This is a genomic window from Collinsella sp. CLA-ER-H3 (genome assembly GCF_040092425.1).
Taxonomy (GTDB): Bacteria; Actinomycetota; Coriobacteriia; order Coriobacteriales; family Coriobacteriaceae; genus Collinsella.
This window is the reverse complement of the sequence record NZ_JBBNLP010000006.1, coordinates 1-57,671: the sequence shown is the minus strand read 5'-3', so window position 1 is coordinate 57,671 and position 57,671 is coordinate 1. Positions and strand designations below refer to the sequence as shown.

The 57,671-nt window shown below is 58.8% G+C and carries 42 protein-coding genes, 6 tRNA genes and 2 rRNA genes (1 of these 50 running past the window's edge); 6 read left to right on the top strand and 44 right to left on the bottom strand.

Annotated features, from left to right (window positions below):
- Nucleotides 1–657: the 3' portion of a membrane dipeptidase gene (locus tag AAAX32_RS06240; protein ID WP_349100303.1), read on the top strand. It extends 357 nt beyond the left edge of the window; the window shows 657 of its 1,014 coding nt (coding positions 358–1,014); the start codon falls outside the window, past its left edge; the stop codon is at nt 655–657.
- A 74-nt stretch (nt 658–731) separates the two neighbouring features.
- Nucleotides 732–1,508, top strand: a complete 777-nt coding sequence (locus AAAX32_RS06235) for a SprT family zinc-dependent metalloprotease (RefSeq protein WP_349100302.1) — start codon at nt 732–734, stop codon at nt 1,506–1,508.
- A gap of 6 nt (nt 1,509–1,514) precedes the next feature.
- Here AAAX32_RS06235 and folB read toward each other — a convergent pair whose 3' ends face one another.
- The 39 genes from folB to uvrA form a co-directional block, all read right to left on the bottom strand.
- Nucleotides 1,515–2,000, bottom strand: coding sequence for a dihydroneopterin aldolase (gene folB / locus AAAX32_RS06230; RefSeq protein ID WP_349100301.1), 486 nt, complete (start codon nt 1,998–2,000; stop codon nt 1,515–1,517).
- A gap of 43 nt (nt 2,001–2,043) precedes the next feature.
- Nucleotides 2,044–2,625 (bottom strand): HD domain-containing protein, encoded by a 582-nt coding sequence (locus tag AAAX32_RS06225; protein ID WP_349100300.1) that lies wholly within the window; start codon nt 2,623–2,625, stop codon nt 2,044–2,046.
- Nucleotide 2,626: 1 nt separating this feature from the next.
- Nucleotides 2,627–3,184 carry a GTP cyclohydrolase I FolE gene (gene folE / locus AAAX32_RS06220; RefSeq protein WP_349100299.1) on the bottom strand — a complete coding sequence of 186 codons (558 nt, stop codon included), beginning with the start codon at nt 3,182–3,184 and terminating at the stop codon, nt 2,627–2,629.
- 66 nt (nt 3,185–3,250) lie between these two features.
- Nucleotides 3,251–3,832 (bottom strand): anaerobic ribonucleoside-triphosphate reductase activating protein, encoded by a 582-nt coding sequence (nrdG, locus tag AAAX32_RS06215; protein WP_152067922.1) that lies wholly within the window; start codon nt 3,830–3,832, stop codon nt 3,251–3,253.
- A gap of 427 nt (nt 3,833–4,259) precedes the next feature.
- On the bottom strand, nt 4,260–6,482 hold the full coding sequence (gene nrdD, locus AAAX32_RS06210) for an anaerobic ribonucleoside-triphosphate reductase (RefSeq protein ID WP_349100298.1): 2,223 nt from the start codon (nt 6,480–6,482) through the stop codon (nt 4,260–4,262).
- Nucleotides 6,483–7,116: 634 nt separating this feature from the next.
- Nucleotides 7,117–7,191 (bottom strand) — tRNA-Val (locus tag AAAX32_RS06205).
- 3 nt (nt 7,192–7,194) lie between these two features.
- Nucleotides 7,195–7,270: transfer RNA gene (locus AAAX32_RS06200), tRNA-Gly, on the bottom strand.
- A gap of 141 nt (nt 7,271–7,411) precedes the next feature.
- Nucleotides 7,412–9,145, bottom strand: coding sequence for a glycoside hydrolase family 13 protein (locus AAAX32_RS06195; RefSeq protein WP_349100297.1), 1,734 nt, complete (start codon nt 9,143–9,145; stop codon nt 7,412–7,414).
- A gap of 177 nt (nt 9,146–9,322) precedes the next feature.
- A tRNA-Gly gene (locus AAAX32_RS06190) sits at nt 9,323–9,398 on the bottom strand.
- A 43-nt stretch (nt 9,399–9,441) separates the two neighbouring features.
- A tRNA-Cys gene (locus AAAX32_RS06185) sits at nt 9,442–9,515 on the bottom strand.
- A 35-nt stretch (nt 9,516–9,550) separates the two neighbouring features.
- Nucleotides 9,551–9,626: transfer RNA gene (locus tag AAAX32_RS06180), tRNA-Gly, on the bottom strand.
- 105 nt (nt 9,627–9,731) lie between these two features.
- Nucleotides 9,732–10,478, bottom strand: coding sequence for an anti-sigma factor antagonist (locus tag AAAX32_RS06175; RefSeq protein ID WP_349100296.1), 747 nt, complete (start codon nt 10,476–10,478; stop codon nt 9,732–9,734).
- A 78-nt stretch (nt 10,479–10,556) separates the two neighbouring features.
- Nucleotides 10,557–12,902 carry a SpoIIE family protein phosphatase gene (locus tag AAAX32_RS06170; protein ID WP_349100295.1) on the bottom strand — a complete coding sequence of 782 codons (2,346 nt, stop codon included), beginning with the start codon at nt 12,900–12,902 and terminating at the stop codon, nt 10,557–10,559.
- Between the two features lie 59 nt (nt 12,903–12,961).
- Nucleotides 12,962–13,051: transfer RNA gene (locus AAAX32_RS06165), tRNA-Leu, on the bottom strand.
- Between the two features lie 594 nt (nt 13,052–13,645).
- A complete protein-coding gene (locus AAAX32_RS06160) occupies nt 13,646–14,674 on the bottom strand; it encodes a dipeptide ABC transporter ATP-binding protein (protein ID WP_022094888.1) in 1,029 nt (342 codons plus the stop codon).
- The gene (locus AAAX32_RS06155) at nt 14,674–15,765 is read right to left on the bottom strand and encodes an ABC transporter ATP-binding protein (RefSeq protein ID WP_022094887.1); all 1,092 of its coding nucleotides are present in this window, start codon (nt 15,763–15,765) and stop codon (nt 14,674–14,676) included. The genes AAAX32_RS06160 and AAAX32_RS06155 overlap by 1 nt, the downstream gene beginning before the upstream one ends.
- A gap of 2 nt (nt 15,766–15,767) precedes the next feature.
- Nucleotides 15,768–16,703 (bottom strand): ABC transporter permease, encoded by a 936-nt coding sequence (locus AAAX32_RS06150; protein ID WP_055310513.1) that lies wholly within the window; start codon nt 16,701–16,703, stop codon nt 15,768–15,770.
- A gap of 14 nt (nt 16,704–16,717) precedes the next feature.
- Nucleotides 16,718–17,755 (bottom strand): ABC transporter permease, encoded by a 1,038-nt coding sequence (locus AAAX32_RS06145; RefSeq protein WP_022094885.1) that lies wholly within the window; start codon nt 17,753–17,755, stop codon nt 16,718–16,720.
- 156 nt (nt 17,756–17,911) lie between these two features.
- Nucleotides 17,912–19,588 carry an ABC transporter substrate-binding protein gene (locus tag AAAX32_RS06140; protein WP_196033307.1) on the bottom strand — a complete coding sequence of 559 codons (1,677 nt, stop codon included), beginning with the start codon at nt 19,586–19,588 and terminating at the stop codon, nt 17,912–17,914.
- A 291-nt stretch (nt 19,589–19,879) separates the two neighbouring features.
- Nucleotides 19,880–20,134 carry a preprotein translocase subunit SecG gene (secG, locus tag AAAX32_RS06135; RefSeq protein ID WP_006236144.1) on the bottom strand — a complete coding sequence of 85 codons (255 nt, stop codon included), beginning with the start codon at nt 20,132–20,134 and terminating at the stop codon, nt 19,880–19,882.
- Nucleotides 20,135–20,298: 164 nt separating this feature from the next.
- The gene (gpmI, locus tag AAAX32_RS06130) at nt 20,299–21,852 is read right to left on the bottom strand and encodes a 2,3-bisphosphoglycerate-independent phosphoglycerate mutase (protein WP_055310511.1); all 1,554 of its coding nucleotides are present in this window, start codon (nt 21,850–21,852) and stop codon (nt 20,299–20,301) included.
- A gap of 5 nt (nt 21,853–21,857) precedes the next feature.
- Nucleotides 21,858–22,625 carry a triose-phosphate isomerase gene (gene tpiA / locus AAAX32_RS06125; protein ID WP_022094882.1) on the bottom strand — a complete coding sequence of 256 codons (768 nt, stop codon included), beginning with the start codon at nt 22,623–22,625 and terminating at the stop codon, nt 21,858–21,860.
- Nucleotides 22,618–23,808 (bottom strand): phosphoglycerate kinase, encoded by a 1,191-nt coding sequence (locus AAAX32_RS06120; protein ID WP_349100294.1) that lies wholly within the window; start codon nt 23,806–23,808, stop codon nt 22,618–22,620. The genes tpiA and AAAX32_RS06120 overlap by 8 nt, the downstream gene beginning before the upstream one ends.
- A gap of 140 nt (nt 23,809–23,948) precedes the next feature.
- A complete protein-coding gene (gene gap / locus AAAX32_RS06115) occupies nt 23,949–24,974 on the bottom strand; it encodes a type I glyceraldehyde-3-phosphate dehydrogenase (protein WP_055286941.1) in 1,026 nt (341 codons plus the stop codon).
- A 193-nt stretch (nt 24,975–25,167) separates the two neighbouring features.
- Nucleotides 25,168–26,097 (bottom strand): DNA-binding protein WhiA, encoded by a 930-nt coding sequence (whiA, locus tag AAAX32_RS06110; RefSeq protein ID WP_055286943.1) that lies wholly within the window; start codon nt 26,095–26,097, stop codon nt 25,168–25,170.
- Between the two features lie 6 nt (nt 26,098–26,103).
- A complete protein-coding gene (gene rapZ / locus AAAX32_RS06105) occupies nt 26,104–27,024 on the bottom strand; it encodes an RNase adapter RapZ (RefSeq protein ID WP_022094878.1) in 921 nt (306 codons plus the stop codon).
- Between the two features lie 98 nt (nt 27,025–27,122).
- Nucleotides 27,123–27,809 (bottom strand): N-acetylmannosamine-6-phosphate 2-epimerase, encoded by a 687-nt coding sequence (locus AAAX32_RS06100; protein WP_006236154.1) that lies wholly within the window; start codon nt 27,807–27,809, stop codon nt 27,123–27,125.
- A 141-nt stretch (nt 27,810–27,950) separates the two neighbouring features.
- A complete protein-coding gene (locus AAAX32_RS06095; RefSeq protein ID WP_055286945.1) occupies nt 27,951–28,916 on the bottom strand; it encodes an ROK family protein in 966 nt (321 codons plus the stop codon).
- Nucleotides 28,917–29,088: 172 nt separating this feature from the next.
- Nucleotides 29,089–30,009 (bottom strand): dihydrodipicolinate synthase family protein, encoded by a 921-nt coding sequence (locus AAAX32_RS06090; protein WP_035138887.1) that lies wholly within the window; start codon nt 30,007–30,009, stop codon nt 29,089–29,091.
- A gap of 68 nt (nt 30,010–30,077) precedes the next feature.
- Nucleotides 30,078–30,929 (bottom strand): acetylxylan esterase, encoded by an 852-nt coding sequence (locus tag AAAX32_RS06085; protein WP_055286947.1) that lies wholly within the window; start codon nt 30,927–30,929, stop codon nt 30,078–30,080.
- Nucleotides 30,922–31,899, bottom strand: coding sequence for an acetylxylan esterase (locus AAAX32_RS06080; protein ID WP_055310506.1), 978 nt, complete (start codon nt 31,897–31,899; stop codon nt 30,922–30,924). The genes AAAX32_RS06085 and AAAX32_RS06080 overlap by 8 nt, the downstream gene beginning before the upstream one ends.
- An 80-nt stretch (nt 31,900–31,979) precedes the next feature.
- Nucleotides 31,980–32,807, bottom strand: a complete 828-nt coding sequence (locus AAAX32_RS06075) for an ABC transporter ATP-binding protein (protein WP_006236159.1) — start codon at nt 32,805–32,807, stop codon at nt 31,980–31,982.
- A complete protein-coding gene (locus tag AAAX32_RS06070) occupies nt 32,808–34,823 on the bottom strand; it encodes a dipeptide/oligopeptide/nickel ABC transporter permease/ATP-binding protein (protein ID WP_022094872.1) in 2,016 nt (671 codons plus the stop codon).
- A gap of 3 nt (nt 34,824–34,826) precedes the next feature.
- Nucleotides 34,827–35,783, bottom strand: a complete 957-nt coding sequence (locus AAAX32_RS06065) for an ABC transporter permease (protein WP_022094871.1) — start codon at nt 35,781–35,783, stop codon at nt 34,827–34,829.
- Between the two features lie 155 nt (nt 35,784–35,938).
- Nucleotides 35,939–37,552, bottom strand: a complete 1,614-nt coding sequence (locus AAAX32_RS06060) for an ABC transporter substrate-binding protein (RefSeq protein ID WP_195363241.1) — start codon at nt 37,550–37,552, stop codon at nt 35,939–35,941.
- A 365-nt stretch (nt 37,553–37,917) separates the two neighbouring features.
- Nucleotides 37,918–39,858 carry an excinuclease ABC subunit UvrC gene (gene uvrC / locus AAAX32_RS06055; RefSeq protein ID WP_022094869.1) on the bottom strand — a complete coding sequence of 647 codons (1,941 nt, stop codon included), beginning with the start codon at nt 39,856–39,858 and terminating at the stop codon, nt 37,918–37,920.
- A gap of 6 nt (nt 39,859–39,864) precedes the next feature.
- Nucleotides 39,865–41,547, bottom strand: a complete 1,683-nt coding sequence (gene murJ / locus AAAX32_RS06050; protein ID WP_022094868.1) for a murein biosynthesis integral membrane protein MurJ — start codon at nt 41,545–41,547, stop codon at nt 39,865–39,867.
- A 3-nt stretch (nt 41,548–41,550) separates the two neighbouring features.
- Complete coding sequence (ybaK, locus tag AAAX32_RS06045) at nt 41,551–42,051, bottom strand: Cys-tRNA(Pro) deacylase (protein WP_006236166.1); 501 nt, start codon at nt 42,049–42,051, stop codon at nt 41,551–41,553.
- A gap of 132 nt (nt 42,052–42,183) precedes the next feature.
- Nucleotides 42,184–45,063 carry an excinuclease ABC subunit UvrA gene (gene uvrA / locus AAAX32_RS06040; protein WP_196033316.1) on the bottom strand — a complete coding sequence of 960 codons (2,880 nt, stop codon included), beginning with the start codon at nt 45,061–45,063 and terminating at the stop codon, nt 42,184–42,186.
- Between the two features lie 193 nt (nt 45,064–45,256).
- Between uvrA and AAAX32_RS06035 the strand changes: the two genes are divergently transcribed.
- The 4 genes from AAAX32_RS06035 (at nt 45,257) to AAAX32_RS06020 (ending at nt 51,379) form a co-directional block, all read left to right on the top strand.
- A complete protein-coding gene (locus tag AAAX32_RS06035; protein ID WP_196033318.1) occupies nt 45,257–47,410 on the top strand; it encodes an alkaline phosphatase family protein in 2,154 nt (717 codons plus the stop codon).
- Nucleotides 47,411–47,555: 145 nt separating this feature from the next.
- Entirely contained in the window at nt 47,556–48,386 is an 831-nt protein-coding gene (locus AAAX32_RS06030; protein WP_006236172.1) for an Mrp/NBP35 family ATP-binding protein, read from the top strand.
- The gene (locus AAAX32_RS06025; protein WP_349100293.1) at nt 48,387–49,658 is read left to right on the top strand and encodes an NAD(P)/FAD-dependent oxidoreductase; all 1,272 of its coding nucleotides are present in this window, start codon (nt 48,387–48,389) and stop codon (nt 49,656–49,658) included.
- Nucleotides 49,659–49,738: 80 nt separating this feature from the next.
- Nucleotides 49,739–51,379 carry an FAD-dependent protein gene (locus tag AAAX32_RS06020; protein WP_148332790.1) on the top strand — a complete coding sequence of 547 codons (1,641 nt, stop codon included), beginning with the start codon at nt 49,739–49,741 and terminating at the stop codon, nt 51,377–51,379.
- Nucleotides 51,380–51,444: 65 nt separating this feature from the next.
- On the opposite strand, the gene uvrB is transcribed toward AAAX32_RS06020, so the two are convergent.
- From uvrB to AAAX32_RS05995, 5 genes are all read right to left on the bottom strand, one after another.
- The gene (gene uvrB / locus AAAX32_RS06015) at nt 51,445–53,685 is read right to left on the bottom strand and encodes an excinuclease ABC subunit UvrB (RefSeq protein ID WP_035138903.1); all 2,241 of its coding nucleotides are present in this window, start codon (nt 53,683–53,685) and stop codon (nt 51,445–51,447) included.
- Nucleotides 53,686–53,736: 51 nt separating this feature from the next.
- Nucleotides 53,737–54,318: a lytic transglycosylase domain-containing protein gene (locus AAAX32_RS06010; protein ID WP_138339861.1), complete on the bottom strand. Its 582-nt coding sequence runs from the start codon at nt 54,316–54,318 to the stop codon at nt 53,737–53,739.
- On the bottom strand, nt 54,311–54,952 hold the full coding sequence (gene coaE / locus AAAX32_RS06005; protein WP_138339863.1) for a dephospho-CoA kinase: 642 nt from the start codon (nt 54,950–54,952) through the stop codon (nt 54,311–54,313). The genes AAAX32_RS06010 and coaE overlap by 8 nt, the downstream gene beginning before the upstream one ends.
- Before the next feature lie 192 nt (nt 54,953–55,144).
- A 5S ribosomal RNA gene (gene rrf, locus AAAX32_RS06000) occupies nt 55,145–55,260 on the bottom strand.
- A gap of 145 nt (nt 55,261–55,405) precedes the next feature.
- Nucleotides 55,406–57,671: ribosomal RNA gene (locus AAAX32_RS05995) — 23S ribosomal RNA — on the bottom strand; the annotation flags it as partial.

The window sequence follows — 57,671 nt, the reverse complement described above, 5'->3', positions numbered from 1 at the left end:
GGCAAGGTCGCTTGCATCCACACCATCGAAAACGCCACGTTCTTTGCCGAGGACCCCGCGCTGATCGAAGTGCTCAAGAGCTTGGGCGTGCTTATGTCGTCACTCAGCTGGAATGCGCAGGGGCCGCTCGCGAGCGGCCACGACACCCACGCCGGCCTCACCGGCGCCGGCATCGAGGCACTTACGCAGATGGAGCACGCCGGCATGGTACTCGACGTCTCCCACCTCAACGATGAGTGCTTTGACGAGGTTGTCGCCCACGCCACGCGTCCCTTCGTCGCCAGCCACTCCAACTCCCGTGCGGTTTGCGGCGTCAAACGCAACCTTACCGACGACCAGTTCCGCACCATTCGCGACATGGGCGGTATCGTCGGCCTCAACTACTGCAGCGAGTTCCTTTCCAACGACGCAACCGACAAGACCGCCGCAGACGTCACCTTCGACCAGCTAGCGGCACATATCGAGCACTGGCTCGACCTGGGCGGCGAGGACGTCATCGCACTCGGCGGCGACTGGGACGGTGCCACGGTGCCCGCTTTCCTCTCCGATGCCAGCAAGATGCCCGAGTTCCAGAACATGCTTTCCAAGCATTTTGGCAAGACCGTGATGCAAAAGCTCTGCAGCGACAACGCGCTTGCCTTCTTTGAGCGTTATTAATTTCACATCCCTTGAGCAGGTCGGCATGCCGAACGGTTGACATGCCGGCCCGTCCCCAATCTGAAGGACCGCTTTTGACGCAGCAGTTTACGATTTCCGTATCCCGACCGCATGGGACGCCCATCCCCGTCGTCGTTACCAAAAAGCGCGTCAAGAACTTCAACCTACGCGTCACATCGAGCGGTGAGGTCCACGCCAGCGCACCGCTCGGCGCCAGTCGCGAGCGCATCGAAGCGTTTGTGAAGCGCAACAGCGCCTGGATTATCAGCCGGCTTGCCCAGCGCGAGCAACGTCAGGCGACGGCACGAGAGCCGCTCAGCCCCTCGTCCATCATTGCGCTTTGGGGCAAGCCCATCACGGTACAGGACGCACTCGATCACAACTTTGCATCACCCGCACCGCGGCCCAAGCAGGCCACCTTCGCAAGTTTTATGGGTACCGACGAATCGAACGAAGGCCCACAGGCCAAGCGGCGCGCAATCCTCGACGGTCTAACGTCCGATGAGCTCCAAGCCCACATCGACCAGCTCTATGCATCCGAGGTCACATCGGCGCTGCGCGATATTGTGCACGCATACGAAATCGCAATGGGTGTCGTCGTTTCCCGCGTTTCCGTGCGCAGCATGAAAACGCGCTGGGGCTCGTGCACGCCCAAAACCGGCGCCATTCGCATCGCACGCGAGCTTGCCGCCTACCCCGTCGAATGCCTCGACATGGTTGTCGCCCACGAACTCGTCCACTTGCTCGAGCCAAGCCACAATCAGCGGTTCCACGCCCTGCTCGACACGTACTGTCCCAACAATAGAGCTCTGTCGCAGCGACTCAAAAAACCGCCCGCCAACGAGCTCTAGCGGCGGCTAGCGCACGCGCTCGATCTCGACGCCGCAGCTTGCCAGGGGAAGACCGACGGGCGCCCAAGGCTTATCGAGCTTAACACGCACGCCAAGCAGCAAGGGGTAACGACGTAGCAGCATCTGGGCCACACCCTCGGCTGCAGCCTCGATGAGCTTAAACGTATGCTCGCGCAGATAGCCATCGACATCGTGGCACACCGAGCCGTAATCAATCGAGGCATCCAGGTTGTCGTGCTCCCCTGCCGCGCGCAGGTCGGCATAGAGCACCAAAGACACGACAAACTTCTGCCCCAGGGTGTTCTCCTCGGGATACACGCCGTGGTTGGCAAAGACCTCGAGACCGTCGATAGTAATGCGGTCGGCATGGCGCAGGTCGTCATAGCTCACATGAGGCACTGCCGTTGCGGCGGAAATCTCGCCCCTGCCACGACGGGCGAGCTCGGCACCCTCGGTCTTGGTTGCATTCTCAGGTAGCTTTTTGTTAGTCATCGCGATCGTCTCCTTCGTTCAGAACCCCGACCGCGCATACCGACTACACGCGAATCGACAGGTTCTTTTTATCATCGCTCCAGTTGCAGGCATTGCGCGCGGGGCATGCAAAGCAGGCGCGCGACGCTTTGTCGGCTGCATAGAGCAGACGCTCAAGCGGCTGGCTGTTCACGCGCAGCTTTCGATGGCCCAGAATGGCCGTCTTAATGGCTGCGGCATCTGCCGGCTCAAACGCCACGTCATCGGGCATGCCGCCGAGAATCGCATCGGCGACGCGTTCGCTTGCAACATCATGGGATATACCCGATTCATACTGTTCATCTTTGCCGATATCGTGAAGAAGCGCCGTGGCATAGATGACCTCGCGGTCAAATTCGAGCTCTTCCTCGAGATTCTTAATCCACATAATGCGCGCGACATCCAGCAGATGGTCGATACCGTGGCGGCAAAAGATGCGCCCCGATTCCAGCTGCGCAATGTTGCCCAGATGCCGCCGGAACAGCCGGTTGGCACAGATGTAATCGATACGAGGCATGACGCCAAAAGGCGCCAGGCCCGAAGCCATAAAGCCGCGACGCGGCGTCCCCTCATCAGTCTTCGATGTAAAGTCGTTGACGACCCTCATGTTAGCGGCCCAGCATCCTAAAGAATCGCTCCTCGAGCGACGGATCGGTCTCAAAGACGCCGCGACGAGCAAGCGTCACGGTCTTGGCACCGGGCTTTTGCACGCCACGCATGGTCATGCACATATGCTCGGCTTCCATCAGTACGATCGCTCCTTGGGGAGCAAGATATTCCATGAGGGCATCGGCAACCTGTGCACACAGCTGCTCCTGCAGCTGCAGACGACGAGCATAGACCTCAACCGTGCGAGCGAGCTTAGAGAGTCCGGCAACGCGACCGTTAGGGATATAGCCGATCGCAGCCTTGCCGTAAAATGGCAGCAGATGGTGCTCGCACAGCGAGTAAAACGTGATATCGCGCTCGATAACCAAATCGTTCGAAGCGACGGCAAAAGTTTTGGACAGGTGCTCTTCGGCGCTCTGGTCCATGCCGCCGGCAATCTCGCCATACATACGGGCGACGCGTGCCGGCGTCTCCAGCAGGCCCTCACGAGTTGGGTCCTCGCCTATACCCTCAAGCAACAGCCTTATGGCGGCCTCGACTTTTTCCTGATCGACCATCTGGGCCTCACTCTTCCGATTTTGCGTTCGCGCTATGGTACCACGCCCTCCGGCATCGGCCACAAGCTACATAGTATGGGTCGAATAGACCGGATCGTCTCGCCACAGCTCCACAGCATCGCAAAGCGCAACGCCCTCGCGCACAGCACGGGCGCGCGTGGCGTTCATATCAATCACGCGCTGATTGCTCGAGCCCCTAAAACGCAATGAGATATCGTACAGATCCTGAACAAACGGGCCATCCACCAACATATCGAGGCAGGCAAGGATACGGTCCGTCGCCTCGGTATGGTGACGACCACCCGGCATAAGCTCCTCGAGCACGTCGCCGGTAAAGCACCAAATGGTCTTGCCCGACCCCGCGGGATAGGCCGCACGCACGCGTTCGATAAAGTCAACAAGCCCCGCCTGATTCTCGGGCTCCATAGGCTCGCCGCCCAGAATCGTCAGGCCATCGATAAAGGGATGGTCGAGGCTCTCGATAATCTTGTCCTCGACGGCACAATCGAACGGCTCACCCGCAGCAAAGTCCCACGCGACAGAGTTAAAGCAGTTCTTGCACCCACGACGGCACCCGCTCACAAACAGAGAAGTACGAACGCCTTCCCCATCAGCAATGTCGAAATACTTAATGTTCGCGTAATTCATAGGTAACTCTCCCGGGAGGCCGGGACATATCATCCCGTCCTCAAACATTCTCGGCCTTCGGCCTGCGAAACTGCGGGCGGGACGATATGTCCCGGCCTCATGCAAAGGGTAACTCAATGAACGAAGCGAACATCGAGTATAGGGTTCGAGGTCCAATAAAAACCTTGTTGCAACTCAACCGCCATCGCAAGCAAAGCGTTGTTGCAAGTCAACTCATTTCCGCTTAGAACTTCGAGGAGTGAGCAGACCGCATGCCGTATCTCAGCTACGTCAACTTGGCTGAGCCGAGAGGGACGCTTGGGCTTTTGCTCGATATGAGTTCCGCACGCAAAGAAGGCCACTCAATGTGGCCTTCGTCTTGCGCAGGACTGTCCGAAATAGCGAGCAAATGCCCAAGCGGCCCTCCCGGCTCAGCCCCGGAGCGGTATTAGAGATGCAGCACGCGGTCGCGGATCTCCTCGGTTCGGCCCTGGTTCCAGAACTGGGTACCGATGTAGCCGCACGTGCGACGGGCAACATTCATCTTCTCCTGATCGCGGTTGCCGCAGTTGGGGCACTCCCACACCAGTTTGCCATCATCCTCGACAATCTTAATCTCGCCATCGTAGCCGCACACCTGGCAGTAGTCGCTCTTAGTGTTGAGCTCGGCGTACATGATGTTGTCGTAGATGTACTGCATCACGCGAATGACAGCTTTAAGGTTGTCCTGCATGTTGGGAACCTCGATGTAGGAAATGGCACCGCCCGGCGAAAGCTGCTGGAACATGCCCTCAAACTTAAGCTTGTCGAAGGCATCGATCTCCTCGGACACGTGGACGTGATAGCTGTTAGTAATGTAGCCCTTGTCCGTCACGCCCGGAATAATGCCAAAACGACGCTGCAGGCACTTGGCGAACTTGTAGGTCGTCGACTCAAGCGGGGTGCCGTACAGCGAGAAGTCGATATCGCTTTCGGCCTTCCACTCCGCACACTTGTCGTTCATGTGCTGCATGACGGCCATGGCAAACGGCGTGCCTTCCTTCTCGGTGTGGCTGTGGCCCGTCATGTACTTGACGCACTCATACAGACCGGCATACCCCAGGCTGATGGTGGAATAGCCGCCCACGAGCAGTTTGTCGATCGTCTCGCCCTTCTTAAGGCGCGCCAGGGCGCCGTACTGCCAAAGGATCGGCGCGGCGTCAGAAAGCGTTCCCATCAGGCGCTCATGACGGCACAGCAGGGCACGATGGCACAGCTCAAGGCGCTCGTCGAAGATCTTCCAGAACTTGTCCATGTCCTGATGCGAGCTCAGCGCGACATCGGGCAGGTTGATGGTCACAACACCCTGGTTAAAGCGGCCATAGTACTTAGGTTTGGTCGGGTCATAGTTCAGCGCGTTGGCGACATTGTTAAAGCCGTTGCCCGAACGGTCGGGCGTCAGGAAGCTGCGGCAACCCATGCAGGTGTAGCAATCGCCATTGCCGGCGGTCTCACCCTTAGACAGCTTGAGCTCACGCATCTTCTTCTCGGAGATGTAGTCGGGCACCATGCGCTTGGCGGTGCACTTGGCAGCCAGCTGGGTCAGGTAGAAGTACGGGGAATTCTCGTGAACGTTATCGTCCTCGAGCACATAGATAAGCTTGGGGAATGCCGGGGTAATCCACACGCCGGCCTCGTTCTTAACGCCCTCGTAGCGCTGGCGAAGCGTCTCCTCCACGATCATGGCAAGGTCGTGCTTCTCCTGAGGCGTACGGGCCTCGTTAAGATACATAAAGACCGTCACGAACGGCGCCTGGCCATTCGTGGTCATAAGGGTCACGACCTGATACTGAATCGTCTGGACGCCGCGACGGATCTCATCACGCAGACGGTCCTCAACGACCTCACGGACCTTCTCGGCAGACGCAGAGACGCCAAGCTCCTCGAGCTCGCGGGCAACCTCGCCACGAATCTTCTGACGGCTCACCTCGACGAACGGGGCAAGATGGGTCAGCGAAATCGACTGGCCACCATACTGGGAGGAAGCAACCTGGGCGATGATCTGCGTCGCGATGTTGCAGGCGGTCGAGAAGCTGTGCGGCTTCTCAATCAGCGTACCCGAGATAACAGTACCGTTCTGGAGCATATCCTCCAGGTTCACCAGGTCGCAGTTATGCATGTGCTGGGCAAAGTAGTCCGAATCATGGAAGTGGATCAGACCCTCATTGTGAGCATCCACAATCTCCTGGGGCAGCAGCACACGCTGGGTCAGGTCCTTGGAGATCTCGCCGGCCATGTAGTCACGCTGAACGGAATTGACGGTCGGGTTCTTGTTGGAGTTCTCCTGCTTGACCTCTTCGTTGTTGCACTCAATCAGCGACAGAATCTTGTCGTCGGTCGTGTTCTTCTGGCGCTTCAGGCTCTGAACATAGCGATAGATGATGTAATGGCGAGCGACCTCGTAGCAGTCGAGACGCATGATCTCGTCCTCGACCAGATCCTGAATCTCCTCGACCGACACGGTGTGGCCCGCGTTCTCGCATGCCTCGGCGACGTTTTGTGCCGCGTAAACCACCTGGCGGTCGGTAAGACGAGAGCTCTCCTCGACCTCCAAGTTTGCGGCGCGGATGGCATTGACGATCTTATCGATGTCAAAGACAACCTCGGTGCCGCTGCGCTTGATGATCTTCATCCTCTTGCCTCTTTCGTATCGTAGCCTCATCGCGCTTCAGAGCCAAACGATACCTGGCAGGGCTTGTCCCTGTCTTGCGGCGCCGTCGCGCAATCTGTGTTCTCGATAAACCATAAGCCTCCATGCGGACATTCCCTGGAGCCGATCAAGCGGCTCAAGGACACGTTCAAAAGAGGCAGTTAAGGTCTTCGTTCTCTGTCCGCCATCTATCATACGACAAAGAGGCATCTATATCCTGTATTCTTTTTTTAGGTCAAACACAACATATAGTGTTTCAGCAGGTCAAAGCAATTAGTCATTTTGCAGACGCATTAAAAATGAGGGGTTCTTGGCAAGTCGGTAAAACGCTACCAACACGGCTACCTGCATGGCAGTTATAAAACCCCCTTAGTCAAGCCGCTGACAAATCCTACCAAAATCAAGTCGCTCACGCCAAAAGAATCCAAAAGATTATGCTTGACCAACATGTTGCGGTCACGATCGGCCAGGACGTATGCAATCTGCCGGCACCTCTACGGGATGCGAAGACCATCGCGTACAGACCTTGGATCAATATTTGGTGGCTTATATTGGCGGCGTGCTTGGTGGCAAAACAAAACAGCCCAGAGGATATAGCCTCTGGGCTGCGAACATTTGGTGGGCGTTAGAAGATTTGAACTTCTGACCTCTTCCGTGTCAGGGAAGCGCTCTCCCCCTGAGCTAAACGCCCAAATGGAGCGGACAACGGGGCTCGAACCCGCGACCCCAACCTTGGCAAGGTTGTGCTCTACCAACTGAGCCATGTCCGCTTACGAGGATTAATCTTACGTGATGCCTGCATCCTATGCAAGAACTTTTTTTGAAAAGTTTTGCGACGCCCTCGCGAACCTCTCGAAGACATCAGCCACCACGGAAGACGCAGGCAAACGCAAACTCGCCGCAAGAGGCCTTTACATCTCACCGAGCATGATCCAGGCAGAGCTGTCCTGCGCGAGCCTACCGTCTACAAGCGGTGATGAGGTGAGCAGGACCCTACCCGCCGGCAGCTCCACGGGTGCTGCGCCGAAGTTCGTCACACACGCCCAGCCGTTGTCGCGGCGATAGGCGATGACGCCGCCCTCAGCGCCCTCGGCACCATCCGCAAAGCCAGTGCGCCCGTCAAGATCGAGCCACGCAAGATCGTTGGCGCACCCGCGCAGCTTGCGCCGCAGCCAGAGGGCGTCGCGATAGAGCGCAAGCATCGATGTCGGGTCCGCTTCTTCCCTATCGGCAGCGTAATCGGAAAACCATGCAGGCTGCGGCAGATGGGGCGCCGCATCGGCGTCCGCCGGTGAAAACCCAAACGATCCGCCCTGCACGGGATCGTCCGCTGCCACCCACGGCAGGGGCACACGACAGCCGTCGCGCCCCTTCTCGCGCTTCGGTCCGTGCGTATTGGTCGCAGTGGGATCTTCGAGTGCAGCCCACGGGATGTCAGCCACCTCAAAAAGGCCGAGCTCCTCACCCTGATACACGTATGCCGAGCCCGGAAGCGCCAACTCAAGCAAAAGGGCCGCCCGTGCGCGGCGCTCGCCGAGTTCACGGTCCTCGTCATAAGACGACCCGTCGCGTAAGAGCCAGTCGAGCGCAATCTGATGGTAGCGCGTCGCCTTGATTTGCGGCAGGGCATAGCGTGTCGCCACGCGCGGCACGTCGTGGTTGGAGAGTACCCAGGTCGAGGCGGAATCGGATTCGATGGCCGCCTTCAAGCCCTTCTCGATTGCAGCGTGCATGTCATCATAGGTCCAAGTGGCCTTGGCAAACTCAAAGTTGAATGTCTGGCCAAGCTCGCTGGGGCGCGCGTAGAGATACTGGCGCTCGGGCAGCACCCACGCCTCGGCAACGGCGCTGCGCGGCGGATTATAGCGGTCGAACACGCGGCGCCACTCGCGATAGATCTCGTGGACCTCGTTGCGATCCCACAGCGGATGAGTGCCGTCGTCAACCATGTCATCGCCCTCGGCGAGATGCCACCGGTCGAGGTCATCGCGGTCGAGATCCTTGGCGAGACCGTGCGCCACATCGATGCGAAAGCCATCGACGCCCCGATCGCTCCAAAACGCCAGGACGTCGCAAAAGAACGCGTGAACCTCGGGGCATGACCAGTCAAAGTCCGGCTGCTCGGGCGTAAACATGTGCAGATACCACTGACCGTCCGCAACACGCGTCCAGGCGGGGCCGCCAAAGTTGGCATTCCAATTGGTGGGAGGCAGCTCACCATGCTCGCCGCGACCATCGCGGAAGATATAACGGGCGCGCTCGGGCGATCCGGGGCCGGCGGCAAGAGCAGCTTTGAACCAGGGGTGTTGGTTGGATGAATGGTTGGGCACGATGTCGACGATGACCTTGATGCCGCGCGCGTGAGCCGCAGCGATCATGTCATCGAAGTCGTCAAGCGAGCCGAGACGTGGGTCGACATCGCAGTAGTCCGCCACATCATAGCCGCCATCGACAAGAGGCGATGGGTAAAACGGGCTCAGCCAGATGGCCTCGATACCCAGCCGCTCAAGATAGTCCATCTGCTGGGTAATGCCCGCGATATCGCCCAGACCCGAACCAGTCGAATCCTTAAACGAGCGCGGGTAGATCTGATAGATCGCGGCATCGGACATCCATGAGCGCGAAGAGGACTTTTCTGTGGCCATGGGATGTGTCTCCCTTGCAACGAGGTTTTGCGAGATACCCACGATGATACGCCCAAAGCTGACATTCGCGGCAAACAACGCCACAGCCACGCCCCAAAACGCTCGCTCCCTCTCGGGTTCGAGCCCAGGCGACGGATACAAAAAGCCCGGCTACCGTAGTAGTCGGGCTGTTACGCTTGGAGCGGACAACGGGGCTCGAACCCGCGACCCCAACCTTGGCAAGGTTGTGCTCTACCAACTGAGCCATGTCCGCATATGTAAAACAAAAACGGGCGCCGGAGCGCCCGGATGTTGCCTGGAGGCGAAGCCCGGATTCGAACCGGGGGTAAAGGCTTTGCAGGCCTCTGCCTTACCACTTGGCCACTTCGCCGAAAAAGGACCGCTAAGAACGGTCCGGAAATGCAATGGAGCGGACAACGGGGCTCGAACCCGCGACCCCAACCTTGGCAAGGTTGTGCTCTACCAACTGAGCCATGTCCGCTTGCGGGTTATTAATTTACGCGAGTTATCCAAAAGACGCAAGTACTTTTTTCAAAAAAGTTGCTCAAAGCAAGTTCACGCAGGGAAATCATGTCAACCCAAGGCGCTAAGCACACGATTCCAGTGCTCCGCTAAACAGCTTCACCATCTGCACGCGCGTGCCGGTGCCGTCTGTGCGACGAGCAACCTCCACGTTATCGACGAGCATACGCATAAGCTTGATACCACGGCCACGTTCCTCAGATGCGACCGGTTCGCTCGCCCCATCGATAGAATAGCCGGCACCCCGATCAAGCACCTCAACCACAACGCGATCGCCATAGGCCTGAACCGTCAGGACGCACCCGATACCGCCCGCATGGTCATAGGCATTACCCAGCGCCTCCCCCGACGCCAACGCGACATCGTAGCGCTCGTCGCGGCGCAACGGAAGCGATTCAAGGAGTTCGGCGATACGATGTCGATAGTATGGAAGATTCTCGATACCCTGTCGGACCTCGACGCTCTTACTCCAGCGAGGCAGCTCCCCCACCGGAATGGCGGGAATAGACTCCCGTGCCGAACCCGCGACATGAAGGATATCGACAAGACGAGCAATCTCCAAAAAGCGAACAACTTCACCTGATGCATTGACGAGCGAAAGCAGACCTTCTCGCCTCATAAGCTCACGAGCACGCGTAAGCAGGAATGCCAAGCCCGTCGAATCGATAAAACTAACAGCCTGACAGTTGATGACAACACGACGCACGCCGCGGCCAATCAAAGCATCCAACCGCCGACGCAGCGCAGGCACCGTGGCGATGTCGATATCGCCTGGTGGCGTCAAAACCGCTATGTCATTCCACTCATTCATACGACCATGGTTCCCCAAAAAAGCCCACTCGATGCATTCGTTTCCCCAACCGTGCGGATTCAGCCCGTTCAGCGCCGTCTATGAACGACCCCGTAAAAACTCAAGGGACACCAATGCAATGTCATCGTCCAGCGCCGATTCGGTAAATCGGTCAAGCTCGCCCAAGACCTTGCCGCAAATGCCCGACACGCCCTCCCCCGAAACAGAAAGCAGAAGATCGCGCAAGCGCTGCTCGCCAAAGAACGCTCCGGTGCGGTCGCGGGCCTCAATCGTTCCATCCGTATACATGAAGAGCATGTCGCCGGGGGCGAACGTAAACACGCCTGTCTCGTACACCATACTCTCAAAGGCACCGATTACACCCGATTGGCATCCAAGTAGCTCGACCTCTCCCCCACGAGCCTCGCCGCCACCCAGTGGCATCGACTCTGGCCTGATGACCATGGTCGGAGGATGGCCCGCCGAACAATACGTTGCGCGTCCGGCTTTCAGGTCAATCTTGGCGATAAAGGCTGTCACGAACGTCTCGACCCTCGAAAAGCCCATGAGCATACTGTTAAGGGAGCGTGCCATGCGGGCCGGTCCAGCGCCCTCCCACGCATATGCCGTCAGAGCCGTCTTGACGAGCGCGGACATCGATGCGGCCTCAATGCCTTTGCCAGACACATCACCCAGAATCATGACGGCGCAGTCGTCGGGAAGACGGATGAGCGTATAGAAATCGCCGCCGACCAACGCCGAGTTCGTGGCCGACAGGTACACCGAATCGGTTGCGATACCCGGAACATCCCCCAGGGAATTTCTCATGCCGATCTGAAGGGTCTGAGCGATATGACGCTCCTCGCGCTTTTGAGATTCACCTTCGTAGATCAGTTCAAAGTCATGCGCCAAGTGCACCAAGTAGTCATATTCAAGGTCATCAATCGGCTCTTGGCTGCCATCACGAAGCAGTAGCGCGCGCGTCGTCGGGCTCTTCGCAACAGAAGCAGGAACAATTGCGTCGTTACTGTGCTTGCCATCACCCTTAGAGCGTGGTCGCCCCGCCTCGATGCCGGAGTCGACGTAGAGACCTTGACAAGGCAGACCATGCGCCCTAAGCCAGCCTCCCATAGGCATCGATTCGTCAACGCGAGTTATACGGACGTGTTTAAGGTCCTCGGCACTCGTACCGCCCAAAACAGATGCCTCAAAGCCATCAGGGCCAGCCCCCAGACGTGCCGCTGGCGCCGTCGTGGAAAAGAAAAGCTTCTCGGGATCGTCCGGCAAAGCAACGCGACTGCCGCCTTCAAAATCTATGACGTAGGAATCCAGACTGGCGTCATACTCAACAGGGCAAAAATGGCAGTTGAGCATATTGCAGATCTCGGACGATACCGCCTGGGTAGCCGCGACGGAATCGTCTAGAAAGGTAAACAACTCATCACGTAAGACATTGAGCGAGCGGCCAAGCTCGGCCGTGCGACGAGAGCGAAGACTCGATGCCATGCCGACCAGTTGGATAGACAAGTAATCGCAAATGACCTCGAGTACATTAACGTCATAGGCGAGCGGTGCCTGGGGGCGTTTCCAACCAACTTCCAGCACGCCAAGGATCTGCGTACCGTAAAAAACGGGAAGACAGATCTCGCTGCGGTACGGAGGCATATCCTGCATGCGCAACAGGTGCTTAGAACGATTGTCCAGGTCCATAAACATACCGGAGGCGGCCTTATCACCCTTAAGGTCCTGTTGAATCGACAAGCGACAGGCACGCGACTCACGAAGAACATACGTCGGAATGCCAGCGCCATACGGCAAAAACTCAGGCAGGTAGCTGTCGTACAGCTCCTTGGAAACACCGCGAAGTTTAAAACCGCCGCTCTCAGAAAAATAGATAGCAGCACCCGAAGCATCGAGCGTTCCTACAAGCTGGTTCAAAACGGTATCAAGTAGGCTGGGCAGCTCATCGGAGCCCACGGTACTCATAATGACCGAGAGCGTGCCAGAGAGGCGCTTGTTAGCCACTCTAAGCTCCGAAAGAGCACGCTTGAGCTGACGGTCGTGCGAATACTGTTCTTCGATGCTATGGAGCGCCACCAGGACACGTGGCGCGCGGCGCCCAAAGATGCGTGGAGGCGTTACGGAGCCCGCACGAACCAAGACGGGGATAAAGGAGCCGTCACTCAGCTTGAGCATCAGTTCGTTCTCGGAGCCATCAGTTTCAAATGGCAGACGATGTTCCGTCGCACGTTCAAAAGCGGACGAGTACAGGACGTCTTTAACATCTCCACCAATGACGTCGGCGCGTTCCTCGCGCATCAAACCAAGTAAGCGATTATTCACATGCAGAATGGTTCCGTCGAGCTCGCAGATGATGACAGCATCGCTCGTGATCTCGACTAGTTGGGCAACGTCTGCCCACTCGTTGCGTTCAAGCGTTTCCATCGTGGACCCCACCGTCTATCGGTAACAAAAAAGCCTCCGAAGAGGCTTCTCAAATGCGATGGTGTCGGAGGCGGGACTTGAACCCGCATGACCAAAAAGCGGTCACTAGCACCTCAAGCTAGCGCGTCTGCCAATTCCGCCACTCCGACATGCTATGTTGTTGATTCACGGTTCGTTTTGTCGGACCCGCGCGTTCAACGAGGAAGATAATAACCTATGATTCGAGAACTGTGCAAGCACTTTTTTCAAAAAAGTTTACGAATTTGTAAATTCGCTGGTAGATCTATATGTTCGGCCCCGAATCGGTGTTGCCTCCCGGCGCGTCCTCGGGCATGAGCGATATTTTGTTGCGCACTTCGTGCTGCAAAATATCGCTCCCCCTGCGGAATGCGCCGGGAGGCAACACCGATTCGGGGCCTGCAAATACATACTTCAGGCACAGTTCTCAAACATGTTCTGGGGGCTGATCTAAATTTGGTGGCTCGACTTTGCCGAGCCCTTATATAAGGAGGCCGGAGCCAAAGCTCCGGCCTCACTCAATTTCTCATCAGATTAAGTAAGCGATCAAGGAATCGCACTCCCCATGCCGAGTTACCGCAGGGCCCGCCCTGAAGTTACTTTTTCAGAACACTCCGCAGGACGCAAGAAACCCCCGCCGCACGAAGTGCGCAGCGGGGGTTTCTTGCATGTCCGAGGACGTTCTGAAAAGTAACTTCAGGGCGGGCCCGGACAATAACAACCGACTACAGGTCGATGTGCGATTCCTTGATCGGGAACGGCTCCGCGAAGTGGCAGGCGCAGCAGTGACCCGGTGCGACTTCCTTAAACTCGGGAAGCTTCTCAGAGCAGATGCCCTGCGCGATCGGGCAGCGAGTGTGAAAACGGCAACCGGTCGGCGGATCCAGCGGTGACGGCGGATCGCCAGCGAGGATGATGCGCTTGCGCGTCTTCTGGATATCAGGATCGGGCACCGGCACAGCAGACAGCAGCGACTGCGTGTACGGATGGTGAGGCTCACTGTAGAGCGTCTTCCAGTCCGAAACCTCGACCATCTTGCCCAGATACATAACGGCAACGCGATCGGAGATATGCTGCACGACAGACAGGTCGTGGGCGATAAACAAATATGCAGTACCGAACTTGTCCTGGAGTTCCTTGAGCAGGTTCAGAACCTGGGCCTGAATGGACACATCCAGAGCGGAAACCGGCTCGTCGCAGATAATCAGCTTGGGCTTCAGAGCGAACGCGCGGGCGATGCCGACACGCTGGCGCTGGCCGCCCGAGAATTCGTGCGGATAACGGTTGATGTGCTCGGGATTCAGACCGACGACGTCCAGCAGCTCGCGGACGCGCTCGATACGCTCCTCCTTGGTACCCACGCCATGAATGGTCATGGGCTCGGAGACGATCTCGCCGATGGTCATACGGGGATTGAGCGAAGCATAGGGATCCTGGAAGATGAACTGCATCTCGCGACGCATGTCCTTGATCTCATGCTTGCTCATCTCGGCAACATCTTTACCCTGGAAGAACACCTTACCGGCGGTCGGCTTGGTCAGGCGCATGATGGTGCGACCCGTCGTGGACTTACCGCAACCAGACTCACCAACCAGACCAAAGGTCTCGCCCGGATAAATCTCGAACGAAATGTCATTTACTGCAGAGACAACACGCTTGGAGAAGCGCTTGGCGAACATGCCGGACTCAGCGGGGAACTCCTTAGAGAGGTGCTCGACCTTCAGCAGCGGAGTACGCTCGTTGGTATCTGCCATTACGCCTCGCCTCCCTTCTTGGAATCCTTGCGCGTACGGGACGTCTCAGGAGCGTTCTTGAGGAACTCGGGGTCACCGGAGTAGTGGCACGCAGAGTAATGACCAGACTCGGTGACAACGCGCTCGGGGCGCTGCTTGCGGCACTTGTCCGTCGCATAGGGACAACGAGGCGAGAACACGCAGCCCTCAGGCAGGTTCATGAGCGAAGGCGGGTTGCCGTGAATCGGCGTAAGCGGCTTCTTCTCTTCGATGGCCTGCTCCGGGATGGAGCGGATAAGACCCCAGGTGTAGGGGTGGCGACTCTCGTAGAAGATTTCCTCAGCAGTACCGAACTCGACGGGACGGCCGGCGTACATAACCATGATCTTATCGGCCATATCGGCAACGACGCCCAGGTCATGGGTAATCATGATGATGGCGTTGCCGTTCTTCTCCTGCATTTCCTGCATGAGCTCGATAATCTGAGCCTGAATGGTAACGTCCAGAGCCGTCGTGGGCTCGTCGGCAATCAGGATATCGGGATCGCAGGCAAGAGCCATAGCGATCATGACACGCTGACGCATACCGCCGGAGAACTGGTGCGGATACTCATTGACGCGTTTCTCGGGCTCGGGGATACCCACGAGGTCCAAAAGCTCGGTAGCGCGCTTGAGCGCCTCCTGCTTGGAGTAGCCACGGTGCAGACGAAGGCCCTCGCCCACCTGCTTGCCGATCTTATAGACCGGGTTCAAGGAGGTCATAGGATCCTGGAAGATCATCGCGATGTCGTTTCCGCGAATGTGCTGCATCTCTTCCTCGGTCATCTCGAGGATAGAACGACCGCGATAGCGAACGTCGCCGCCCTCGATCTTTCCCGGAGGCATCGAGATGAGGCCCATGATGGTCATGGCGGTCACGGACTTACCGGAGCCGGACTCACCGACGACACCCAGGGTCTCGCCGCGATCGAGCGTGTAGGACACACCGTCGACAGCGCGAACGACACCATCCTCGGTATGGAAATACATCTTAAGGTCATCGACCTCGAGCAGATGCTGGCCCTCGGGAACCGGCTGGTCCTTCAGGTCCACATAGTTCTTGTTCTTCTTCATCCTTATGCGTCCTTCATCTTGACGTCGAGGGCGTCGCGCAGACCGTCACCCAGCAGGGTGAAGGCGAGCACCGTCGAGAGAATTGCCAGACCGGGCATGATCATCATCCAGGGAGCAGTCAGAAGATACTGCTGACCGTCCTGAATCATGGAGCCCCACGAAGGCGTAGGCGGAATAACGCCCATGCCGAGGAAGGACAGAGCGGACTCGGTCAGAATGGCGCCACCAATGTTCATGGTCGCGTAGACCACGATGGAGGCGACGGAGTTCGGGAAGATGTGACGCACTACGATACGAGCATCAGATGCACCCATCGCGCGCGCAGCGTCAACATAGTCGTTTTCTTTGACCGTCAAGATTGCAGAGCGGAAGACGCGCGCAATCGAAGGCCAGCCGAGAATACCGATGGCGATAAAGACGTTCTGAAGACCACGGCCGATAACGGCGATCATGGCGACAACGAACAGCACGTACGGGAACGCCAGGAAGATGTCCGCACAGCGCATGATGATCGTATCCCAGATCCCGCCGTAGAAACCGGCCAGAGCACCCATGACCAGACCGATCACCGTGGAGATCGCGGTGGCCATAATGCCGACGGACAGCGAAACGCGTGCACCGTAGATAACGCGGACGAGAATGTCGCGACCAAGGGCGTCGGTGCCAAACGGGTGCTCTGCACACGGAGCCAACAGCGACGTCTCGGCCATGGTGGTCGAGTCGGAAGCCGTCGGCGAACCGAGCCAGGGCTTAGCCCACAGATCTGCGGTCAGGGCAACCAAAACGACGATGATGATCCAGCAGACACCGATAACGGCGAGCTTGTTCTTGCGAAGACGCTTAAAAGCGTCACCCCACAGCGTGCGGGACTTGGCGGGAGCAGATGCGGCCTTGGTGGCGGTAGCCTGCTCCTGAGACTGAGAATCAGTTTCCTGCATGAGACGTACCTCCCTTAGGCCTTATCCGACGGACCGCCAAGGCGGATGCGCGGGTCGAGGAATGCATAGCTAATGTCGACGAGCAGGTTAATCACCATGACGACGACGACGATGAGCGTAACGCCGCCCATAACGATGGGCCAGTCACGCATGCTAATGGCGCGATAGACCTCATAGCCGATACCGGGCCAGTTAAAAACCGTCTCGGTCAGGATGGCGCCCGAAAGCATGCCACCAAAGTCGACACCAATATAGGTAACGACGGGGATGAGTGCATTCTTAAGCGCATGCTTGACGATGATCGCGCGATTGGAGAGACCCTTGGCCTTTGCCGTACGGATGTAATCCTGGTTCATGACGTCAAGCAGCTGCGAGCGCATAATGCGGGCGGCATAAGCGGTCGAAACCGAAGCCAGCGTAATGGTCGGAAGCACATAGTGCATCCAATCCTGATACTGAGAGCTGGAACCGCCGGCACCCGAGATCGGCATGGAGATTGCACCGCCCGTAGCGTCCTTGAGGATGACGCCAAAGAACAGCTGCAGCAACATACCGAGCCAGAAGGCCGGGACCGCAACGAGGATCGACGTGGTGAGCGTTACCAAAATATCCCAGAAGGAATAACGCTTTACCGCCGAAATGATACCCGCACCGATACCCATGATTGCCTCGAGCACGATGGCGCACGCGGCAAGTTTGACCGTATACGGATACTTCTGGGCAAAAATTTCCGTAACCGGCAGCTTGCGCTGATACGAATTGCCCAGATCGCCATGAAGCAGGCCGTTCATGTAATACAAGTAACGGTCCACGAGCGACGTTTGAACGGGGTCGCCGTTCTCGTCAAGGATCGCGTTGCCGTCCTCGTCCGACTGGACCAGGTGATAGCGGACGCGAAGCTGAAGCTCCACCTCGGGGGACAGAGCCTTGTCTCCACCGATCAGCTTGATCGGATCTCCCGGCACGATATTCTGAAGGGCGAACAGAATCAGCGTAACGCCCAAAAATACCGGGATGAACTGAAGCACACGTTTAACGATGTACTTACCCATACCACTCCCCTATCTAGGGATTAACCTAAATGGGATGCCGATCGCCAGACCGGCATCCCAAAATTACCATCAGCCAGTTTACCCCAGGTTAGGGAGAACTGTATGTTTCCCATGAGGTCTACGTAAATACTTGACCCTCACGGAAGCTGCAAACTCTTAGGCGAGCTCAGCGGTACCCAGCTCAGCGTGCTTCTGCGGATCGACATAGAGGTGCTTGATGCGATCGGAGCCGACGATGGTGTGCGTGTAGAACATCACCGGGATGACCGGGCAGTCGGCAGCGACCATAGCGTCGGCCTCCTGCATCTTAGCAACGCGCTCTTCGTCGTCAACCGTGGTGCGAGCCTCGTTGACCTTGGCGTCGAACTCGGGGTTGTTGTAACCGGAGCGGTTGTCGCCACCGAGGGAGTCGGAGTGGAACAGCGGATACAGGAAGTTGTCCATAATCGGGTAGTCGGCAATCCAACCCAGACGACCGAACTGATAGTTAAAGTTCTGGTACTGCTCGAGCAAAGCAGACCACTCAGGGGTATCGGAGACAGCGGTAACGCCAACCTTGGCGAGGTCACCGATGATGGACTCCATGATCTCCTTGTGGCCACCATCCTGGTTGTAGGAAAGGGTCACGTTAATGCCACGATCGCCGTTAGCGCCAGCGGGAGCAACCTTGTCCAGGTACTCGTTAGCCTTGTCGACGTCGTAGGCGCAGAACTCCCATGCGCCCTCCTTGTAGCCATCGATGCCCGGAGGAACAATGCCGTCGGCGGGGGTACGGGTACCCTTGAAGATAGTCTTGCAGATGGCCTCACGGTTGATGGCCAGGGAGATACCCCTGCGCAGGTCGGCGTTGTTAAACGGCTCGGCCGTGTTGTTGCAGGTCAGGTAGTAGGTGGAAGGCTCGGAGCCGAGCAGCATGCGCTCGCCGTCACCCATGGTGTAGCCGTCCTTGGACACGCCGCGATCCTTCTTGGCGGCGTCGATCTGAGCAACGGGAACGTCGCAGACATCGAGGTTACCGGCCTGGAACTCCTTGTAAGCGGTCTCCATGTCCTTGATGACCTGGAAGTGGATGCCATCGATCTTGGCCTTGTCGCCATAGTAATCGTCGAACTTCTTGAGGTTGATCTCCTGACCATCCTCCCACTTGCCGTCCATCATGAACGGGCCGTTACCGACCGGTGCAAGGTAGAAGCTCTTGGCATCGGACTCGGCGCACTCGGGAACCGGGGCCAGAGCCGGGTGAGAGGCGACGAAGGGGAAGTCGGCGTAAGCGGAAGACAGCTTGACGACGAGGGTCTCATCGTCGGGGCAGGTAACACCGCTGAGTTCAGTAGCGTTACCGGCAAGCAGATCGTCATAGCCCTCGACCATGGAAAGGTGATAGGAGACCTCGGAAGGGCCATACTCGGTAGCGATGGCCGACTTGGTGTTGACCAGACGCTCCCAACCGAGCTTGAAGGACTTGGAGGTAACGTCGTCACCGTTGTGGAACTTGGCCTTCTTGATCTTGAAGGTGAACTCGGTGGCGTCGTCGTTGGCCTCGAAGGACTCGCAAGCCAGCGGAACGATCTCGCCCTTCTCGGCGTCATAAGAGGTCAGAGCGTCAAAGAGCTGGTACTCGACCTGAGTGCCCTGGTCCTCCTGGACATTGTAGGGGTCGATGCAGACCGGGTTGTTGATGTAGAAGTTCAGCGTCGAACCGGACTCAGAACCGGAAGCGTCGCCGCCCTTCTTGCCGCATGCGGCAAGAAAAGCCATGGAGCTCGCAGCAAGGGTACCGCCGACAAAGGCGCGACGACCCATAACGGGCTGGTGGAACATAGAATCAGCCATGCCATCCTCCTTATGAGATAGGACAAAGTAAGTTCGGTCGGGCAACGTCAAGACAGCCCAATCGAACCATTCAAACGCGGTCCGCCGTTTTGGCTGGTTATACAAAGCGGACCAACGTATTGCAATACAGTAGCGCATTTTATGCACGATTTGGGGCTAATTCCGGTTAACGGTCGAGATTTTCTTTAGTTGGGCGAAGTATATGAGGATATTTTGACTCTGTTACAAATATGTAAACAAAAAGGGTCCCGCACTTGCGGGACCCTTTTCAAGTATTTATGCGGCTCGTGATTAGTAGCCCACGATGCCCTGCGGGAAGAAGAACATGCACAGCACGACGCACACGGCAAACACGACAGCCATGATGACGGTCAGGCGGTCAAGGTTCTGCTCCATAACGCCCGTGGCAGAGCTGGAGTTATACAGCGAGCTGGCAATCATATCCGAAACGCCGGTACCCTTACCGGAATGCATCAGGACGAGAATCGTCAGCGCCACGGCAGAAACAGCCCAAACGACAAACAGAAGAATCTGGAACGGACCCATAGATAAGCTCCTTAATAGAACAGTTCAAACTCCAGTACTGTACCACAATCCCCCGCTCTCCCCTACCTGCCACTCAAGGACGGGGTGGAAATGGCAGAAATACCAAAAAGGGGGTTGTCCGGTTGTGGACAACCCCCTTACTAGAAAACGGTATTTGTTTTCTCTTAGGCCTCGGTGGCGAGCACGCGGCCCGTCATCTCGGCGGAAGGCTCAATACCAGCCATGGTGAGCATGGTCGGAGCGATATCGGAAAGACGGCCGTCCTCGATACCGGTGAGCTTGGCCTTCTCATCAACGATGATGAACGGCACGCGGTTGGTGGTGTGAGCCGTAAACGGATGCTTGGAACCGTCGGAAGCAACGTCAAACATGTGATCGGCGTTGCCGTGGTCGGCGGTAATCAGTGCAAAGCCGCCCTTGGCGAGAATCGCCGGGACAACCTTGGACAGGGCATCGTCAACAGCCTCAACGGCCTTAACGGCAGCGTCGAAGACACCGGTGTGACCAACCATGTCGCAGTTCGCGAAGTTCACGATGTAGAAATCAGCGCGATCCTCGTTGATGGCGGCGACGAGCTTCTCGGTAACCTCGGGAGCGCTCATCTCGGGCTGCAGATCGTAGGTAGCAACCTTGGGGGAAGCGACGAGCACGCGCTCCTCGCCCTCCTTGGGCTCCTCGATGCCACCGTTGAGGAAGAACGTCACGTGGGCGTACTTCTCGGTCTCGGCAGTGTGCAGCTGCTTCAGGCCATTGGCGGCGATAACGTCGGCCAGGACGTTCTCGGGGAACGTCTTGGGGAAGGCGACCTCGACGTCAAACGTCGGATCATACTCGGTCATCGTCACAAAGTGCGAAAGCTTGATCTGCTCGCGCTCAAAGCCGTCGAACTCCTTGTCCGTGAACACGCGGGTCATCTGACGAGCGCGGTCGGGACGGAAGTTGAAGAAGATGGCCGCGTCGCCCTCGTGAATGCCCTCGTTGTGGGCAGCGAAGGGCTCGACGAACTCGTCGCCGCGCGGGTCCTTCTCGTAGTAGGCCTTGATACCGGCAACGGGGTCGGTATCAGCATCGGACGCGTTGACCATGACGTCGTAGGCGCGCTGGATGCGCTCCCAACGATTATCGCGGTCCATGGCCCAATAACGGCCCGAGACGGTGGCAACGCGAGCGTCGCAACCGGTCTCCTCGGAGATCTTAGCCAGGAAGGCGCAGAACTCACTCATGTAGCCGGCACCGGACTGCGGGTCAACGTCGCGGCCATCCATGAAGGCGTGGACGCGAACGGTCTTGACACCGTGCTCGGCAGCCATCTTGACCAGAGCCTCGACGTGGTTCATGTGGGAGTGAACGCCGCCAGGGCTCATAAGGCCCATGAGGTGGAGAGTCTTGCCGTCAGCCTTGACATCGTCCATGGCCTTGACGAAAACCTCGTTCTTGGCGATGGAGCCGTCCTTGATGGCATTGTTGATGCGCGAAAGCTCCTGGAACACGATGCGACCGGCACCGATGTTGAGGTGACCCACCTCGGAGTTGCCCATCTGGCCGTCGGGAAGGCCCACGTCCTCGCCCGAAGCACCGAGCGTGGTGTGAGGATACTTCTCGTACAGGCCATCAAGGAAGGGCGTCTTGGCAGCGGCGACGGCGTTCTCGCCATCAGCCGGAGCCAGGCCGCAGCCGTCCATGATAATCAGGAGTGCAGGAAGATGACGTTGTGCCATATGTCCTACTCGCCTGCCTTGACGACCATAGAGGCGAAGTCGGCAGCCTTGAGCGAAGCGCCGCCCACGAGGGCGCCGTCAACGTCGGGCTTGGCGACGAGCTCGGCGATGTTACCGGGCTTGGCGGAACCACCGTAGAGAACGCGGATGCCGTTGGCGAGCTCCTCGCCGAACATCTCCTTGAGGGTCTCACGGATAGCGCCGCAGACCTCCTGAGCATCCTCGGCGGTAGCGGTCTTGCCGGTGCCGATGGCCCAGATGGGCTCATAGGCGACGACGACCTGCTTGGGGCAGGTGATCTCAAGACCAGCAAGGCCAGCCTTGACCTGGTTCACGACGTGCTCGACATAGGTGCCGGCCTCGCGGACCTCAAGGGACTCGCCGCAGCAGAAGACGGGAACAAGGCCGGCGGCAACGAGAGCCTTGGCCTTCTTGTTCTGGTCCTCGTCGGTCTCGTGGAAGTAGTCGCGACGCTCGGAGTGACCGATGATGCAGTAGGTGCAGCCAGCGGACTTGAGCATGTCGCAAGAGGACTCACCCGTGAAGGCACCCTTGGCCTCCCAGTACACGTTCTGTGCACCGAGGGCGATGGGGGCAGCCTGAATGCGGTCATGAACCGTGGTGATGTCGATGGTCGGAGGGCAGACGAGCACCTCGACGCCAGCCGGAACCTCGGGCAGAGCCTGAGCCAGCTCGTCGGCGAGCTTGGCGGCCTCGGCGACGTCGTTGTTCATCTTCCAGTTACCAGCGATAAGAAGGGTGCGATTAGGCATCGAGAAGCGCCTCCACTCCGGGCAGGGCCTTACCCTCGACGAGCTCCATGGAAGCGCCACCACCGGTGGAGATCCAGCTCATCTTGTCGGCCAGGTTGAACTTGTTGACAGCTGCGACAGAGTCACCACCGCCGATGATCGAGGTGCAGTCAGCCTCGGCGAGAGCCTCGGCGATAGCCTGGGTGCCGTGAGCAAAGTTGTCAAACTCGAAGACGCCCATGGGGCCGTTCCAGAACACGGTCTTGGCGCCCTTGACAGCCTCGGCATAGAGCTCCTCGGTCTTGGGACCGATGTCCATACCCTCACGATCGTCGGGGATAGCGTCGGAAGCAACAACCTCGGGGACAGCGTCCTCGCCAAAGTGATCGGCAACACGGTTGTCGATGGGGAGTAGGATCTTGACACCCTTCTCCTCGGCCTTCTTGAGCATCTCGCCGGCGCGCTCGACCCAGTCCTCTTCCTTGAGGGACTGACCAACGGTCAGGCCCTGAGCCAGGAAGAAGGTGTAGGCCATGCCGCCACCGATAATCAGGGTGTCAGCGGAGTCGATGAGGTGATCGAGAACACCGATCTTGGAGGAAACCTTGGAACCGCCGACGATGGCGACGAAGGGACGCTCGGGCTCGGCGAAGATGCCGGTCAGCGTGTCGACCTCCTTCTCGAGCAGGAAGCCAGCGACGGCAGGCAGGTAAGCGGCGGGGCCCACGACGGAACCCTGGGCGCGGTGAGCGGTGCCGAAGGCATCGAGAACGAAGACGTCGCCATAGGAAGCGAGCTTCTTGGCGATCTCGGGATCGTTCTTCTTCTCACGCTTGTCAAAACGGACGTTCTCGAGAACGAGGACCTTGCCCGGCTCGACGGCGGCGACAGCCTCAGCAGCCTTCTCGCCGTAGGTGTCGGCGACAAAGGCAACGTCGAGACCAGAGAGCTCAGCGAGTTTCTTGGCGACGGGCTCGAGGGACAACTCGGGCTGGAAGCCGGTGCCCTCGGGACGGCCGAGGTGGCTCATGAGGATGACGCGAGCGTTGTGCTCAACGAGATAGTTGATGGTGGGCAGGGCAGCCTTGATGCGGGTGGTGTCGCCAACGACGCCATCCTTGATAGGCACGTTAAAGTCAACGCGGACGAGAACGCGCTTGCCGTCGACATCGATGTCGCGGACGGTCTTCTTGGTAAAGGCCATGTTTGCTTCTACCTTTCGTACGTGTCTGCCTCCCATTACGGCAGACGATTTCTTATAAAAAGGGCGCGACCCTAGGGTGTAAGCCCTATAAGGCCGCGCCCTTCTTTAGACGCTCAACGAGCTATTCGCTAAAAGCTAAATTAAGCAACGAACTTCTCGAAGTACTTGATGGTGCGGACCATCTGAGAGGTGTAGGAGTTCTCGTTGTCGTACCAAGAGGTGACCTGAACGAGGGTCTGGCCGTTGCCGAGGTCAGAGCACATGGTCTGAGTGGCGTCGAAGATGGAGCCGTGGGTCTCGCCGACGATGTCGCGGGAGACGATCTGGTCCTCGTTGTAGGCGAAGGTCTCGGGGATGGTCTCGGCGTAGGCCTTCATGGCAGCGTTGACCTCGTCGACGGTGACCTTCTTGTCAACGACGGCGTAGAGGTTGGTCAGCGAGCCGGTCGGCGTCGGGACGCGCTGGGCGGCACCGATGAGCTTGCCGTTGAGCTCGGGGAGAACCAGGCCGATGGCCTTGGCAGCGCCCGTGGTGTTCGGGACGATGTTCTCGGAGCAGGCGCGGGAGCGACGGAAGTTGCCCTTGCGCTGCGGGCCGTCGAGCGGCATCTGGTCGCCGGTGAAGGCATGGATGGTGGTCATGATGCCGGACACGATGGGAGCGAAGTCGTTCAGACCCTTGGCCATCGGGGCGAGGCAGTTGGTGGTGCAGGAAGCAGCGGAGATGATGTTGTCCTCAGCGGTCAGCGTCTCATGGTTGACGTTGTACACGATGGTGGGCAGATCGCTGCCGGCCGGAGCGGAGATGACGACCTTCTTGGCGCCAGCGTTGATGTGGGCCTGAGCCTTAGCCTTGCTGGTGTAGAAGCCGGTGCACTCGAGAACGACGTCGACGTCGAGGTCGCCCCAAGGCAGGTTGTTGGCGTCGGCCTCCTTGTAGATCTTGATCTCCTTGCCGTCAACGGTGATGGAATCCTCGCCAGCAACGACCTCGTGATCGCGAGCGTAGTTGCCCTGCGTGGAGTCGTACTTCAGCAGGTAAGCGAGCATATCGGGAGAGGTGAGGTCGTTGATAGCGACGATCTCGGAGCCCTCATGACCGAACATCTGACGGAAAGCCAGACGACCGATGCGACCGAAGCCGTTAATAGCAACCTTTACTGCCATTGTGTCTCCTTTCGTAAGGCCCCCGCGAGCTACAGCGCCCGCCGTTGAGGCCCACAAACTAACCACTCGCCTAATATACCTTTTTTTTGACTTGAATTTCACGAGAATGCTCGAAATTGAAAAGCAAATTTACGTTAAAACGTTTTAAAGACTAAAATAGCAGCTAAATCCGTATATAAGTCGTTACTTCAAACTACCTGTTTGCTTCAATGAGCTTTTCAAGCCGTAAAACACGATGGTAGAGGGCTGACTTCGACAAGGGAGGGTCAGCCATCTCCCCCAAATCACGCAGCGACAGATCAGGATAGCGCTCGCGCAGGTCGCAAAAGACCGCCAAGGCATCCGGAAGCGCATCGCGAAGGCCACGCTGCTCGAGCTCGTCGATAAGCGCAAGCTGATGTTGGGCAGCACCGGCGCTTCTGGTTTGGTTGGCGAGCTCGGCATTCACGCGACGGTTCACATCGTTCTTAACCAACTTGACCGCGCGCGCCTCCTCAATCTCGGCAACGCTGCGCTTGGCACCAATCAGCTTTAATAGATGCTCGATTTCCTCGGCGCTCTTAATGTACACGGCATATGACCCCCGCCGTGCATTAACACGAGCATGGACCCCAATCTGCTCCAACAGATTGCAAAGTCCCTTGGCATATTGCTCGCCCTGCACAGCGATCTCCAAATGAAAATCGCCGCGTGGATCGGCCACGAAGCCGCCCGCGATGAGCGCGCCGCGGATATAGGCAAGTCTACAGCAAGGACGGGCAACGATATGTCGGGGTACGCCGGCGACAAGTCCTCCCCTACGGTCGAGGATACCCAGCAGAACCAAGGCCTTATCCAGGTCTGGCTGATCAGGCAAGGTGATGAGGTAGTTTCGAACCTTATGCAAGACAGATTTGCGGACGGTGAACTCCGTTTTGAGCTTAAGGATACGATGCGTCAGCGTGATCATCGTGCGCGCGACGGCTCCCGTCTCAGTCGCAACGGTCAAACGATACCGCCCAGAGCCGGCAAGGGAGAGCGTACCACTCACGCGCGTGAGGGCGGCGAGCGTCGACAAGTCGCAGTATTCACATTCGGGTTCGCAGCGCGCAAGCTCGTCGCGCACCTCAGCGGTAAACGACATGCAGGCCTATGCCTTCGTGTTGGCGCGCGACAGGTCGCGGTGGGAGATGCTCACATGATACTGAGCGCCTTCCAGGTAACGGGCCGTGGCCTCGGCAATGGCAACGCTGCGATGCTGGCCGCCCGTGCAGCCGATGGCGATAGAAAGCTGCGGCTTACCCTCCGCGATATAGCCTGGCATCACCGTATCGAGCAGCTGTGTCCAAGCCTTCCAAAACTCCTGCGTCTTGGGATGGTCCAGAACAAAATCAGAGACCTTTTTATCGAGACCGGTCATCGTGCGCATCTCGGGATCGTAGAACGGATTGGGCAGGAAGCGGACGTCGATCATAATGTCCGCCTCGACGGGCATGCCGTGCTTAAAGCCAAACGAGAACACGTGGACGTCCATGAGCTGCTGGTCGGACAGCTCGGAAAATGCCATACGTAGCTTGTTGCGCAGCGCAGAGGTACGCAGACGGCTCGTGTCGATAATCATATCGGCTCGGTCGCGCACGCCCTGCAGCTGAAGGCGCTCGCGCTGAATGGCATCGGCCGTAGTCTCCCCCGGCTTGGCAATGGGATGACGGCGGCGATTTTCGCTGTAGCGACGAATCAGCACCTCGTCAGAGGCCTCGAGAAACACGATGTCACAGCTCATCTCGCGCTCCTCGAGTGCGGCAACGGCATCGAGCAGCTCATCGAACAAGCCCTGGCTGCGCAGGTCGCAGGTGACGGCAAGATGCCTGCCCACGCCCGTATTGATGCCGACGAGTTCGGCAAGCTGGGCGATCAGACGCGGAGGCAAGTTGTCGATGCAAAAGTAGCCCATGTCCTCGAACACATGCATGGCCTGCGTTCGGCCCGATCCAGACATTCCGGTGATGATGACGATATCGGGGATGCGCTCCGAGCGCTCCGCCGCATCCATGGCATCTCCCTTTTGCATGTGCGCCTCCTAAAACAAGCGCGGGACCCGGCCAGCGGATCCCGCGCGATCAATTGCCTTTATTGAGTATACCGCCCCGAGCGGATACGAGGCCTGTCTTACGCCTCAAGCGCAGCCTTGAACCAACTTGTAATACTCGTGGGATGCGTGATGGCGGTGCCGACGACAACGGCCCAGGCGCCAGCATCGATCGCGGCGCGAGCCTCCTCGGGCGTGTGCACGCGGCCCTCGCAGATGATGGGAAGACCGGGGAATTCCTCGGTCGCCTGACGCAGGAGCGGCAGATCGGGGCCATCGGCCATGGTGCAGTCGATGGCAGCGACACCGTGAGAAAGCGTGGTAGATACCAGGTCGAAGCCCATATCAACCGCACGGCGAATGTCCTCGATGGTGGCACAATCCGCCATCAGGAGCACACCCTCCTCGTGCAGCGGGCGGAAGGTATCCTCGACCGACTTGCCGTCGGGACGCGGACGATCGGTGGCGTCGATCGCCACGATATCGGCACCCGCAGCAACGCAGGCGCGAGCGTGACGCAGCGTCGGCGTGATGTAAACGCCCTCGTGCCCATCCTTCCACAGGCCGATAACGGGGACCTCACAGCGACCCTTAATGGCGGCAATGTCGGCAAGGCCCTGGCAGCGAATGGCGGCGGCGCCGCCGAGCTCGCAAGCACGAGACATTTGAGCCATGGTCTCGGGCGTACGAAGCGGCTCGCCCATATACGCCTGAACGCTCACGACGAGCTTGCCCTTCAGGGACTGGATCAAAGGATCAACGGTCATGTTCGACTCAACCTTTCTCAAAAACAGCCTTCTGAGACACCGCACCTTGACGTTCAAACCGTCGCTCGCGTACCGAAGTACGCTTCGCTCCTCTTTCACGTCAATCTGCGGCACCTCAGAAGGCGCACTTGGTAGCTATGTTTATTTCAACGACGCAAGAAGGTGTTCGGCGGCACCGATGAGCGGAGCATCGCCCTCAAGAGAACCGATGAGGATCGGCGTGTCCTGAAGCGGATCGAGCGCCTGGCTGGCATAGCCCTCGTGTACCGAATCCTTCCACGTCTGTGAACGCCAATCGGGACCTTGGTGAATCACGCCACCCGAAAGCACGATGACCTCAGGGTCCAGGATGTTAGCGAGCGAGCCCAAGCTGGCACCCAGCGCAAAGCCGGCGTCATGGATGACCTCAGTCGCCTTTGCGTCGCCCGCGCGGCACAGGTCGTTTACATCGCGACCGACCGAAGGACGGCTGGGGTCGACGCGGCCAAAGCGCTCGTCGTACATGCGACCAATGGAAGTGCCCGAAGCAACAGACTCAAGATGGCCAGAACGCCCGCAGGCGCAGGGAATGCCGGCGGCAGCCGAGCACTCGATGTGGCCCATATGACCGGCAGCACCGTGGAAGCCCTGCATCACGCGGCCGTTCTCGACATATGCGCCGCCGATGCCCGTACCGATGCCCAGACACAAGACGGAGAACTTGCCCTTGCCGACGCCCCAGTGGGCCTCGCCCAGAGCATGAGCCTGCACGTCGCCCACCACGGCAACGGGAAGACCAAGGTCCTCGCGCAGACGCGGCCCCAACTGAACGCCAGACCAGCCGGGCATGATCTCGTTGGCGTAGGCGATGGCGCCCGTCTTGGGGTCGACGACACCGGCGGCGCCAATACCGATACCGAGGACCTCGACATCGGGGTTCGCCTCGAGAGCAGCCTTGATGGACGCCTCGATGCGCTGGAAAACTGCCTCGCCGCCTTCTTGGGCCTCGGTGGGAACCTCGGCTTCAAAGACCGGATGGGGCACGCCGCCATCAGCCGGATACTCCATAATGGCAGTCGCAATCTTGGTGCCGCCGATATCGACGGAGCAAACGTACTTGTTCTCCATGTCGCTCTCCTTAGGAGATATAAACAACTACAGGAAATGCGCCGTCAGGCTAGCCGTCACAGCGCGGTAAAGGTTTTCCAGGTGCCCGAGATCGCCGAGAAGCCGTGTGGCCATTGACCTAATGGGTCATGGCCGCACGGTTGAACGGCGAGGTCGGGTGCCTGGGAAAGCTTTAAAGGAGGCCGTTGTCCTGGAGGACCTTCTTAATCGCCTCGACGTTCTCACCGGTCATGGCCTTCACCGGGCGCGGCATGGTCGGGCTGTCGAAGATGCCCATGAGGTTCATAGCGGTCTTGAAGGCGCCGACGCCACCGGCATAGCCCTGGACGCCCGAGGTGACATCCCAGATGTGGGAGATCTCATTGAGACGATCCTGCTCGGCCTTGACGGTAGCCCAGTCACCAGCCTGAGCGGCCTTCCACTGACGCACGTAGCCCTCGGGCTCAACGTTGGCGAGACCCGGGACGGAACCGTCAGCGCCGCCGAGATAGGCGCCGTCGACAACAACCTCGTGACCGGTGAGGATGCTCATCGGATGGCCGTTCTTCTCGTTCTCCTGAACGAGGTAGCGGAACGAGATGTCATCACCCGAGGAATCCTTGACGCCAGCAAGGACGCCCTCGGCGCCGAGCTTGGCAAGGAGCTTCCAGGGGAGCTTGGTGTGAACGCAGACGGGAATGTCATAGGCAAAGATGGGCAGGTCGAGCTCCTCGTGCAGGATGCGGAAGTGCTCCTCGACCTCGGTCATACCCTGCAGGGCATAGAACGGGCAGGTGGCGACGAGGGCATCGGCGCCCAGCTCCTGGGCGACCTTGCCGTGCTCAATCATGCGCTCGGTCTCGGTATCGATGATGCCGACCAGAACAGGCACACGGTGGTCGACGATACGAACGGCCTCGGCGATAATCTGGCGACGGCGCTCATCGGTGGAGAAGACGACCTCGCCCGAAGACCCCAAGAAGAACAGACCATCGACGCCGGCATCGATCATGCGGTTGATGCTGCGCTCAAAGGAGGCAACGTCGAGCTGGTGGTCTTCGGTATCGGGAACAACGACGGGAGGGATAACGCCGGTGAATTTCTGAGTTGCCACAAGAATCTCCTTAGCTGTCTGGCGAGCGGCCCTATGCCGCTCACTCTTGTTGGCAGTGTCCAGGCCGTCTAGGCCAAAGAACACGGATAGAACGTTTGGTTAAAGAAGTCGACGACTTCGTTTTCGAACGCGTTAATACGCTCATGAGCGTATTTGGCATAGATGATATGCCTCCGGTCACACTCAAGACCGTTGAATACGGCAAACTGACCCTTGGGGTCGCTCACGGTATCCATGAGCGACGTGCCCATGAGCACCGATCCGCGCACCCGAGACGACAGAGCCTCGAGGCCACCGGGAATTGGATTGGCAACCGCCGTGCAGGCAAGTCCGCGCTCGTCCAGAGCAGAAACCGCCAGCGCGACACCGCCGCCAAGACCCTCGCCCCATGCAAAAATGCGATCGGGATCCATGCCATCAAGATTGCGCGCGACCTTCGCCAACGCGCAGCCCCAACGGACGCGCTTGACAAAAGCGGGCGAAGCAATCCCCCACTGCAGGTCGTCCGCACCAGCAACATCGTCATCCAGCGCGAGAACGGCATACCCCATGGCGGCAAATCTCGTCATGTGATGCCATCCACGCACGGGTCGATCGATGTCGTGAAACATCAGGCACAGCGGCACGCGCTCAGACACTCGGGCACGACCGACAGGCTCGATCAAACGAGCGTGAATCGCATCGTCACCGAGCTCAAAGGAGACCTCCGAGTAACGGGCGCAGGGGTTAACAAAGTCAATCGCCGTAATGGCCAGGCCTTGAATCTCAAGATTCGAAGCGCATGTCTCTAAATCAGAAACATCTGCTTGGACATCACCGCGCCAGTCCCGATATTCTGCGAGCCTTGACGAAACCGTTCCAGGCATCTCCGCGAGCCCGGGGACGATCAGCTCGTCGATATTGCTCTCGCACTTAGACATGAGCCTCCCCTCCCTCGCAGAAAAACGGAATGATCAGATCGTCAAAGTCCTGAATCTCCTCGTGGCCAAAGCCCTCAAAGAACTCGCGTCGCTTCTCACAGGCCAGATTGTTGTAGACCGCAAACTGCGTCGCCGGCGGACAGACGATATCGGCTGTGCCCGTGCCAAACAGCACGGGGCATTTGACCATGGGCGCAAAGTTCTTGGAATCGAAGTACGCCAGTTTGGCATAGGCCTCCTCAATACGAGTCGAGTCCTCGTCAAACCAACGCGACCAATAACGCAGGCCTTCATAAGCGATATCGTCGGCATCCAGATCCCAAACAAGGCGGAAATCCGACAGGAAGGGATAGAGGATGGCAGCGCGATTGATAAGCTCACTATTAAGCGCGCAGGTCGCAATGCCCAAACCGCCGCCCTGCGATGCGCCGTTCACAAATACGCGGGAAAGATCGATGCCCTCGAGCTCGCGAACAATACGGCACAGAATGCGGATATCCTGGTGCAAGCGGACATAGTAAAGATTGGCCGGGTCGCCGTCGATACCGGCGACGATATGCCCAGCAACCGTCGTGCCTTCAAATCCACCAATATCCTCGGAGGGGCCACCCTGGCCAGGACAATCGAGAGCGATGAGTGCCATGCCCATGCCCGCAAACGACGCCTGCTCGAACCAGCTGCGGCTTGCACCCGGATAGCCGTGGAACTGTAGCACCAGCGGCACGGGCTCGTCCGAAACCGGCTGGAGATACTTGGCATGCAGGCGTGCACCGCACATGCCGGTATACCAGAGGTCGAAAAACCGACAGGTCGCGGAATCCGCAACCGAAGCCGCCTCAATCGCATAGTCGAGCTCGACGGCGTCGGCCTCGGCCATGCGGTCCTTCCAAAAGAGATCGAAATCCGATGGACGGGGCATAGCGCCTCGATATTCACCAAATTGCTGTTGTAGCTCCTGAGCACTTGGCATGGCTCGTGAACCCAACCTTTCGAAATCGCAACGGAGGTGCGCCCGGCAAGGGAACCGGGCGCACGGGAGGGAAAGCGAGGCTACTCGCCGAGCTTGGGATGCAGCAGCGACGGCGCAGCGCCGAGCAGCATCTTGGTGTAGGGGTCCTGAGGGTGCTGGAAGACCTGCTTGGCCTCGCCCTGCTCGACGATCTTGCCGCCATTCATAACGATGATGTCGTCAGAGATATAGCGGACCGTCTGGATGTCATGGCTGATGAACACCATGGCCAGGCCGAGCTCCTTCTTAAGGTCGGTCAGCAGGTTCAGAATCTGCGCGCGGACCGAAACGTCCAGAGCCGAGGTGGGCTCGTCGGCGATGATGGCATCGGGGTTCAGCGACAGGGCGCGCGCAATTGCGACGCGCTGGCGCTGGCCGCCCGAAAGCTGGCCGGGAAGAACCTCGGCGGCGGAGCTGGGCAGACCGGTGAGCTCCAAGAGCTCCTTGACGCGCTTCTCCTGCTCGGCCTCGGTACCCAGGTTGTGGACGCGCATGGGGTCGAGCAGTTGCTCGCGAACGACCATGCGGGGATTGAGCGCCGTGGCCGGGTTCTGGAACACGACCGAGATGACGCGACCCATGTGGCGACGGTCCTCGGCGGTACGTTTGGTAACGTCCTTGCCCTTAAAGTAGACCTTGCCGCTCGTGGGGGCCTGCAGGCCGCACATGACGTTGGCGGTGGTGGACTTTCCGCAACCGGACTCGCCGACGATGCCGATGGTCTGTCCGGGCATGAGCTTAATCGTTACACCCTGGACGGCGTGAACCAGGTTGGGGTGCAGAATCGAGCCGGTACGGGTCCTAAAGGTGACGTGGACGTCATCAAGGAAGATGATCGGCTCGACGCCGTTGACTGCGGTCTCGCTCATCTACATCACCTCCGCGTGAGGGGTCAAACCATTTGCCTTGAGCACCTCGTCGGGGAGCTCGGAATAGAAGTGCTCGGTGCCGGGCACGCGCTTGAAGACCGGACGGGTGTCCAGGCCAATGCGCGGATGGCTCGAGCGGGGTGCGAAGCGATCGCCCTTGGGGAAATCGCGCGGGCTCGGAACGGCGCCGGGCACCTGGTGCAGGCGGCCCGAACCGCTCTCGATGGACAGGACGGAACCCAGAAGGCCGCGGGTGTACTCGTGAATCGGGTTGGTGAGCAGCTCCTTGGTGGGCGCCTGCTCGATAACCTGGCCGGCGTACATAACCGTGATGTTATGAGCGACCTCGGCGACCAGTGCCAGGTCGTGCGAAACGAAGATCATGGCAAAGCCGAGCTTGGCCTGAAGATCGTTAAGCAGCTTGATGACCTGCTTCTGGACGGTAACGTCCAGAGCGGTCGTGGGCTCGTCGCAGATGACCAGTTTGGGGTCGCGGGTAAGGGCCATAGCGATCAGAACGCGCTGACGCTGACCACCGGAAAGCTCATGCGGATAGCTCTCGAGCGTACGCTTGGGGTCGAGGCCCACGAGCTCCAGGAGCTCCTCGGCGCTACGGGTACCGCCGCGCTTGGTGAGCTGCTTCATCTGGGCGGAAATGAGCATGGAGGGGTTGAGCGAGGACAGGGCGTCCTGATAGACCATGGCGATATCGGTACCGCGCAGGCCGAACCACTCCTTCTTGCTCATCTTGAGCAGGTCGCGGCCCTCCCAGAGAACCTCACCGGAAAGATGCTCGTCATCGTCGGTCAGGCCCATGATGGCCAGCGTGGTGATGGACTTACCGCAGCCGGACTCACCGACCAGGCCCATGGTCTGGCCAGGACGGACATCAAAGTTGACATGATCGACGACGTTGATATCACCGTGGTGCTCAAACTGGATGCAGAAATCACGGACCGAAAGGATCGGCTCAACGGACTCATCGGGCACATGGCGGTCGTTACGCTTGAGCTCGACATCGCGCAGGGCGCCAAGACGGGCGGACAGGGACTGAGCCTGCTCCTTGTAAGCGCGAACAGGGTCGGAGACCAGCAGGTCGGCCTCGCGGCGCTTGGAGGAATCGGTCGGATCCAGGGCGGCGGAGGGAGCAGCGGCCATGGCGTCGGTAATGCCCTCGGAGAGGATGTTGAGCGCCAGGCAGGTGATCATGATAGCCAGACCCGGGAACAGCGCCTGCCACCAACGGCCAGCGAGCACGCCACCGCGGGCGTCGGCGAGGATGTTGCCCCAGGTAGCGGTGGGCTCCTGGATACCAGCGCCGATAAAGGTCAGCGAGGCCTCGAAGATGATGGCGTCGGCGACCAGGGTAACGGTGAAGACCATGATCGGGGCGATGCAGTTACGCAGAACATGCTTGATCAAAATCCACGGAGCCTTGGCGCCGGAAACGATGACCGCGCGGACATAGTCCTCGCCGTACTCGGACACGATGTTGGCGCGCACGATACGGGCAATCTGCGGAGTGTACATAAAGCCAATGGCGAAGATGATCGACGGCACGGAATTGCCCAGGATGGAGACGAAGACGGCAGCGAGGGCGATGCCCGGGATGGACATGATGATGTCCAGGATGCGCATGATCGCCTCGGAAACGGACTTGCGCGAAACCGCCGCGAGGGCGCCCACGACCGAGCCGCAGACCAGAGCCATGGCAGTAGCACCGAAGCCGATGATCAGCGAGTAACGGCCACCGTAAAGCATACGCGACAGGATGTCGCGGCCCTTATCGTCGGTACCGAAGATAAATCCATTGCCGGGAGCCTGGCGAGCAGTGAAAATCTCGACCGGGCTATAGGGGGCAAGAAGGGGCGCCAGAATCGCGGTCAGGGCGACCAACACCAGCACGACGGCGGCAATCTTAGAAGACAGCGTCATCTTCTTCCAGCCACCGAGCTTGAGCCCCTTGGAGGCAGCCTTCTCGAGCTGCTCGGTTTGCTTCTCTCGAATCTTTACCATAATCTACACCGTCCTGATGCGCGGGTTGATGAGCAGGTAGAGCATGTCAACCACGATGTTGATGATGATGAAGGCAAGAGCAACGACGATGACGACGCCCTGAACCAGGTTCGCCTCGTTGCCCTGAACGCCCTGCAGAATCGCAGTACCCATGCCGGGGAGGTTGAAGATGACCTCGATGACGACGGCGCCGCCCATAAGGTAACCGATCTTAAGACCGAGGGTGGTGACCGGGGTGATCAGCGCGTTGCGCAAAACGTTGATGCCGACGACGACCTTCTCGGGAACGCCGGCGCCACGGGCCATGCGGACGTAGTCCTTGTCGAGCTCCTCAACCATGGCGGTACGCACGATACGAGTCATCTGGCCCGTCAGCGGGAATGCCAGAGCGATAGCGGGCATGATCATACGTCCCAGATAGCCAGCCGGGTTGGTGGTGAAGTGAGGCAGAGCACCGGATGCCGGGAGCACCTTAAGGTAGGAAGAGAACAGCAGAATCAACAGAACGGCAAGCCAGAACGACGGGGTTGCCAAGCCGGCGATGGAAAAGACGCGGATCACTTGGTCCGGCCATTTATCGCGATACAGTGCCGCGATGACGCCGAGCAAAAACGAGACGACCGCGCCGATGGCAAGACCGATGAAGGTCAGCTGCATCGTGACGGGCAGGGCCGTGGAGATGCGCTTGGCAACGGAGTTGCGAGCAGCACCATAGGTGCCCATGTCACCATGGATCAGATCGCCCATGTAGCGCACGTAGCGCACGGGCCAGGGGTCGTCCAGACCATACTTCTCATGGTACTCGGCAACCGCCTCGGGCGAGGCACCGTCACCCAACGCCGTATAGGCGGGGTCGGTCTTGGAGAACGACATAAGGAAGAACACCAGGACGGTGACGCCCAATGCCATGATCGGCAGCGCCACGAGACGCCTTCCAATCAAACGTAGAAAGTTGTTCACGTTCTCTCCCCTTTCTTTTGTCGGTAGGACCAACTGGTATATGAGTATGGATACTCATTACAAGACCCGAGCGACATCGAGGCCGCCCGGGTCTTTGTTTCAACTATGAGGACGTTGCCTTACGACCGACGCCCCACATATGACTCAAACGAGTCTTAGGCCTTGACGGTCGCGACGCCCCTGAAGGACATGCTCGTCGTGCCGATGCCCTTGAAGCCATCGAGGGCCTCGCCGTTGGGCGCGGTAGACGGATCGTCCCAGGAAGCGGAGACGGTCTTGACGTGGACAACGGGGTACAGAACAGCGTTGTCGGCGATGATGTCGAAGCACTCGTTCCACTTCTTCTGCTGCTCGTCGCCCTCGGCGGCAAGAGCCTCGTCCATGAGACCGTGGAGCTTCTCCCACTCAGCGGACTCCTTCCACGGGCAACGGGTCTGCATCCAGACGTTGTCGCCGTACCACCAGTTGAGCAGCAGGTCGGGGTCAGCGCCGAAGCAGGACGGATCGCCAGGGGCAAGGAGGATATCGTAGGCCTCGCCGCCGTCGATGGCAGCGTAGGTGGCCGGCGAGGTATCGGTCTGGATGGTCACCTCGAAGCCGAGAGCGTCGAGGTCGTTCTTGACCTGGGCGGCCATGCCCTTAATCTGCTCGTTGTCGGTGGTGCGCAGGGTGATGGCACCCGGGGTGATGCCGGACTCCTCGATGAGCTTCTTGGCCTTCTTGGCGTCGGTCTTGTACACCGTGGAAGCCTCATGATAGTTGGTGAAGCTCTTGGGCAGGTAGCAGCTGGCAGCGGTGGCAAGGCCGGCGAAGGTGTTGGTGATCATCTTCTCGGTGTCGAGCGCGTACATGACGGCCTGACGGACCTTGACGTTGTTCCAAGGCTCCTTGGCGACGTTGAACATGATGAAGCGGGTGCCGAAGCCCTGGACGTTGTCGATCTTGCAGCCAGCGCTCTCGAGCTGGTCGACGGCGTCAGCGGTGACGAGCTCCATAACGAGCGTGGAGCCTTCCTGCTGGGCGGTAACGCGAGCGGTGGGGTCGGTCAGGATGCTGTACTGGATCTTCTTATCCTCGGCAGCATACTCACCGTTGTACTCGGGGTTGGGAACCAGGGTGATCTCGGTATCGGAGATAGAGTCGTACATCCAGGGGCCGGAACCGATCGGCTGCTTGGCGCGATCCTCCTCGGACTGAGTAGCCGGGGTAACACGGATGATGGCCAGACGATCCTTGAGCAGGGAGAAGTTGGGGACCTTGGTCTTGACCGTTACAGTGCTGGCATCCTTGGCCTCGATGGACTCGAAGGGCTGGAAGAACGGAGCATAGGTAGCGGAAGCAGCGCAAGCGGTGTAGGAAGCGACGACGTCGTCAGCAGTGACCTCGGTACCATCGGAGAACTTGGCGCCCTTGCGGATGGTGACCTCGAAGGTAGTGTCGTCCACGGACTTGGGATCGTCGGTGGCGAGCTCGTTGAAGGTGCTGTAGTCGTGGTAATCGATGCCGTAGAGACCCTCGACGACGTGCCAGTTAGCACCCAGGCCCACAGCGGAGCCGGTGCTGGCGGGATCGAAGCTGGACGGAGCGTAAGCGGAACCAGCGGTAATCACACCGCCGCCACGGTTGGCGGAATCGGCGGAACCGGAAGCGGAACCCTCGTCGTTGGAGCTGCCACCGCAGCCGGTGAGACCAAGCCCTGCGACAGCAGCGACGCTGCCGGTGAGGCCGAGGAACGAACGCCTGGACATACCCTTGTTGATGATGGCCATGTCTTCTCCTATCAATAGAGAATCTTACCCGGGAGCACCTAGACTTGCCCCCGCGCAACTTGCGGACGATATATACCTTACCTACCGACGAACCCAACTGAGGTGCCGCGCTCGGCGACCGATACATACATACGCTTGAACGGTATTTACTACCGTTCACCGAATTCATTGACAAACGATTCGCCAGACAGTATGTATCGACGAGGTGAGATATCAGTCATCGTCAACCCGCAGGATAGCAGGGTTGTTCACCATGGCTAGTCAAACGTTTTAGCGTTAATAAAACCCGAAATCGACAGGTAATCGCCGCGAAATAAATGATTGAAAATCGGCCAATCATGTATATCAGTTGTTTAGAAGCACGTTTAGTTTTCGGAACGGTTGGCCGATGCCTGGGCGCGTTCGGCATTCCATGCAACAAGTGCCTCGTGGACCGCTTTGGCGACATCGGCCGGAACGCCTCGAACTTCCGCGATCTCTTGCTCGCTCGCCGCGCGCAAACGCTTCATCGAGCCAAAATGGCGCATAAGGGCACGTTTTCTGGTGGGTCCCACGCCTGGAACGTCATCGAGTACCGAAACCGTCATGGCTTTATCGCGCAATTCGCGATGGAACGTGATGGCAAAACGGTGCGATTCATCGCGCACCTGTTTGATTAGATAGAGCGACGCGGACCCGGTCGGAAGCACGACTGGAGTCTCGTCCCAAGGCACGAAAACCTCCTCATCGGCCTTTGCCAAGCCACAAACTGGTATATCGAGCCCAAGAGCCTCAAGTTGCTTGATCGCAGCGGTCAATTGCGGCTTACCGCCATCGACAACGAGCAAATCGGGGCGCGATCCAAAGCGCTCGTCGGCCATGCGCTCGGGAGCATAGCGTCGTCCCAAAACCTCGGACATCGACACGAAGTCGTTTGCCTCGTCCAATTCGGCCTGAATTTTAAAACGACGGTACTGGCTCTTGTCGGCGCGTCCGTTGGTAAACACCACCATCGAGGCGACGGTAAAGGTTCCGTGCAGCGTCGAGATATCGAAGCACTCGATACGCATCGGCGGCGCTGGCAGCGCCAGCGCGCTTTCGAGCTCCAGGAGCGCCTGATTGGTGCGGTCGTCAGCGTACCCCGTTCGCATCATGTAGCGCATGAGGGCATGGCGCGCATTTTTGGATGCCATATCGAGCAAACGGTGCTTTTCGCCACGCTGCGGCCTATGGAGATGGCAGGAACGCTCGCGCTTGCCCGCAAGCCATTCCCCCAGCGCCTCCGCATCCTCAAGCTCGACGGAAAGGTTGACCTCAGCTGGAATATCAGCCGTCTCGTCGTAATAGCGCTTAAGAAAGCCCGACTGGAGCTCTTCCTCGTCAACATCAAGACCCTTGTCGAGAATGAACTCGCAGGTGCGAACTGTTCGGCCCTCGCGAACGACGAAGACGCAAGCGGCGGAGATGGTCTCCTCGCGATAGAACCCGATGACATCGATATCGACACTGGAGGGAAAAACGACTTGCTGACGATCGTCCAGACCCCTGATGACCTCCAAACGACGTTTGACGCGTGCCGCGCGCTCAAAGTCGAGCGCCTCGGCGGCATCCGTCATCTCGGAGGTCAGCTCATCGACGACATCCTTGCGATGGCCCGACAAAAAGCGCTCGACACGCTTGACGTTCTTGGCATAGTCTGCCGGGGAAATCGCGCCGACACACGCACCCGGGCCGCGCCCGACATGGTAGTCAAAGCAGGGACGCCCGTTTTGCGCGCAAATCATATTGACGATGTCTTCCTCGCCCTTGTGGGACTCAACGATACGGCGACAACGACGCCACTCCGCACAGGATGCGGAGCAGATGGGAATAACCTTGCGCAGCGTATCTATCGTCTCACGTGCCGCACGGCTATCGGTATAGGGTCCAAAATAGCGCGTTCCCGGCTTATGACGCTCACGCGTATATTTGATAGCGGGATACAGGTCGCCCTTTGTAATGGCGATAAAGGGGTAGCTCTTGTCATCCTTGAGGTCGACGTTAAAGTACGGATGGTACTGACCAATCAAATTGCGCTCGAGCACCAACGCCTCATGCTCGGTCTCCACCACGATATAGTCAAAGCTCGCCACCAGCTGCATCATCAGCGGAATCTTTTGACGCTCATCCTGCAGTGTCACGTATTGACGCATGCGGGCGCGTAGGTTTTTCGCCTTGCCCACGTAGATGACATCGCCCTTGGCATCCTTCCAAAGGTAGCATCCGGGCTGTGTGGGAACGCGCGAAACCTGCTCGGCAAGCGTTGGAATGTTGTCGTGACCGGCCACGCGCACCTACTTGCGACGAAGCAGCGCCGAGACCTCGGGCATCTTAAGGACGACGGCAAGGCCAAAGGTAACAGCAAGCGAGACGACACCCGCAACGCAAACATAGCCAAGAGTAATCAGAATCGAACCGCCAAGCGCCCCGACAAAGTGCTCAAGCGCCCACATGACGCCGGCGCCTGCGGCAGCACCCAGGCCACCGAGCAAAAGGCCAAAGAAACCGCCATGTAGGATAGATTTGACCTGAAGGCCACGCAGACGACGACGCAGCCACCACAGCGAACAACCGACCAAGATCACGTAGTCGACGACATACGAAAGCGCGATTGCCGGCATGCCGAAGCCCAGCACAACGCCAAATAGCAGAACCGAGCCGGCCTGGCCGATGGCAGAATACAGGCAATAGCGACTATAGGGCTTCATGTCGAGCAAGGCAGAGAAGCTCTTCTGCATCAACACGACCACGCCGTAGAGCGGCAGCGAGAGCGCCAGGTAGACAAGGTACTCGGACACCAGCGTCACGCCGGATTCATCGAACTTGCCAGCACAGTAGATCATGTTGAGCGGACGCGCGAAGACAATCAGGTACAGCGCGAACGGAATCAGGAAGAACAGCATCTGGGCGACGCCACGCGAAATGCCCGTGCGAACGCTGTCGTAATCCTTCTCCTGCGCGTCGTGAGAGAGCTCGGTATAGAGCGCCGTCGAAAGCGAGGCGGCAATCAGCGCGTAGGGCAGCGTGTACCACAGGCGCGCATAGGCGATGACGGAAGGACCAGTCTCGGGCTGGACCACCAGCGCGGCAGCGTTGGTGATAGAAGTCGAGACAAACATGCACACCGTGGCGAGCAGCGTCGGGATACCGAGCGCAATCGTCTGCCGCAGTGCGGGGTCCTTAAAGTCGATATGGATATGGGGGTGCACGCCGTGCTTGCCAAGCGCGGGGATCTGACATGCCATCTGAACAAAGACACCGAGGGTCGTACCGGCCGCAATCAAGATGATGCCGGCACGTTCGCCAAACTGTGCGGACACGGGCGCAAAACCCATAAAGCTCGCAATGACGATCACATTGTTGAGGACCGGAGCAAACGTCGACCAGAAGTAGTCGCGGTGTGCGTTGAGAACGCCCGAGAACACCGAGCCCAAACCATAAAACAGAATCTGGATGGCAAAGAAACGGAACATGAACGCAGCGGTATCCATGCTGCCGCCGTCACCCGAAAGGAACGATTGCGTCCAGATAAAGCCCGGGGCGAACACGGTCCCCAGCAACGAAATGCCACCCAGCACCAAAAGCAGAATGCCGAGCAGGTTGCCCACGTACTCGTTTGAGGCCTCGCGACCCTGCTCACGCCTCACGCCCATGTACACGGGCAAAAACGCCGTCACGAGCATGCCGCCCATCACGAGTTCGTAGAGCATATTGGGCAGGTTGTTGGCGACCTGATAGGAGGACGAGAGTAGCGACATGCCGATAGCGGCCGCCATTGCCCACGTGCGGATAAAACCGGTGACGCGAGACACGATAGTCAGGATGGTCATAAGCCCGGCGGAACGACCAACCGTGGAGTAGTCCGACGAGCCCATGTCGTCAGTGTCATCTCGCGACGAAGAAGCTTCGGATGAGGGTGTCTGAGGCGCAGATTCTTTTGCAAAATGAGCTCCGCGCTTCAATTCTTCCTGCGGCATCGCTCAGTCCTCTCTCGTAATCGCGGCAACCGTCGCCCCGCAAAATGCAATTAAATCATCGGGTGCAAGCTCGAGCTGATAACCACGCTTGCCTCCCGAAATAAAAATGGTATCCCAAAGGACACATGTCTCATCAATGAGCGTCCGGTAGCGTTTTTTCATACCGACCGGGCTGCAGCCGCCGCGAACGTAGCCAGTCGCCGCAAGCAAATCCTTCACATGCATCATGGCCAAGGACTTCTCCCCCGCGGCACGCGCGGCGGACTTTAGATCGAGCTCGTCGGCAACAGGGATGCAGCACACGACATAGTCGTTGGACGGTGTCACACAGACCAAAGTCTTAAATCCTTGACCGGGCTCCTCGCCAAGCTGCTCCGAAATCGCGACCCCCAGGCCCACCGACTCATCGCCATCGTCTTCGTACGTATGTAGAACATAGGAAATGCCGGCGCTTTCCAGCTCGCGCATCGCATTGGTTTTTGGCGTCTTTACAGCCTTTGCCATGACATATCCTTTCCCTCGCATTCGGACGCAAGGATTAAGTATATGTCCAATTCGGCTGCATACGTCACTTCGGCACAGCAAGCGCCATCGAATCACAAGGAGTCGATGGCGCCCATAAACTGAATCGCCTATTTATTGAGCATCAAGTTGAGCCTGGCGCTCCCGGTCACGCCTGAGCAACGGCGCCAAAAACTTGCCCGTATAACTCTGCGGACAGTCCGCAACCTGCTCCGGTGTACCCGAAACCACGACGGTTCCGCCGCCGTTACCGCCCTCGGGACCCATATCGATCAGGCGGTCGGCAACCTTGATGACATCAAGGTTGTGTTCAATCACCAGCACCGTGTTGCCCGCATCGACCAAGCGCTGCAGTACATCGAGCAGCTGGCGGACGTCCTCAAAATGAAGGCCGGTCGTCGGCTCGTCCAAAATATAGAACGTCTTGCCCGTCTGGCGTCGATGAAGCTCCTTGGCGAGCTTTACACGCTGCGCCTCGCCGCCCGAAAGCGTCGTGGCGGGCTGGCCCAGGCTCACGTAGCCCAAGCCTACATCGTACAGCGTCTGGAGCTTGCGCTTAATCTGCGGGATATTCCCAAAGAAGGCCAGCGCCTCGGTAACGCTCATGTCGAGCACGTCCGAGATGGTCTTGCCACGATAGGTGACCTCGAGTGTCTCGCGGTTGTAGCGTTTACCGCCGCAAACTTCGCAGGGAACGTAGATATCGGGAAGGAAGTGCATCTCGATCTTGATCTGTCCGTCGCCCTTGCACGCCTCACAGCGCCCGCCACTCACATTAAAGGAGAAACGACCTGGCGAGTAGCCGCGCGCCTTCGACTCCGGCGTACTCGCAAACAGTGCGCGAAGATCATCCCACAGGCCGATATAGGTAGCAGGGTTGGAACGCGGCGTGCGGCCAATCGGCGACTGGTCGATATCGATAACCTTATCGATACACTCGATGCCCTCGATTTTCTTATACGGACCCACAGGGCGCGTCGAGCGGTGAATGGCATTCGTAAGGGCAGGCGCAATGGTGTCGGTAACTAGGGAGCTCTTGCCCGATCCCGACACGCCGGTAACAACCGTAAGCGTACCAAACTCGATCTTGGCAGTAACGTTTTTGAGGTTGTTGGCTCGAGCGCCCGTAATTTTAAGGCAGCCGCGACCGGGTTTGCGCCGTTCATCAGGCACCCGGATCATTCGTTTGCCGGTCAGATAAGCGCCCGTCATCGACTCAGGACACGCCATGATATCGGCAGGCGTTCCCGCCGCGACTACGTGTCCGCCGTTGACGCCGGCGCCGGGCCCCATGTCGATCACGTAGTCGGCGGCACGGATTGTATCCTCGTCGTGTTCGACGACGATAACGGTATTGCCGATATCGCGCAGGCGCTCGAGCGTCTTGATCAGGCGCTCGTTGTCACGCTGATGAAGACCGATCGAGGGCTCATCCAGAATATAGAGCACGCCCATGAGACCCGCGCCGATCTGCGTTGCCAGTCGAATACGCTGTGCCTCGCCACCGGAAAGCGTCGCCGAAGCACGATCGAGCGTCAGATAGTCGAGTCCAACATCGACCAGAAAACGCAAGCGCTCCAGGATTTCCTTGACGATACGGCCGCCGATAAACCGTTGACGCTCGGTAAGTTCCAAGCCCTCAAAAAACTCGAGCGACTCACGGCACGACAGGCAACAAACCTCGTAAATGGACTTGCCGCCCACGGTGACGGCGAGCATCTCAGGGCGCAAACGAGCGCCGTGGCAGCTCGAGCACGGTTCCTCGCGAATGTACTTCTCCAGGCGCGCCTTGGTGTTCTCGTTCGTCGTCTCGGCATAGCGTTCGTACAGGATGTTGCGAACGCCCGAAAACTTTGTATCCCACTGGCTACGACGTCCGTCGAGCTTTTGGTAGTCGACCGAGATCTTCGTATCGCCCAGGCCATCCAAGAATGCACGACGCACGCGAGGGGGCAAGTCCTCCCACGGCGTATCGGCGCTCACCTTAAAGTGTTTGCAGACCGCAGCAAAAATCTGCGGATAGTAGTTCGAATTGCCAAACAGGCTACCAAAGACTCCGTCGGCAATGGACTTCGAGGGGTCCTCAATCAGCGCCTCGGCATCAACGGTTTTCTTAAAGCCCAGGCCGTCGCACTCAGGACATGCGCCATAGGGAGCGTTGAACGAAAAATCACGCGGCTGAAGATCGTCAATGGAGTGTCCATGCTCCGGGCACGCCAAGGCCAACGAATACTCCAGCAGTTCGCCCTCGGTCCCCTCGGGAGCATCGCGATCGGGCAGCATGTACACGTTTACATTGCCGTGCGCCAAGGCAGTCGCCTGTTCAACAGACTCGGCGATGCGGCCCAGAGAGTTTTCCCGAATCACGATGCGGTCGACCACGACCTCGATATCGTGCTTGAACTTCTTGTCCAGATCGATCGGATCGTCGAGCGAGCGCACTTCACCGTCGACACGCACGCGGCTAAAGCCCTCGGCGCGAAGGTCCTCAAACAGTTTGGTGTACTCGCCTTTTCGCCCGCGCACCACCGGTGCCAGCACAAACGCGCGGCGGCCCTCCCCCGCCGCCAAGACCTTGTCGGCAACCTGGTCGGTCGTCTGACGCTCAATGACGCGGCCGCATTCGGGGCAGTGCGGGGTGCCCACACGGGCGAACAGCAGGCGCAGATAGTCATAAATCTCGGTTACGGTGCCAACCGTCGAGCGAGGGTTTTTAGACGTCGTCTTTTGGTCAATCGACACCGCCGGCGAAAGGCCGTCGATTGAATCCAAGTCGGGTTTGTCCATCTGGCCCAAGAACTGGCGCGCATAGCTCGAAAGGCTCTCAACGTATCGACGCTGGCCCTCGGCATAGATAGTGTCAAATGCCAGCGAACTCTTGCCCGAGCCAGAAAGACCGGTAATGACCACGAGTTGGTCACGCGGAATGGAAACATCGATATCACGGAGGTTGTGCTCACGAGCGCCGCGAATAACGATAGAAGAATCAGACATGGAAGCTCCTTGCCTCCTATTGCATCGAATCATACTGTCGATGAGTTTAGCGCACTCGACGCGCACAGATGTTCGTAATACAAGATTCGCAGACCTTTAGCTTTGCGTATCGGGCGCTTTGTTTCTCGAAATGCCGTGGAAAGGTTACAGTAATCTAATACTGAACTTAATTTGCCGTAACAGAGGAACGTCCATGACCGAAGATATCCCCCTTGAAATCACTTCGAGTGACATGGCCAATCTGCCCATATTCATCGCCATCCTTATCGTGGCCACCGTCGTCGTGCGCGTGTATTTTTCAATCAAACACAATGAAAAGCCACCCATTGCCCGCGTCTTTTGGTGCGCGACGCTCCTCATCCCGCTCGGCATGGTAGCTGCATGGATTACGAATCAATTGCTCGTAAATGAGGACAGTTCCCTATGGGTCCTTTCTTATTCGGCGCTCGGTGCTGCCGCCGTCATACTTCTTGTCGAGCCCTTGGTTTCGGGACTTATCGACCAAACCGATCTTGCGACGGGAACGGTTGCCTGTATTTGCCGTGACATCCTTGTCATCGCCGCTGTTTCAGCGCTCTCGTTCGTTTCACTCGAAATTGCCTGCAACGAAACGTTCTATCGCATTCCCGCCAACTCATTCGGGTTTTCCGTCGGGCTGCTCGCGACGGTTCTGCTCTCCCTTTATTTGCTGGGACAGCGTCATGGAGGCGTCATGGCCCTCGTGCCCGTCGCCTGCTGCATCCTTGGCATTGCCGAGCACTTCGTCATAACGTTTAAAGGCGAAGCCATCCTGCCAAGCGATATCTTGGCCCTTGGCACCGCAATGGAGGTGAGCGAGGGATACGAGTTTACCTTTACCGCCGGAATCGTAACCTCTCTCGCCCTGCTGGAGATTTCCCTGGGGCTTCTTTCGCTTATCCGTCCGCGAAAGCTCCGTACGCCCACCCATGTCTTCCCCGCAATCGCCGCTAACCTCTGTGCTTTTCTGTTAGTGACCGTTGTGGGGCTCTCGGGCTTTTCCAGCATCGACTTGGAGCAGGCGCTGAATTTTGGATTTGACCGTTGGCAGCCCATCACCACATATGCGTCTCAGGGTTTTATCACTTCGTTCACCGAAATGGTCAACGAGTTGCCCATTGAGAAGCCCGAAGACTATACGCCCGATGAGGCGCAGAGCATCGAGCAGGAGCTCGCCGCCACCTACGACAGCACGTATGGCTCGAGCGAGCAGCGCGCGGCGGCCGTTGCCCAGTTCAATGAAATCAAGCCGACGATTGTTGCCGTCATGAATGAGAGTTTTAGCGACCTTTCGTGCTTTGAGCAGCTCCAGGCGGCCGGGTACACCGGCCCCGCATTCTACAACTCGCTTCCCGACACACTTGTTCGCGGCACCATGCTCGCTTCGGTCGCCGGTGGCGGAACGGCGAACTCCGAATTCGAATTTTTGACCGGAGCGACAACGGCCTTTGTCGGATTAGGCAAAATCCCCTATCAGCTATATCAGATGAATGGCGTCGACAGCCTGGCAAAGGACCTTAAGGAGCTTGGGTATACCGCTACCGCTATGCACCCGCAAAACCCCGTCAACTACCATCGAGATAAAATCTATCAGCAGCTGGGCTTTGGAGACTTTCTTTCAATCGGCGATTTCGAAGGTGCGCCCTGTTACCATGCCGGCGTATGCGACTACGCCACCTACGACAAGATACTCGACCTGCTTAGAACCGACGAAGCCCCGCAGTTCATCTTTGACGTCACGATGCAAAATCATGGCGGCTACGACTATGGCACCGTTCCCGCCGAGGAGCTTACAAACTATTGGGTCGAGGGAGCCAGCGAGGGTGCCAATAGCGCGCTCAACACCTATCTTACCTGCATCAACGCATCCGACCGGGACCTCGAGTACTTTATCAACGAGCTCCGCAATATCGGCAGACCGGTTGTCCTTGTCTTTTTTGGCGACCATCAGCCGAGCGCCGCAACGACTCTCAACGACGAGCTGTACCCTCAGGAAGATACGGCAAGCCACGCTTTCCGTATCTATCAGTCGACATATTTTGTCTGGGCTAACTATGAAATCGCCGGCAATACCGAGCTCAACGTCTACGACACCGTCGGGGCAAACGAGGTTGCAGCCATTACCCTTAATAAGATCGGCGCCCCGCTCACCGACTATCAAAAGGCTCTGCTTGCAACAAGGTCAGATGTGCCCACCATCAATGTCGCCGGCTACCTCGGTACCGACGGGCTGCGCTACGACTTGGAATCTGAAGACAGCCCATACGCCTCGACGATCAACAAGCTGCAGCGCATGCAATACCTCGAGTTCGCCAGCAAAGTTCAGTAAGCCCGCCCATTCGCTTGGACCCATCGTATTGCAAGCACGCTCGGCCCAAATGCATCGTAAATGACTCCCGCTCGCAAACGAGGGTACAATGACGCTCGTGTCACATCACGGGGCCCCGGCCCCAACATATACAAAGGAGTCATACATGGGTTGCGAGCACGCACAGGCCGCCGGCGGACAAACGTCGCCGTCGCAATTTGAGGAGAATACGCTGTCCGAGGTCAAACGCGTCATCGCCGTGCTTTCCGGCAAGGGCGGTGTCGGCAAGTCGTTTGTCACCGGTGCCATCGCCACCGAGCTTGCCCGTCACGGCCACAAGGTCGGCGTCCTCGATGCCGACATCACCGGTCCCTCTATCCCCAAGATGTTCGGTATGAGCGGACGCCACGTCCATGCCCTTGGCAACCTCATGCTGCCTGAAATCTCCGAGCACGGCGTCAAGGTCATGAGCTCCAACCTTCTGCTCCAAAACGAGACCGACCCCGTCCTTTGGCGCGGTCCGGTCATCGCAGGCGCCATCAGGCAGTTCTGGAGCGAGACCTCGTGGGGCCCCATCGACTACCTGCTGGTCGACATGCCTCCGGGAACAGGCGACGTCGCGCTCACCGTCTTCCAGTCACTGCCCGTCGACGGCATCGTCATCGTCACGAGCCCGCAGGATCTGGTCTCGATGATTGTCGCCAAGGCGGTCAACATGGCCGAGAAGATGAACGTCCCCATTCTGGGCATCGTCGAGAACATGAGCTATATTGAGTGCCCCGACTGCGGCAAGAAGATCGAGGTCTTTGGCAAGAGCAAGCTCCCCGAGGTCGCAGAGCGCTATAACCTCGACATCTTGGGCACGCTTCCCATTAATCCGGCACTCGCCGAGGCCTGCGATAAGGGCGAGGTTGAGACCGCGCTGCCCGATGGCATGTTGCCCAAGGCAGTCTCTGCCGTCGAGGCTATTACCCCGCACGAGACCGACGAGGCCTAAGTGAACACGAGCGCCTTCTATGACGTCCTGGTAATCGGCGGCGGGGCTTCAGGCCTCGCCGCCGCCATTACGGCCGCACGTGCTGGCAAAAGCGTCTGCATCGTTGAGCGCGATGTCGCCTGCGGCCTTAAGCTCCTTGCGACCGGTAACGGCCGCTGCAACCTCTCCAACGAATCGATTGATCCTCAGCGGTATAACCACCCCGCATTCGTCGAATCTGTCATGGGCCCCCAACCCGAACAAGAGCTTATGGGTTTCTTCTCCTCGCTGGGCATCATGACAACCTCCGAGGAAGGCCGACTGTACCCGCGCTCCCTTCGCGCCGAATCGGTGCGCGACGCGCTTCTCAACGTTTGCGACCGCCTAGGTATCACCTTAATCTGCGGAGCCAACGTTGCCTCGGCGCACAAAGCTTCCGAAGGTTGGACACTCCAAATAGACCGTCCAGCGCGGGCACTCAAGGCAAAGAAGCACGACGACCGAAAATCGGAGCTCCGCTCGCTTCGGAAAGCGCTCGCCAATGTCCCTCGCAAGAACGAGGCCCTGCAGGCACATGCCGTAATTATCGCCACGGGCGGCAACCCCACCGGTATCGCCGATACGTTTCGCCTCCCCCTCACTTCGCTGCGCCCCATCCTCTGCCCCGTATCGGCAACGGTCGTCGGCGATCGGGCGGCACTCAAGACGTTGGATGGCCTGCGCGTCCGCGCCCGCTTGACGCTCGCCCGCAATCATAATGAGCTCTGGCACGAAGACGGTGAAGTCCTGTTTCGAACCTTCGGTATCTCGGGCGTCGTTGCCTTCAACCTCTCCCGTCGTATCCAGCGCGGCGATACGATCCTGCTCGACGTTTTCCCCGACCTCTCCAAAGTCGAGCTGCTCGATATGCTCAACCGGCGCGTTGAGCTGCTCGGCGGCTTTTCGCCCCGCGATCCCCGTTGGCTCGACGGCATGCTCGCCCCGCAACTCTCCCGCGTCGTCTGCACGACGTTCGAGCAGTGCCATCCAGGCTCCAACGATGTCATCCACCTGGTCTCAATCCTCAAACACTTTAAGTTGCTCGTCGAGGGAACAGCCGAGGAGCGCTCGGCGCAGGTCACGCGTGGTGGCGTATCTGTCGAGAGCATCTCAATACCCAGTCTACGCGCGCGCAGCGCTGTCGACGCCCCGCTTTACATCTGTGGCGAAGCGCTCGACATCGACGCCGATTGCGGAGGCTTTAACCTTGCGTGGGCCTGGCTCTCGGGCATTCGCGCCGCAAGCAGCCTGTAGCCGCGCAGTCTATAATCAAAAACGCATTCGGGCCGTCTGGGATACCGGACGGCCTCTTTCTTGCCTCTAAGGAGACCTCGATGATCGAAATCACCCAAGTCAACGCGTCGCTCGATGAAGCCGGCGATGAAAATGCCTGCCTCATTGTTGGCAAGCGAGTCGCCAAGCGCGTCCTACGTTGCAAGGACTCCGAGATCAAGTCCATCGAGCTCCACCGCAAGTCAATCGACGCTCGCAAAAAACGAGACGTCCATTTTATCCTGAGTTTTCGTGTTGAGCTGACTAGTCCCCACCTCGAGCGAGAAGCGGTCGACAGCGTCGCCGAGCGTGACCGCTCGCGCGTACGCGCGATAGAGGACGATGGGCCCTCATTCCCCTCCCCCGTCTCCGACGCACCTCAAGAACGCCCTGTCGTTGTCGGCGCCGGATGCGCTGGCCTTTTCGCTGCACTCACCCTTGCCGAAGCGGGTCTTAAGCCCTTGCTCATCGAGCGCGGCGACCCAGCATTTCGCCGCTCGCATGCGATCGATCTCTTTCTAAAGGAGCGCATCCTCGACCCCGAGAGCAATATCCAGTTTGGCCTGGGCGGCGCGGGGACCTTCTCGGACGGCAAGCTCAATACGGGAACCAAAAATCCCGCCCATCGCCTTATCCTCGAAACCTTCGTCGAGGCGGGCGCGCCCCGCGATATTCTGTGGGATGCCAAGCCGCACATTGGCTCCGACATCCTTCCCACGGTTGTCACCGCTATATCCCAGCGCATCGAGCAGCTCGGAGGTGTCGTCCGTTATCGAACAAAGCTCGTCGACATTCGCATCGACGCGTCTGGCGCCATCACCGGTATCGATGTCCAATCGTCCGAAGACGCCGCTTGCGAGCCAATCGAGACAAAGCACCTCATCCTCGCCTGCGGGCATTCTGCTCGCGATATTTTTGAGCTCCTTAAGGACCACAACGTGGCCCTCGCACAAAAGACCTTTGCCATGGGCGTTCGCATCGAGCATCCGCAGCGCGACATCGACCGAGCCCAATATGGAGCCTTGGCGGGACATCCTGCCCTCGGAGCAGCCCCCTACAAGCTCGTCGCCCATCTTCCCAACGGCCGCAGCGTGTTCTCGTTTTGCATGTGCCCCGGCGGGCAGGTTGTCGCCGCCTCTTCAGAACCGTGCCATCTGTGCGTCAACGGGGCCAGCCTCAATGCCCGCGACGGACGCAACGCAAATGCCGCCCTGCTCGTTAACGTCACGCCTGAGGACCTTCCCAACGATGACCCGCTCGCCGGCATCGAGCTCCAGCGCGCCTGCGAGGCGGCCGCCTATCGCCTGGGCGGTTCCAACTGGAACGCACCGGCACAACTCGTCGGAGATTTCCTCGCAGGACGCGCCAGCAAGGCACCCGGAAAGGTAAAGCCCACCTATCCGCTCGGTGTGACCTGGACGGCAATTGACGAAGCCCTGCCGCAGCATATCGTCGAGTCGCTCCGCCTGGGGCTTCCCCTACTCGGAAAAAAGCTACGAGGCTACGACCGCCCCGATGCCGTTCTTACCGGCGTGGAGACTCGTTCGAGCTCACCGATCACTGTCACCCGAGACCGAACGTGCCATGCCGTGTCGACCCCGGGCCTCTACCCTTGTGGTGAGGGAGCTGGATATGCCGGCGGCATCATGAGCGCGGCCACCGACGGCATCCGTTGTGCCGAAGCCCTGATCGCAGACCTCTAACGCACGAATTCCAGCGCGCAAAAGACACAGGCCCCGAGCCCCACAGGGAACTCGGGGCCTGTTCGCTATTTCTTAAACCGTGCACCCTGGCGTTTTCTGCCCGATGCGAACGTGGAACCCTTGCGGGCCTGCGAACGTAAGCGCTCGATCGTCTCGTCCTCAGACGCACCCTCGAGCATCGCCCGAATCTGAACGACGGCATCGCGCAGGCGCGCCGCCTCCTCAAAGTCCATGGCGGCAGAAGCGTTGCGCATATCCTCTTCCATAGTTTCGACGATCCGCACAAGCTCGTCATGCGGCAGTTCTTCCAACTGCTCCGCAAGTGTCTGCTCGGGTGCCACCGTTTCCGGCACGCCGCCCTCGCCCGACTCATCGGGCGTATAGAATGCGCCATGGCCAAGGGAGTCGCCCTTCGAGCGCCCCTTGGAACCCACGGTTTTTTCGGCTTCGGCAATAAAACTTGAGATGTCGTTGATGGCTTTGCGCACCGTCTTGGGCACAATGCCATGCTCTTCGTTATATGCCATCTGAATCTCGCGACGGCGCTGCGTCTCCTCGATGGCCTCTTTCATCGAATCGGTCACAACGTCCGCATACATGATGACTTCGCCATCGGCGTTACGGGCCGCGCGGCCAATCGTCTGAATCAGCGAACGGCGGTTGCGCAAGAAGCCTTCCTTATCGGCGTCGAGAATTGCCACCAGTGAGACCTCGGGAAGATCCAAGCCCTCGCGGAGCAGGTTGATGCCAACGAGAACATCGATCTTTCCCTCGCGCAGCGTTCGCAGGATCTCGACACGGTCCATCGTCGCTGTATCGGAGTGCATGTAATTGACCTTAATGCCCGCGTCGAGCAGATGGTCGGTCAGGTCCTCGGCCATGCGTTTGGTCAACGTGGTCACCAGCACGCGCTCTTTGCGTGCAACGCGCTCGCGAATCTCGTCCTCAAGATCGTCAATCTGACCGCGAACCGGACGCACATCGATCTTGGGATCGAGCAGACCGGTCGGACGAATAATCTGCTCAACGTCGTTCTGGCTAACCCGCAACTCGTAATCGCCCGGCGTGGCCGAAACATAGATAAACTGGGGTATCCTTGCCTCAAACTCATCGAAACGAAGCGGGCGGTTATCGAGCGCCGAGGGCAGGCGAAAACCGTGTTCCACCAGCGTCACCTTACGCGAGCGGTCACCTTCGTGCATGCCGCGAATCTGCGGCACCGTCACATGGCTCTCATCGATGATGCAGAGCATATCCTTGGGAAAGTAATCGATTAGGGTAAACGGCGGCTCACCCGGCTTGCGACCGTCCAGATGACGCGAGTAGTTCTCGATGCCATTGCAAAAGCCCATCGTCTCGAGCATCTCAAGATCATAATCGGTGCGCTGCTGCAGACGCTGCGCCTCGAGCAACTTGTCGGTCGCCTTGAGCTCCGCCACGCGCTTCTCGCACTCTTCGCTGATCGATTTCAGAGCCGCCTTGACCTTCGGCTTCTCGGTCACGTAGTGCGATGCCGGCCATACGGGGATGGCCTCGTACTCACGAAGCATCTCACCGGTGACCTCATCGATCTCGGCAATCAGCTCGACCTCGTCGCCAAAGAACTCAAACCGCAACGGATGCTCGGCATAAGGCGGATACACGTCGACAACATCGCCGCGCACGCGGAACGTGCCGCGTGCCAGGTCATAGTCATTGCGATCATATTGAATGTCGATAAGTGCATGGATAAAGTCATCGCGCTCGAGCGGCACCTTCTTGTCGACGTTTGGAGCCAGACCCGCATAGTCCTCAGGAGAGCCAATGCCATAGATACACGAGACCGATGCGACAACGATCACATCGCGTCGAGAGAGCAGCGATGCGGTCGCCTGATGGCGCAGCATCTCGACCTCTTCGTTAATCGAGGAGTCTTTCTCGATATATGTATCGCTTTGCGGCACATACGCCTCGGGCTGATAGTAGTCGTAGTACGAGACGAAGTAGACCACAGCGTTGTTGGGAAAGAACTCTTTGAGCTCGCTCGCAAGCTGAGCGGCGAGCGTTTTATTCGGAGCCATGACCAGCGTCGGCTTTCCCAGGGCCTCAATAGTCTTTGCCATCGTGAAGGTCTTGCCCGAACCAGTCACGCCCAGCAAAACCTGATAGCGGTCTCCGTCCCTCACGCCCTGCACAAGCGACTCAATGGCCTTAGGCTGGGAACCGGCAGGCTCATAGGGAGACACTACCTTAAACGGCACGTCAGAGCCTTCAACGCCAAAGCGCTTAAGTTCACCACCAACGCGTTCTACTTCAAATTCCGCCATGGATACTCCTAACTCATACATCTGCAGTATACGCAGGCGGAAGGCATAGTCCTATACGAACCGATCGGGATAGATGGTCTTGTAGCGAGCCCAGGCATTATTGACACGAATCAGATACGCCTGCGTCTCGGGAAAGGTAATTGCATTATGAAGCGACGTACCCTGCTGCGCCCATCCGTCGACATTGCCCATGCCGGCGTTATAGGCAGCAATGGCACTGTCAGTCGACCCGTTAAAATACGCTAGAAGATACGAAAGATACGCACAGCCAAACTCGATATTCGTAGCCGGATCGTTAAGGTTGTCGGCCGAATACTCGCCACCGTCGACAAGGCCCTTGGCGATCATATCCTGGGCAGTCTCGGGCATCAGCTGCATCAATCCCTGAGCACCTTGATTCGACTCGGCCTCGGGATCCCAATTCGATTCCGACTTAATGACAGCGCACACCAGATACGGATCCAGATTATGCGAAATACTGGATTGCTTTACATACGCCTCGTAGTCAATCGGATACAACGGCTTAAAGAAAGCGGCAGGAGCACACGAGTAAACGAATGAGATAAGGCCGAAGACAAAAACGGCAGCCAGCGGCATAAGGCGATACCACGCAAAGAAACGTGTCTTAGGCATCGGCATCCTCCTTATCCGCAGTGTCTATAAACCCGTGGCATGCAAGCCATGAGTCAAGCTGCTCAAAGAGCGAATTATCACCTGAGGCATTATCAATCACCGTTGTAGCGAGATTGCACAGCGCAGACTCATCGGGCTGACAAGCAGAACGGGCATCGAAATCAGATGGCTCCATGCCACGTTGAATAGCGCGCTCGCGACGAACTGACAAAGGGGCGCTGATGACCAAAATTTCATCAGCCAAGCCAAATGCATCCTCAAAACCAGTCGGAGCAGAAACCTCGACCACCGCAAAGCGATAACGAGGAGATGAAACCGTACAACAAACCGGATCGAGAATCCTAAGCGAAAGCTGTTCAATGAGGACAGGATGCACAATGCCATTGAGCCGTGCGACCGAATCAGGAGAAGCAAAAGCTCGAGAAGCGAGGATGCCGCGGCGAATGCCGCCTTCCTCATCCAAAATGTCCCAACCGAATTCATCCGCGAGTGTATTGACGATATCAGAGCCCGGCACATACAGCGATTTTGCAAGCTCATCCAGATCGATAAGCATAGCGCCACGAGATTCGAAATAGCGGCAGGCAGTCGACTTACCCGAAGCAATATTGCCCAAGACAAATACGGTAAACATCAAGCCCTCCCTAACGCCAATGCGAGTAATTATCGCTCAAATACACTAGATGGACTCAAAATACAGCCAAACAGTAAGAGCGTATACGGGGGAGCTAGGTCCCAAAGTACAACGTGTATATAACCCAAAAAAGGGGGAGGCCGCGAGGCCTCCCCCTTCTCAGTTCAAGCGTACGGCTCGGTGCCGTCCACCGGTCAGCGGCGCCCTGGCCTCCCACGGGCTGACCCCGCAGTACTCTCGGCGCGATGGGGCTTAGCTTCCGGGTTCGGAACGGGACCGGGCGTGCCCCCCATGCTCTGGCCGCTGACCGGTGGGCGGCGCCCACCGTTACGGTGTCCGGGTATCGCATACACGTGCCCTGGGGGCCGCATGGCGTATAGGGGAGATGACTCGGGGGCATCCTCGTGCCCGGACCGCGCGTGAGCGCTGGGTCCCGCGGGCCGCGAGGTGCGGTTCCGGAAGAGCTCGGGCGATTAGTGCGGCTCGGCTGAGGACGTCGCCGCCCTTGCACCTGCCGTCTATCGACCAGGTAGTCTACCTGGGCCCTTACCGGAAGGAGAACTAATCCCTGGAACGGCTTCCCGCTTAGATGCCTTCAGCGGTTATCCGCGCCGCACGCGGCTACCCGGCCGTGCCGTTGGTCGACAACCGGTTCACCGGAGGTGCGTCCACCCCGGTCCTCTCGTACTGGGGGCAGCCTCCATCGATTCTCCTGCGCCCACGGAGGATAGGGACCGAACTGTCTCACGACGTTCTGAACCCAGCTCGCGTACCGCTTTAAACGGCGAACAGCCGTACCCTTGGGACCTGCTCCAGCCCCAGGATGCGATGAGCCGACATCGAGGTGCCAAACCTTGCCGTCGATGTGGACTCTTGGGCAAGATCAGCCTGTTATCCCCGGAGTACCTTTTATCCGTTGAGCGACGGCCCACCCACTCGGGGCCGCCGGATCACTAGAGCCTGCTTTCGCACCTGCTCGGCTTGTGGGCCTCGCAGTCAAGCCCGCTTGTACTCTTGCATTCAAAAGGACGGTTGCCGACCGTCCCGAGCGGACCTTCGCGCGCCTCCGTTACCCTTTAGGAGGCGACCGCCCCAGTCAAACTGCCCGCCTGGCACGGTCCCCGAGCCGGTTGACGGCCTCGGGTTAGGACGCCGGTCGCGCGAGGGCAGTATTCCAAGGGCGGCTCCCCGGGGGCTGGCGCCTCCGGATCTTAGCCTCCTGCCTATCCTCTACACGCGGGACCAGCGGCCAATGCCAAGCTGCAGTGAAGGTTCACGGGGTCTTTCCGTCCTTCCGCGGGTAAGTCGCATCTTCACGACCAGTGCAATTTCACCGGGTCCATGGTCGAGACAGCGCCCAAGTCGTTGCGCCTTTCGTGCAGGTCGGAACTTACCCGACAAGGAATTTCGCTACCTTAGGACCGTTATAGTTACGGCCGCCGTTTACCGGGGCTTGGCTTCGGGGCTTCGCCGAATCGGCTAACTCCTCCGCGTGACCTTCCGGCACCGGGCAGGCGTCAGACCCTATACGTCGCCTTGCGGCTTCTGCAGAGTCCTGTGTTTTTGGTAAACAGTCGCTTGGGCCTCTCCACTGCGGCCCGCCTCCGCTCCCCGGGCAAGCCGGTTCACGTACGCGCGGGCACCCCTTCTCCCGAAGTTACGGGGCCATTGTGCCGAGTTCCTTGACCATGGTTGACCCGATCGCCTCGGTATGTTCTACCCACCCACCTGTGTCGGTTTGCGGTACGGGCGCGCACGCGCCTGCCTAGGGGTTTTTCTAGGGACCTCGGGCTCACTCGCTTCGCTCAGTCGCTTCGTCCGGAGCCTCGCCCTTCTGCGGACCGGATTTCCCTGGTCCGCGGGCCGCGCTCCATCACGGGGACGTCCAGAACCCCGCCGAGCCACCCCCATCCGTCGCCCCGTCGGTCGTAGCGCCGCGTGCGCGGTGCAGGAATGTCTGCCTGCTGCGCGTCGGCTACGCCTCCCGGCCTCGCCTTAGCCCCCGACTGACCCTGGGAGGATTAGCCTTGCCCAGGAAACCTCGGGTTCACGGCGGACGAGTTACTCTCTCGTCTCTCGCTACTCATGCCAGCATTCTCACTCCCATGCGCTCCACCGTCGGTCGCCCTCCGGCTTCTCCGCCCATGGGAAGCTCCCCTACCGATTCTGTAAATCAAAATCCCGCCGCTTCGGTGTCCAGCTTAGCCCCGTGTATTGTCGGCGCATGTCCACTCGACCAGTGAGCTGTTACGCACTCTTTGAATGGATGGCTGCTTCTAAGCCAACATCCTGGTTGTCTGGGCGGACGCACATCCTTTGCCACTCGGCTGGAACTTGGGGACCTTAGCGGGCGGTCCGGGCTGTTTCCCTCTCGAGCACACAGCTTAGCCCACATGCTCTGACTGCCGCGCTCTGGGCCGCCGGCATTCGGAGTTCGGTTGGATTCGGTAGGCGGCGAAGCCCCCTCGTCCATCCGGTGCTCTACCTCCGGCGGTGAACGCGCGACGCTAGCCCTAAAGCTATTTCGGGGAGAACGAGATATCTCCGGGTTTGATTGGCCTTTCACCCCTATCCGCAGGTCATCGCCGCCGTTTTCAACCGACGTGCGTTCGGCCCTCCACGGGGTCTTACCCCCGCTTCAGCCTGCCCACGGATAGCTCACCCGGCTTCGCGTCCGCGGCGCGGGACTCAAGTCGCCCTGTTAAGGCTCGCTTTCGCT

Excerpts from the sequence above, each read along its gene's own strand:
- folB (WP_349100301.1), bottom strand. The coding sequence starts at position 2,000 with ATGACTAACAAAAAGCTACCTGAGAATGCAACCAAGACCGAGGGTGCC.
- AAAX32_RS06225 (WP_349100300.1), bottom strand. The coding sequence starts at position 2,625 with ATGAGGGTCGTCAACGACTTTACATCGAAGACTGATGAGGGGACGCCG.
- folE (WP_349100299.1), bottom strand. The coding sequence starts at position 3,184 with ATGGTCGATCAGGAAAAAGTCGAGGCCGCCATAAGGCTGTTGCTTGAG.
- nrdG (WP_152067922.1), bottom strand. The coding sequence starts at position 3,832 with ATGAATTACGCGAACATTAAGTATTTCGACATTGCTGATGGGGAAGGC.
- nrdD (WP_349100298.1), bottom strand. The coding sequence starts at position 6,482 with ATGAAGATCATCAAGCGCAGCGGCACCGAGGTTGTCTTTGACATCGAT.
- AAAX32_RS06195 (WP_349100297.1), bottom strand. The coding sequence starts at position 9,145 with ATGGCCACAGAAAAGTCCTCTTCGCGCTCATGGATGTCCGATGCCGCG.
- AAAX32_RS06175 (WP_349100296.1), bottom strand. The coding sequence starts at position 10,478 with ATGAATGAGTGGAATGACATAGCGGTTTTGACGCCACCAGGCGATATC.
- AAAX32_RS06170 (WP_349100295.1), bottom strand. The coding sequence starts at position 12,902 with ATGGAAACGCTTGAACGCAACGAGTGGGCAGACGTTGCCCAACTAGTC.
- AAAX32_RS06160 (WP_022094888.1), bottom strand. The coding sequence starts at position 14,674 with ATGGCAGATACCAACGAGCGTACTCCGCTGCTGAAGGTCGAGCACCTC.
- AAAX32_RS06155 (WP_022094887.1), bottom strand. The coding sequence starts at position 15,765 with ATGAAGAAGAACAAGAACTATGTGGACCTGAAGGACCAGCCGGTTCCC.
- AAAX32_RS06150 (WP_055310513.1), bottom strand. The coding sequence starts at position 16,703 with ATGCAGGAAACTGATTCTCAGTCTCAGGAGCAGGCTACCGCCACCAAG.
- AAAX32_RS06145 (WP_022094885.1), bottom strand. The coding sequence starts at position 17,755 with ATGGGTAAGTACATCGTTAAACGTGTGCTTCAGTTCATCCCGGTATTT.
- AAAX32_RS06140 (WP_196033307.1), bottom strand. The coding sequence starts at position 19,588 with ATGGCTGATTCTATGTTCCACCAGCCCGTTATGGGTCGTCGCGCCTTT.
- secG (WP_006236144.1), bottom strand. The coding sequence starts at position 20,134 with ATGGGTCCGTTCCAGATTCTTCTGTTTGTCGTTTGGGCTGTTTCTGCC.
- gpmI (WP_055310511.1), bottom strand. The coding sequence starts at position 21,852 with ATGGCACAACGTCATCTTCCTGCACTCCTGATTATCATGGACGGCTGC.
- tpiA (WP_022094882.1), bottom strand. The coding sequence starts at position 22,625 with ATGCCTAATCGCACCCTTCTTATCGCTGGTAACTGGAAGATGAACAAC.
- AAAX32_RS06120 (WP_349100294.1), bottom strand. The coding sequence starts at position 23,808 with ATGGCCTTTACCAAGAAGACCGTCCGCGACATCGATGTCGACGGCAAG.
- gap (WP_055286941.1), bottom strand. The coding sequence starts at position 24,974 with ATGGCAGTAAAGGTTGCTATTAACGGCTTCGGTCGCATCGGTCGTCTG.
- whiA (WP_055286943.1), bottom strand. The coding sequence starts at position 26,097 with ATGTCGTTTACCGCTGAGGTGCGCGACGAGCTTGCGCGCTGCGAACCC.
- rapZ (WP_022094878.1), bottom strand. The coding sequence starts at position 27,024 with ATGCAAAAGGGAGATGCCATGGATGCGGCGGAGCGCTCGGAGCGCATC.
- AAAX32_RS06100 (WP_006236154.1), bottom strand. The coding sequence starts at position 27,809 with ATGACCGTTGATCCTTTGATCCAGTCCCTGAAGGGCAAGCTCGTCGTG.
- AAAX32_RS06095 (WP_055286945.1), bottom strand. The coding sequence starts at position 28,916 with ATGGAGAACAAGTACGTTTGCTCCGTCGATATCGGCGGCACCAAGATT.
- AAAX32_RS06085 (WP_055286947.1), bottom strand. The coding sequence starts at position 30,929 with ATGTCTAAGTGCGAGAGCAATATCGACGAGCTGATCGTCCCCGGGCTC.
- AAAX32_RS06080 (WP_055310506.1), bottom strand. The coding sequence starts at position 31,899 with ATGCCAAGTGCTCAGGAGCTACAACAGCAATTTGGTGAATATCGAGGC.
- AAAX32_RS06075 (WP_006236159.1), bottom strand. The coding sequence starts at position 32,807 with ATGAGCGAGACCGCAGTCAACGGCGTCGAGCCGATCATCTTCCTTGAT.
- AAAX32_RS06070 (WP_022094872.1), bottom strand. The coding sequence starts at position 34,823 with ATGGTAAAGATTCGAGAGAAGCAAACCGAGCAGCTCGAGAAGGCTGCC.
- AAAX32_RS06060 (WP_195363241.1), bottom strand. The coding sequence starts at position 37,552 with ATGGCCATCATCAACAAGGGTATGTCCAGGCGTTCGTTCCTCGGCCTC.
- murJ (WP_022094868.1), bottom strand. The coding sequence starts at position 41,547 with ATGCCGCAGGAAGAATTGAAGCGCGGAGCTCATTTTGCAAAAGAATCT.
- ybaK (WP_006236166.1), bottom strand. The coding sequence starts at position 42,051 with ATGGCAAAGGCTGTAAAGACGCCAAAAACCAATGCGATGCGCGAGCTG.
- uvrA (WP_196033316.1), bottom strand. The coding sequence starts at position 45,063 with ATGTCTGATTCTTCTATCGTTATTCGCGGCGCTCGTGAGCACAACCTC.
- AAAX32_RS06035 (WP_196033318.1), top strand. The coding sequence starts at position 45,257 with ATGACCGAAGATATCCCCCTTGAAATCACTTCGAGTGACATGGCCAAT.
- AAAX32_RS06030 (WP_006236172.1), top strand. The coding sequence starts at position 47,556 with ATGGGTTGCGAGCACGCACAGGCCGCCGGCGGACAAACGTCGCCGTCG.
- AAAX32_RS06020 (WP_148332790.1), top strand. The coding sequence starts at position 49,739 with ATGATCGAAATCACCCAAGTCAACGCGTCGCTCGATGAAGCCGGCGAT.
- uvrB (WP_035138903.1), bottom strand. The coding sequence starts at position 53,685 with ATGGCGGAATTTGAAGTAGAACGCGTTGGTGGTGAACTTAAGCGCTTT.
- AAAX32_RS06010 (WP_138339861.1), bottom strand. The coding sequence starts at position 54,318 with ATGCCTAAGACACGTTTCTTTGCGTGGTATCGCCTTATGCCGCTGGCT.
- coaE (WP_138339863.1), bottom strand. The coding sequence starts at position 54,952 with ATGTTTACCGTATTTGTCTTGGGCAATATTGCTTCGGGTAAGTCGACT.